The sequence below is a fragment of the Mesorhizobium sp. ArgA1 genome (assembly GCF_053714375.1).
The window spans coordinates 1-57671 of record NZ_JBSKBQ010000010.1 but is presented as its reverse complement, the minus strand read 5'-3'; the positions used below and the strand labels follow the sequence as shown (position 1 = coordinate 57671).

Here is a 57671-nt window from a genome sequence, read left to right as displayed (position 1 = left end):
GTGCCGAACCTACAGAGCCTGTCGCGCCGCCGCGCCGCGCCCGGGTCGCGGACAAGCACGACAAGGATCGCACGGCGTTCTGGAATCGCCATTTCGCGACCGAGGATCCGTGGAACTACGGTTCGTCCTATGAGCAGGAAAAATATGAGCGGCAGCTCGAGATTCTGCCTGCCGGTCCCATTGGACGGGCGCTTGAGCTGGCCTGCGCGGAGGGCCATTTCACACGGCAGCTGGCACCGCGCGTGGGCCATCTAACTGCAACCGACATCTCCGCCATAGCCGTCGAACGCGCCCGTGCGCGATGCAGCGATCAGCCGAACATTGAGTTCGGCATCCTCGATTTCGCTGCCGACACGCTGCCGGGTGGGATGGATCTGATCTTCTGTTCGGAAGTGCTCTACTACCTCGATGACCTCGCCGAGTTGCGGCGCATCGCCAAGAAATTCGCCGAGGCGTTGGCGCCCGGCGGCAGTTTCATCAGTGCACACGCATTCGTTCTGCGTGACAATGTCGAAAAGACGGGCTTCGACTGGAACACATTCGGAGCACAAGCGATCTCGGAGACGCTGGCCGCGACCGAAGGCCTCGTGCTGGAACAATCGATCCAGACCGAGCTCTATCGCATAGACCGCTTCCGCCGCCTGTCACCGGACGATGTGGCGACGGAACCTAGGATCGATCATGTGCCGATCCGCGCGCCCCTCGAAATCGGGGTCGCGCGAAATATTGTCTGGGGCGGCGCGCGGGCCCTGCGCCGCGACGTCGCGCGCAGCGAGCGGCGCCGGCGTATCCCTGTCCTTATGTATCACGGCGTTGCCGATGAAGGTCCGGCCGCGCTCGCCCGTTTTCGGCTCGCGCCCGCCGCCTTCGCCAGCCAGATGGCATGGCTGCGCGCCAATGGCTTTCACGCCATTGGGTCCGGGCAGCTGGAAGCGTCGATCGCCAACCGGCAGCCTTTCATAGGCCGCCCGGTTGTCATCACCTTCGATGACGGCTTCCAGAACTTTGCCGACCATGCCTGGCCGATCTTGCGCGCCAACGACCTGACCGCGGAAGTGTTCGTGGTGACGGATCTGGTGGGTGAAACTGCACAATGGGACGCTTACAGCGGTCCGCCGGCGCCGCTCATGGGCGCCGGGACGGTGCGACGCCTCGCGGCCGAAGGTGCATTCTTCGGCAGCCATATGGCGACGCATCGCGCGATCGATGCTCTGTCCACCTCTGACCTGGCCGCCGAGCTCCTGCGCTCTCGCATGTTCATAGAACGCTGGACTGGTCGGCCAACCACGGCGTTCGCGGCACCTTTCTCGGTCACCGACCGGCGGCTTGGCCGGCTGGCCAGGGAGTGCGGCTATCGAGTAGGCTTCGGCCGCAAACACGGGCCGGCGGACCTCGATGGCGATCCCATCGACCTGCCGCGCATCGAGATACGCGGGGACCGCTCGCTCGACGACTTCGTTGCCACTGTCGAGGCCGTGCTCGATGAACGGTGAACGTGTCAGCTCATTATTGGGCGACCTGGGACACGGCTGACATCAGCTCCTTCGGGTTTGGCGCTCCAAACATGTATCGCCCACCCCCTGGAACCTCGGTGAAGCTCCAGCGGACGATCCCCTGCCGGTCCAACAGGAACTGACCGACCAATTGCCCGTGTCCCGTTGCCATCATCTGCTGGTCGGCGTCGGTCATTTCGTAATGGTCCTTCTTGTCGAGGATTTCGCCGGCCGCCATAGGATTCATAGGACCGGGCAACTCGCCTGGTATGTCGACCCGCATATCCATTACCGATGCCATCGAGACCTTGTACGGCCAGTTCGTCTCGTCTTGGGTGAATTCGAGATTGGGCAGTCCAAAGGCACGATGTGAAGCGCGTTCAGGGTCGGAGGCTGCAAGCAGGTTCGGCATCGGATGGTAGCGGAAATAGAGACGCGCCCGTTCGATCGGCGTGTTGACCACCGTCAGGCTCTGCACGCCCTTTTCACGCAGCTCCGGATCAAGCCGCGCCTGGGCGGCGATATGGCGCCGGCAAAACGCACAATGCAGACCTCTAAACAGGCCGACCAACACTGGTTTTTGCCCGCGAAAGTCGTCAAGCGCGATCTTGCCTTCCTGGGTAATGGCATCGAGGATCAGGTTCGGCGCAACGTCGCCTGGTTGAAGCGGTAACAAGTCACTACGCGCGGACATTTCCAACCTCCCGCCCGGTTAGTCGAGAAAAGGCAGCACCACAAGCGCTTCCGGGTCGAGCCCGTGCTGGGCGCATATGCCCTGCGCCAGGGAAAAGTAGCGTTCGGCCTCGGCCAGATTGTCGAGGTCGAGATTAAGCGTTGCAAGACCATCATAGCACGGAAACAGCAATTGGGGCTCGCCCGTTTCGCGGGCTACGTCCAGTGCTTGGTGGAACAAGCCCACCGCCAGTTCCGGATGGCCGTTGCACTGGTGGATCTGCCCAAGCACGATCAACGGCACTGGCAGGTGCTCGCGCTGGTCGAGCGCCCGGTCGATCTCGATGGCCTTCTCGGCAGCAGGCACGCCCTCGGTTGGACAGCGATCCGTGAAAGTACAACAAGCGACCGCCAGATTGGCGAGGAGGCGCGCCTGGAAACCCAGATCACCAATACGCTGTGCCACTTCAAGACCGCGCCGGCAGACCTCCATCGCCCGGGCCGGATCGATGGTCGTGTAAAGCACGCCGAGATTGGTGTAACCGCGGCAGGCCGCACCCAGCAGACCGGCGGCTTCGGCCAGTTCAATGCTGCGCTCAACCTCACGCACGGCGTCATTGTTTCGCCCAAGGCGAGCCAGCGCAACGGCCTTGGTATTGAGTGCCTCGGCGGTCACAAGAGTGGCATCCTCGAAGACGTGCCCGGCCGTCAGGGTGCGTACGCAATCCAGCGCCGCGTCCGCCCATTTTGCCGCGAGCGCGTGATCTCCGCTGCGGAACGCCTGTCGGCCACGTTCTTGCCAGAGATGCGCCTGCTCGATCGGGGCATCCGCTCCATCGAGGAGCGCTGCCGCTTCGGCATAGCGGGATTCCGCGTTGTCCCGCTTGCCCACGTCCCAGAGCAGCCGACCGATCTTGCGCAAAACGCGTGCCGACGCGACGCGATCGGCTGACTCGCGGTAGGCCTGCAACACCGCCTCGTAATGGCGGTGGGCGATCTCGCGGCGGCCTGCCGCGCCGCTCAAATCGGCAATGCGCTCTGCGATTGCCAGTTTGAGCGGTGTTTGCCCGCTCGCGCCCAACGCGGTCAGTGCTCGCTCGTAGAAACGAAGGGCGTCGTCATTGGCGTATATCGTGCGAGCGCGATCCCCCGCCGCCTGCAGGTAATGCGCCCCCCTCTCCCGCTCGGCGCTCTGTGCGAAATGATGACCGAGCGCGGCCAGGTCCTCGAACCGTTCCGGCTTGTCGCCGCACAGTTGCTCCAGGGCAGCACCGACCCGGCCGTGGATGTCGGTCCGGCGTTGTAGGAGCAGGTTCTGGTAGATCACGTCCTGCAGCAATGTTTGCGTAAAGCGGTAGCCTTGCGACGAGACAGAGCCTGATCCGGCAACTTCCTCGATGATTTCCGCATCGCAAAGCAGCTCGCAGCCGGCATCCAGCCGGCCGGGATCGGCCGTCACGGCTTTCAGAAGCGTGGCATCGAAGCGCGGGCCGATGACCGCGGCTTCCTGGGCCAGCCGGCGCACCTCTTGCGGCAGCCGGTCGACGCGGGCAAGCAACATTGCCTGGATAGTCGCGGGGATGCCGGTTGCGACTTCGCCTGCCGCGGTCCGCCATTGCTGGCCTTCGCGCGTCAACACACCGCGATCGATAAGGCCGCGAACGATCTCCTCGATAAAAAGCGGGTTGCCGCCCGCGCGCTCGAGGATCTGGTCGAGAAGGCCTCCTGCGGAGTTTACCCAGCTCTCGCCGAAAAGCGCCGCCACCAGCCTGCGTCCGTCATCCCTGTTGAGCGGTGAAAGCCTGAGCGCGGTGTGACTGACCCGACTTGAATCGAGCTGGTCGTTGTCCGGCGCCGGACGATGCGTGACCAGCAACATCAGCCGAGTGCGTTCCAGCCTGTCCATCACGAAGCGCAGTGCTTCGAGCGAAACGGCGTCGGCCCAGTGCAGATCTTCGACGACAATCAACAGCGGCGACAACGCAAGCCTCCGTTCGATGATAGTGCGAACCGCATAGAGGATTTGCCGCCGCAGCTGCTCTGGCTCGACATGCTGCAAGGTGGCATCGGGGTCGCCAAGGCCAAGCACATGGTAGAGCAAAGGCATCAGCCGCTTCGCCTCCTCGCCCTGCAGGCCAAGATCGGCAAGCAAGGCTGCGAGCTTGCCCCGCATTTCGTCACCACTGTCGTTTTGCATCATCCCGGAAGCGCTGCGCACCACTGCGCCCAGGGCGCCAAATGATTGTTCGCCCAGCGGTGAGCATGCGGCCTGCCGCACGGCGACATTACGAAATCTATCCTCGTCGCCGACGCGGGCAACGAACTCCTTCACCAGTCGCGATTTCCCGATACCGGCTTCTCCGACGAGGCGGACAAGCTGGGCCGAGCCGCCGCACGCTTGGTCAAGGCTCGCCAGCATTCTGTTGAGTTCCGCATCACGGCCTATTATCGGCGCACTGAGGCCGAGCACCTCGAGCCCACGCGCTGCACGCGGCGCCGCAAGCGGCGCATCCAGTCGATGGACGAGCACACTGCCGGCCTTGCCGCGAAAAACGACATCGCCCAGCGATTCGTAAGAGAAGGCATGCCGGGTCAGCCTGTGCGTGAGCTCGCCTACCAGCACCTCACCCGGCGCGGCCAGCGATTGCAGGCGTTGCGCCGTGTTCACTGTGTCGCCGGTCACCGAATAGGATTTGGCGGTGCCGATGCCCAATCCGCCGGTAACGACCGGACCCGTGTTTATGCCGATGTGGAGCAACAGAGGCGTGCCTGAGTGGGGGGTGCTTTCACCGAGCCGCGCCGTCCGGGCGATCATGTCGAGAGCGGCGCGAAGCGCACGTTCCGGATCGTCCTCATGCGCGACCGGCGCACCGAACAAGGCAAGCAGGGCATCGCCGATGAATTTGTCGACGAAACCACCAAAGTTCTGCACGGCCGCCGTCAATTCCTTGAACAGTTCGTTCTGCAGCGCTTGCATGACCTCGGGGTCGAGTTGCTCGCTGAGTGTCGTGAAGCCGCAGAGATCGGCGAACAGGACCGTTACCGTCCGTCGATCGGCGTCGGAGACGGAATGCGGCCCTTCATCGCTTTCGATGTTCCGCGACGGAGTTCGAGAGGGCTGCGCAGTGGTCCGGCTTGGTGTCGGAGCAGGCCGCTCCGCGGCTTTTGCGGTCGCGCCGACGCTTGCTCCGCATTTCGGACAGAACTCGAAATCAGGTGCGCAGACATAGCCACAACTGGCGCATGACACGGGCTGGCGCCGGCCACACTTCGGACAGAAGGCGTAACCGCCCTCAATCTCGAAACCGCAGCCCGAGCAGTCCATGGACACCTCACCAGAGCATGATGCCGAAAAGTGTAAAGCGGTTTTCGGACGACATCATGCTCCATCTCTTCGACCTTGAGCCGTGACGCGTGATCCCACCACGCTCGTCACGCCCAAGGTATTCACAAGGATGAACCGATGGCCGTCATCCGGCAAGCGGTAGTGCAAATGGGCAACCGTATGGGCTCGGCGGCAAAGCGCTGCCGATACGGGCGGCTGCGCGGCCGTCATGTGCGAAAATTTCCTCCTCCCCATCTTCCTGCTATCGTGGAGACGAGGAGGCGGACGCATGAGTGAGAACCGCAAGCTGGCCGCAATCCTGGCTGCAGATGTGGTCGGATACAGCCGGCTCGCGAGCGCGGACGAAGATCGTACTTTGGCGAGGTTGCGGGCACTGCGCAGCGACCTGATCGATCCCACCATCGCAGTGCACAACGGGCGGGTGATCAAGCGCACCGGGGATGGGGCCTTGGTTGAGTTCCGCAGTGTTGTGGATGCCGTGCGCTGCGCCGTTGAGGTCCAGAATGGCATGGCTGAGCGCAATGCCGGCGTGCCGCAGGATCGCCGCATCGAATTCAGGATCGGCATCCATCTGGGGGATGTGGTCGAGGAAAGCGACGGCGACCTGATGGGCGACGGCGTCAACATCGCCTCGCGCCTGGAGGGAGTCGCGTCACCCGGCGCGATCTGCCTGTCCGAGGATGCCTATCGCCAGGTCAAGGCCAGGCTTGACCTCTCGGTCAGCGATCTCGGCAGCACGCAGCTCAAGAACATCGCCGAGCCGATCAGGGTCTATTCGCTGCAGGTCGGCGCCGGGACCAAGGCGGCCGCGACGCCCGAAACCGTAGGCGGCCGGCCGGCCGCGGCAGCGCCGCCGAAGCTGTCCATCGCCGTGTTGCCGTTCGCCAACATGAGCGGTGACGCCGAACAGGACTACTTCGCCGACGGAATCTCCGAAGACATCATCACGGCGCTGTCCAAACTGTCACAGCTCTTCGTCATCGCCCGCAATTCGTCGTTCACCTTCAAGGGCCAGAACGTCCATGTGCAGGAGGTGGGCGCGAAGCTCGGCGTGCGGCATGTGCTCGAGGGCAGCGTTCGCAAGTCGGGCAACAGGGTGCGGATCACCGCGCAGCTCATCGATGCAATTTCGGGCGGCCATCTCTGGGCGGAGCGGTTCGATCGCGACCTGACCGATATATTCGCGGTGCAGGACGACGTGACGCAGCAGATCGTCGGTGCGCTGGCGCTCAATCTGACTGAGAGGGACCGTCAGCGGCTGGCGCCCGAGCATCCGCGCAACACGGAGGCGTATGACTGTTTGCTGCGAGGCCGGGAGCTGTGGCACCGGCTTACGAAGGAGACGAACGTCGCAGCTCGCGACCTCTTGCAACGTGCCACCGAACTGGACCCAACGTTTGCCTCTGCCTACGCTTTTCTCGCCCTCACGCACGGACTCGATTACCTGAACAGGTGGAGTGCATCGCCGCCGGAATCGATGGCGCAAGCGGAAGAGGCCGCAACGCGAGCGGTAACGCTGGATGACAGCGACCCATGGGCGCACTGGGCGCTGGCTATGGCCAAGCTGTACACACGACGGCACGACGGGGCCATCGAGGAGGCCGAGCGCGCGATAGTCCTCAATCCGAACTTCGCCGAAGGGCACTTCAGCCTCGGCGAAGCGTTGTACTATTCGGGCAGATCCGAGGAGGCCCTTGAGAGTTTCGCCCGGGGAAAGACCCTGAACCCATACTTTCCGGATGTGCTTCTGCACTTCCAAGCTTTGGCGTTGTTTCAACTGGGAAGGTTCGACGAGGCCGTTGACCTCTTGCTCAAACGGCTGGCTCGCAACGCTGTCACCGACGTCTCGCGCGCGCTCCTGGCCGCCTGCTACGGCCATCTGGGCCGTTTTGAGGAAGCCCGCGCGGCATGGCAGGAGCTGCTTCGCGTCAATCCCGACTATTCGCTGGAATACCGTCGCAAAGTCTTGCCTTACAAGAACCCTGCCGATTTCGACCTCATGGTCGAAGGGCTCCGCAAGGCCGGTGTCGTGCAATGACCCGGTAGCGGCAGGATCAGACGCCGGAGGCTCGGCCGATCTTGCGCCATCGGGCGTTTTCGCGAACCAGTTTCAGGTCCTCGGTCGTCTCGGCAAATGTCCGCAACCGGTATTGCCGGAGCAGCTCCGGGAACAGCGCCCCTTCCGGCAGGCCGGCAAGCTGCTCGCGGACCGAGATCTTATCATCGATGACCCGCATGCCCCAGGCATTTTCCCGAACCTGCAGTTCCGCAGCCAGATCGCGCTCTTCCGGCACGTTTTCATCCAGCGCAGCCAGCAGGATCGAGTGGAAAAGCGCTACATAGCCAATCTGTCTCAGCCCGCCCACAACCCGCACGCGCGGCAATATGGCAAGGATGAGGAACGCCAGGAACAAGTCCGGCAACAGCACGCCATCCAGCAGCGCCTGCCTGAGATGCAGCCGCTCGAACGGGATGGAAAGACCGTGCGGCCTGTCAGGCTCGATCAGATGCCCGTTCTCGAGGACGAGCTTGCGCACGCGCTGCTCGCGAATGCCCCAGAAATAGGCCGTGGCATTGGGCAGGAATCGGCCAAATGGGCCCGATGCGGCCTCTTGCAAGGCATGGTCGAGACGCTGGCGCCTTTCAGGCTCAAGGAGCAATCTGGAAGGAAGACTGCCGTCATGGTCCAGATGCCGTGCCACGGCGGCAGCGGCGAGCCGATCGTCGATGAAAACCGGCCGGGCCATGCCGGAACGATCCCAACTGGCGACCAGGTCTTCGTTGAGTTCTGTCAGCGCATCGGCGGCGGTTGCAAACACCTTTTCCTGGCTGGCAAGCAGTGTGCTCAGCCAGCTTCTGGCATCCGTCTCATTGCCCACCGCTTGAAGCGCGCGCTTGTTGAGGGAGACAGGACCGGCTGCGCAAACGCTTTTGCGGCACAGTTTGTGGCGCCCCATGCCAAACAAATTGACCTTGTCGTCGCCGACATCGAGCCATCCCGGCCCCTCCCGGCCGACGGTCTCCATGGTCATAGTCGCCCCCATGAAGCCGAAGAAGGCCGACAGTCCGTTTTCGACCGCACCGAGCCAGGCAAGCAGGAGAGCATCGAAGGTGATCCGGTCCATCAGAAGCAGGCAGTGCAGGCCGGACTGGATCACCGGTCTGCGCTCGAATTCGTCGAGGGCCTTGCCGACCTCTTCGGGCCGCATCATCACACCAAGGCGCTGATGCAGAACGTCGCGCAGGATCGAGCGGGCAGCGATCGCCGGCCCCGATGCAGGCCTTGCCACCAGCCTCCACAGATGGCGCGCGTATTCGGAAACCGGTGCATTCCAGTTCTGTTCGATGTCACGCGCGACTTCCGGGCAGAGCAGCGACAGCACGGCCAGAATTTCCGCCGGAGGCGTGGGGGCTGGATCAAAGGCGGCGGTCATCAGAACCGCAGCCGGGCCATGGTCAGGAGGTCGTGGTACTGCCCGTCGGTAAACCCGGCCTTCACATGCCGGCCTTCAACCTCGAAGCCGTGGCTGGTGTAGAGGCGGATGGCCGGTTCATTGTCGGCATAGACGCTCAATTCGACCCGCTTCAGGGCGCGCCAGTTGTCGGCCACGTCAAGCAGCGCGCCAAGTATGGCAGAGCCGATGCCTTTGCCAACAAAGCCATCGTCAAGGCCGATATTGATCTCGCCTATGTGTGAACGGCGCGGCGAACTTTGCACGACCAGGCTGCCATGTCCGACGACCTTCCCATCCAGCTCGGCAACGATCCAGGTGGTTTCCTGGCCGGACTTGGCAATGCGCCGCTCCACCTGCTCCACCATCTCGAAAGGCATCCTGAGCGTGCCCCAGCGGAAGCCCGGCATGTTGAAGATAGCGCATAGCGCCTCCGCATCGCTTGGCCGGACGGCGCGGAGTTGCGGCTGGATTTTCTTGGAAGAGGTCGTGCTGGTCATGGCGTCCCTGGCTAGAGCAATTCCAGGAAAAGTGTGAGCGGTTTTCCGCCCGGAATTGCGGCAGAACAAAGAGATAGAGCAGTTCGCCGTTTTCTTGAAACGGTGAAACGCTCTAAGACAATCGGCCGGCACGATGCACCGGACGTCGCCTGAAAATCCAGTTATCTCTGCAACCTATGCCGATTGCACGCCGAAATACCGCGAGGCGGCGTAGAGTTTGAAGGCGCCGCTGATGCCGATCCAGCCGAAAAGGGCGAGCCAGCACAATGTCCCGGCCGCCGTCCAGCCGATCTTGTGCACCGCGGCGTCGGTAATGATGAGGCCAAGGATGGCAAGCAGGCCAACCAGGAACTGGGCCAGGCCGAGCACCAGCAGTTCCTCGCGCGGCGCGCCTTTCCAGACGAGATATGCGCCGCCGGCGCCGGCGAGGAAGATGGCGCTGTAGACCTGGGCGTGAAAGGGATCGACCGGCCATGGCCAGGTGCTGCTGACCATCAGGGGAAACAGCAACATGCCGATGCCATAGAACCCAAGGAGCGTCGTTTCCGCCACCATGTAGCCGCGCCATGCGGGGCTCAGGGTCACGCCTTTCGCTGACGGACGTTCCCTCGCCCGCCACAGGAACAGCCCCGATACCGCGGCCGAGGCAAGATAGACCAGGAACCAGAGCCAGGCCGCTTTGCGCCCGAAGTTGAAATAGCCGATATTGATCAACGAAACCGCCGACACGGTGACGGTGAAGATGAAGGCCATGACCAGCACGAGCCTGCCGGGCGACCAGCGATTCCAGAACAAGAGCGCCGCCATCACTGCCATTTCGGCGGTGTAGAAGCCGCCGAGGAAACGGGCACTGAATGGCGTCACGGGCCAGGGCCAGCGCGGCTTGACCAGCTCAGGCGCGAAAAACAGGCCGGCGCCGACGATCAGGACGATGATGACCCCAGCGGAGAAAAGGCGCAGGGCCGCGGGAAATGGCGGGTTGTCGGGTGTCGGCACGGGAGAAAGCCCCAAAGATGAATGCCCCAAGCACCCATCATAGTGCCGCTTGCGGCCGGTGAAAATCCGCCGAATGGAAATTGACCTGTCACCAGGCTTGTCCATTCGCATGGCCGTACGGCCCGTTTCGGCGTAAAGTGGCGAAGTCGGACCAAGGAGCGGTCCGGCCAACCCGCCTCGGGCGGGGCATTTTCGGAGCCTGCACGATGAACGAAGCTCAGGACCTGTTCTCGCTTCTGCGGCAATCGACCGATGTCGATCCGCAGGCAATCGACGCGATCCGGCGAACCGTCGCGGAGGGCAAGGACCGTGAGCTTTGCCGCATCAACGCGCTCGCCTTCGCCAGCAAGAATGGCCTCGACGAGGAACGTGCCATCAGTGCCTTTCTCCATGCGGCGCGGGTGGGCATCTTCGACATTTCCTGGAATGTCCTGTGCCCCGGCTGTGGCGGCGTGCTCGACACCAACGCCACGCTGAAAACGATGCAGAAGGACGAATACACCTGCGCGCTGTGCTCCCAGGGCTATTCGCCGACCCTCGACGAGATGGTGGAGGTGACATTCACAGTCAGTCCCCGCGTGCGCAGGATTGCCGCCCACAATCCACACGAACTGCCGTTGGTGGAATATTACCGCCAGATCTACTGGGCGTCCGGTGCCGATCTGCCGGACGAGGATTTGGCGAAACAGATGGAAGCGTTCTCGCTGGAGGATATCGAGCTTGCGCCCGGTGAAAAGGCGGTTCTGCACATACAGCTTCCGTCCCAATTCATCATCGTCTTCGAGCCGGTCACCCATTCGGCGCAATTCATCGACGTAAAGGGCGAACCGGCAACAGAGCGCCGAAGCCTCTCTCTGGTCTTCGACCGCGACCATGTCCAGAGCCAGACGCTGGAGATGCAACCCGGCCCGTTGCGCATTTCGCTGGAAAACAGGACCGACACCCGCGTGCTGCCTGCGGTCTTCATCGCCGGCCCGGCATTGCATGATTTCATCGGCAAGCGCCGGCCCTTCGTGACCGCCAAGCGCTTGCTCACCAACCAGACGTTCCGCGATCTCTATCGCACCGATACGCTCGACATCGACCAGCGCCTGAAGATCACCAGCCTGACCTTCCTGTTCACCGACCTGCGCGGATCGACCGAGCTTTACGAGCGGGTGGGCGATCTTTCAGCCTTCGATCTCGTACGCGAGCATTTCCAGGTTCTGCATGAGATCGTCGCGGCGGAGGCTGGCGCGGTGGTGAAGACGATCGGTGATGCGGTCATGGCGACCTTCGCGACGCCTGATCGAGCGATTGCCGCGGCCCTCAGGATGCGCGATGCCATGCGTGACCTCAATGAGAAAAGCGGCCGCGAGGATCTCCTGCTCAAGATCGGTGTTCACGCCGGCCCCTGCATCGCCGTGTCCATGAATGAGCGGCAGGACTATTTCGGCCAGACGGTCAACATTGCTTCGCGGGTCCAGAACCTTGCCGACGCTCAGGCGATCTTCGCTACGCGTGCGGTGGTCGACGACAATCTCACCGCCGATCTGTTGCACAGGAATGCGCTGACGCCCGTGCCTCATGAGGTCTCGCTGCGCGGCATCGAGCGGGAGATAGCAGTCTATACGATCCCCTGAAGGGAAGGCTTAATGCATGTCGCGCAAAAGTGACCTCGGTTTTGCGATAACGACATGCATCAAACAATGACCTAAAGCGCGTCGTGTGAATCTGTTTTCACGCGACGCGCTTTGGGCTCCTGAAGATTTGGCCGTCTCCGCCTTCACACGCGCCTGCAGAGGAAATAACGATCGGCGGGCTCCGAAGTCTGCGGCGGGAGGCGCAGCAGCAGCGGGTGATCGAGCGGCGTGCCACTGACCGCGAAGCCGCCGACGCGAAGCATGCGCGCAATCAGATCGGGAAGCCAGGTAGAAGTCACTGCATCGCGATCGTCATAGCCGGTGCCGATGTCGGCATGAACAAGAGCGGCGTCGATGCCAATGAACTTGCGGGCCGTCTCGCGTATTTCGCCGAGCACCAGGTTTTCAGCTTCGGGAATTGAGCTGGCGTGTGCGCCAACTTCGCGGTCGAACACCACAATGCGGCGCCCGGGCAGAAGCTCGCGCAGATGGTGGAACGTCCGGCCATTGCCGAGCCCGAGCTCGAGCACAAGTCCCTCCATCTTCGCCACCTCGGGGCAGATTTGATTGAGAATGTCGCGCTGTGCGGTCATCCTGCTGATGAAATTATCGAGGCGACTCATATGCGATTGTATGTCCTGAACCAGCAGCCCCGATCGAGGCTTGCCGCATATAGAGGCGAACGACGAACCTTGCAATAATGCAACCGGCCGCCGACAAGCGTCATACCGGGTGGGGTCGTCGGCAGGCCGCGCTGCGGAATAGCGATCTCACTTGTAGGGGTCCGCGGCGTCCCGCAAGCCGTCGCCGAGGAAGTTGAACGCCATGATGACGAGGATGACGGGCAGCATCGGCAAAAGCAGCCATGGATAGAACGCGATCACGCTGACGCTGCGCGCCTCGGTGAGCAGGATGCCCCAGCTGGTTATCGGCGCCCTCAGGCCGAGCCCGAGGAAGCTCAGCGCCGTCTCGCCCAGGATCATGCCGGGTATGGAGAGTGTCGCCGTCGCGATCAGGTGCGACATGAAGCCGGGAATGAGATGCCGCCTGATGATGCGGCTGCTCCCGGCGCCCATCAACTGCGCGGCCAGAACGTAATCCTCCTCGCGCAAGGCCAGAAGCTTTGAGCGCACGGCCCGCGCCAGTCCGGTCCAGTCGAGCAGCCCGAGGATGACGGTGATGCCGAAATAGATCAGGATCGGACTCCAGGTAATCGGCATGATCGCCGCCAGGGCCAGCCACAGCGGAATGCTGGGAATCGATTGCAGAACTTCGATTATTCGCTGAACGACCAGGTCGAAAATACCGCCGTGATAGCCGGCCAGTCCGCCGATGACGATGCCGAGCAGGAAGCTGAAACTGATGCCGACTAGGCCGATTGTCAGTGAAATGCGTGCGCCATAGATCATGCGCGAGAGCACGTCGCGCCCCAGCCTGTCCGTGCCGGCCAGAAAGAGCTGGCCGTTTTCGGCAGGGCAGACAAAATGTCTGTCACCTTCGATCAGGCCCCAGAACAGGTAACTGTCGCCCTTGCAGAAGAAATGGAGCCGCTGAACATCGTCGTGGTTCTCGATGTAGTTCCGCTTGAGCGTGTCCATATCCAGCGTCATGTGGCGGCCATAGACGAACGGCCCGACGAACTCGCCATTGTGGAACAGGTGCACCTGCTGCGGCGGCGAATAGATGTAGTCCATGTTGCGCGTGTGCAGATTGTAGGGCGCGAGGAACTCGCAGATCAGTATCCCGAAATACAGCACTGCCAGGAATATGCCGGATATAAGCGCAAGCCGGTGCTTGCGGAATTTCCACCACATCAGCCGCAACTGCGACGCCTGAAAAACCTTCGACTGCTCCGGCGTCATCGCCTCGACCGACTGCAGGTCAAAGGGCGCGCTGGAAATGTAGTGTTGCAGTGGAGCACCCGGAGCGGGCAGCGGCGAATCCTGCTTCATTTGGTGCTGCCACCCTGCAAACGAATTCGTGGATCAAGCAGCGCCAGCGCCAGGTCTGAAATCAGCACGCCGATAACCGTCAGGAAGGCGAGGAACATCAGGAACGACCCTGCCAGATACATATCCTGGCTTTGCAGTGCCTTGATCAGCATCGGCCCGGTCGTTTCCAACGACAGCACGATCGCCGTGATTTCGGCGCCGGAGATGATGGCCGGCAGGATGGAGCCGATATCGGAAATGAAGAAATTGAGCGCCATGCGCATCGGATATTTGACCAGCGCCTTGAACGGATGAAGGCCTTTGGCACGCGCCGTCACGACATATTGCTTGTGCAGCTCATCGAGCAGATTGGCGCGCAGCCGCCGGATCATGCTTGCCGTGCCCCCGGTGCCGATGATCAGGACCGGGATCCAGAGATGGGCGAGGATCGACTTCGCCTTGGCCCAGCTCATCGGCTCGCCGAGATATTGCTGGTCCATGAGGTGGCCGATGGAGGTGCCGAACCAGATGTTGGCGAAGTACATCAGGATCAGCGCCAGCATGAAATTCGGAATGGCAAGGCCGAGAAGGCCCATGAAAGTCAGGCCGTAATCGCCCCAGCTGTATTGATGCGTGGCCGAGTACATGCCGATCGGAAAGGCGATAAGCCAGGTGAACATGATCGTGACGAAGGAAACCAGCACGGTCAGCCACATTCGGTCACCAACGACGTCGCGAACCGGCAACTCATACTCGAAGGAATAGCCGAAATCGCCGTGCAGCATCCCGCCGACCCAGTAGAAGTAGCGAATGACAGGCGGCTGGTCGAAACCATATTCCTTGCGCATCATCTCGATGCGATCGGAATCCACCGCTTCGCCCTGGGCCCGAAGCTCGGCGACATAGCTGTCGAAATAGTCACCCGGCGGGAGTTCGATGATGGTGAAAACCAGCGCCGATATGACCAGCAGCGTTGGAACCATGACGGCGATGCGCCACACAAGATATCGGAGCACGCTCAGGAGCCTCCAAGCCAGAATGTATCCGGCATGTAGACACCGAAATAGGAGGTCGGGTCGTAGCCGTAGAGTGCCTTGTCAGGCAGATTACGCAGCCGCGAGGACACCAGAACCGGCTGATGCGTTGCGTTCACGGTGCCGATCGAAAACACCTGATCAGTGTAGATCGACAGCATCGAATTCCAGATTTCGGCACGCTCCTTGGTTGCGGTCGATGCGTTCCAGCGCTTGAGCAACGCCATCAACTCGACCACTTCAGGCAGATCGGGCGCCTCACCCATCTTGCCATGAGACAGATAGTGAGCCCCCCAGAGCGGCCATTGCAGTTGGTCGTCGATGGTGGGGGCCAGCTGGTAGGGGTTCATGTCGGCGGTCGCCACGCCATTGTCGATGCCTGACCACATCGACATCATGATCTGGCCGCCAAGCGCGCGGCTGCGAAAGATATCGCGCTGCGAAGTCCGGATGAACAAAGCGATGCCGATCTTGCGCCAGTGATCGGTGATGAGTTCGAGCGCATCGGTTTCCAGCGTGCTTTCACCGGCCGTTTCCACGATGACCTGCGCAGAGCGTCCGTCGGGAAGCATCCGCAGGCCGTCATCGTCACGTGCCTGAAGGCCAACCTCGTCAAGCAGGGCATTGGCCTGGTCGGGATCATGGGCGACCCAGGCTTTCGCGAATTCCGGCCGGTAGAGCGGGCTCTCCGGCAGCACCGTATCGGCACTTTCCTGCGCCAATCCGTAGAACACGGCCAAATTGATCTCGCGCCTGTCCACGGCGAGCGAAAAGGCGCGGCGCACGCGCACGTCACGAAGAAGGCCACGCCACACCTGGTCGGCACAATTCAGATTGGGCAGCAGCGCCAGCCGCGAACCCTGTGTGCGTTTCCACAGATGCATCTTCACCGGGTAGCGCTTCTCTGCGTCTTTCAGGAAGGCGTAGTCGCTGAAATCAATTCCCATGCCTTGCAGGTCGCTCTCGCCCGCACCGGTCTTGGCGGAAATGATCGCCGACGAGCTGACATTCAGGACAAACTGGTCAACATAGGGCAGTTGCCGGCCATTCTCGTCTATTCGATGGAAGAACGGGTTGCGTTCGAAGATGAACTGCTCGGCCGGCGGTTTGGTCCGGTTCTGCCAGGGATCGAGCGTCGGCAGATCAGGGTTCTCCGGGCGATACTGCCGCGACATTCGGATATGCAGGAGCGTCCATTTCTTGGCCCGGTTCTCCTTCATCAGGCCGGCCAGCCGGAATGGATCCTGGTATTTCTTGTGGAACTGCTTGAGATAGGCGGCCGGCAGAACAAGCGATAGCGGCGCAGCGGCAGCGAGCTTGGGCAGGAAGTCGGGATTGGGCGCATCCCAACTGTAGCGCACCGTCAACGGATCGACGATCTCGAAGCGTGGCGGTTTGTCATCCGCCATCAGGGCCGGGGCGAGCCCGCCCTGCGTAAGCTCATCGTTCAGCCAGACATCTTCCCAGCAATAGCGGAAATCCTCCGGCGTAAGCAGGCTGCCGTCGGACCATTTGTGTCCTTCGCGTATCTTGAAGGTGAAGACGCGATCGTCCGCGACGTCGAAACTTTCGAGAATGTCGGCTTGCAGGTTAAGTTTTTCGTCATAGCCGACCAGCCGGGAATATCCGTAGATCGTCATCATCCGGATATCTTTCTGGCTGCCGATGATCGTCCGCAGCGTGCCGCCATACTGGCCGGGCTGCCGGCCCATCGCAGCGAGATTCACCGCGCGCGGGCTCTTGGGCAAGCGCTCGGCGAGTGCCGGCAGCGCCTTGGCCGCCAGCTGCGGCTGAAGAAAATCCGGCTCCAGATCGCCAGCGCGCGACGTGCCCGGCACGAGTGCCGAAGCCATGAGGCCAAGGAGGGTGCGACGGCTGATCAATGGCGCAACTCGCTGACATCGGCGGAACGTCGGGCCAGCACGAGATGGCCGCCGCCAAGATCGAGCGGCGACAGCGTATTCTCTTCGCCCTCGTCGCGGAATTGCGGTCCCCATGCGCTGGTGTCGGAAGCGCCGCCGAGCTTCAGCGTCTTGAAATCCATCGGCCGGTCAAGATCGGGGAAAGGGACTGCGGCGAGCAGTGAGCGCGTGTAGGGGTGGATCGGCTTCCTGAGCAGAATTTCGCGCGGCGCAAGCTCGACGATACGCCCGCCGCACATCACCGCGATACGATCCGCCATGTAGTCCACCACCGCCAGATTGTGGGATATGAACAGGTAGGTCAGACCCAGTTCCTTCTGCAGGTCCTTCAGAAGGTTCAGGATTTGCGCCTGGACAGAGACATCGAGCGCCGAAACCGGCTCGTCGCAGATCAGGAGTTCAGGCCCCAGCGCCAACGCGCGCGCGATGCCGATACGCTGACGTTGCCCGCCGGAGAAACTGTGGGGATAACGCTGGATGAAGCGCGGATCGAGCCCGATTGCCTGCATCAGGCTCTTGACCGTGGCGAGCCGGGACGCGGAATTGCCACGCTGATGGATTTCCAGCGGCTCGCTCAAGATGTTCTCCACCGTCATGCGCGGCGAGAGCGACGAAACCGGATCCTGGAAGACCATCTGGATTTTCGCGCGCAGCAAACGCAGGGCGTCTCCCTCGGCGTCCAGGACGTCGATCGGTCCTTCGCGGCCGTTGAAGACCACCGAGCCGCCGCTGGGGGTGACAGCCCGCATCAGGATCTTGCTCACGGTGGTTTTGCCGCAGCCGCTTTCGCCGACCAGACCCAGGCACTCACCCCGCCTGATGTCGAAGCTCACGCCGTCCACGGCGCGAACAAAGGTTTGATGGCTCCCGCCGAACCATGCGGACTTGCGGGTGGTGTAGACCTTTTTCAGATCCCTGACCGACAGCAGGATGTCGTCCGGCCCCTTAGAGGCCGCCGCCGTCTGCTTGCCCAGCAGGTTCTCGACATTCACCGGCACCTCGCGGAGCGCCTTCAGCCTTTCGCCAGGCTTCAGGTCGAAATGCGGAACGGCTGCCATCAGGCCCTTCAGGTAAGGGTGACCAGGCCGGCGGAATATCGCCTCCACAGGTCCCGCTTCCATGATCTCGCCATGGTACATGACCACGACCTCGTCGGCGACATTGGCGACCACGCCGAGGTCGTGTGTGATCAGCAGCATCGCCATGTTCAGCTTGGTCTGCAGCCCGCGCAGCAATTGCAGGATTTGCGCCTGGATGGTGACGTCCAACGCAGTTGTCGGCTCGTCGGCGATCAACAGAGCGGGCCGGCAGATAAGAGCCATGGCGATCATGGCGCGTTGCCGCAATCCTCCCGAAAGTTCAAACGGATACATCTCATAGGCGCGTTTGGGATTGGGAAAGCCGACAAGGCCGAGCATTTCCTCGGTCCGCGCCTTGCGCTCCGCTCGAGCCATGGGCGTATGAATCTGCAGGGATTCGCTGACCTGGTTGCCGATCGTGTGCAGCGGCGACAGCGATGTCATCGGCTCCTGAAAGATCTTGCCGATGCGGCTGCCTCTCAACGCCCGGATTTCGGGGCCATCACGCGGCATCGTCAGGATATCCTGCGTCGTGCCGGGCTTTTCAGGATCGGAAAACAGGATACGGCCGCGAACATGGGCAGTGTTGGGCAAAATGCCCATCACCGCCTGGCTGAGAACCGATTTTCCGGAACCGGACTCACCCACAAGCGCGGTGACCTTGCCGGGCAGGACGCGAAGATTTGCGCGCCTGACGGCATGCAACGGTCCCCCGACAATGGCAAAAGAGATGCCAACATCCTCGATCCGCAGCAGATCAACGTCTGAATTCATTCTCACCCCAGCCCCACCCTGGCGGCCCTGCCGGCCGGCAGGCCCAGAGCAAGACTAGCGCATTGCCAGCCTAGAGCAACTTGGATTCTAAACGAATTCTCCGGCGGAGCCGCCGACCGGACTTACCAAAGGCGTTCGGATCATCGTGGCGGTTACTGAAGCTTCCTCCGGTCGCCCGCCAACAGCCGCGCGGCATCGCGATGAAGCAGCATGACCTGCTCGGCGTCCGATATCCGGTCGTGAAACGGCTCCAGCGCAGCGTCTTCATCGAGTGCGAGAGCACCCGACAGGTCGGGTGAAAGCACCGTCAGCTTCTGCTTGATGCCCGCCAGTTCCTCCTTGCCGAGCGTCAGCCAGCTGCTGTCGCCGCAGTAGCCGGCGAAGTCTTTGCTGGCGAGAACGCTGTGCGGATATTTCTTGGTCAGGGTCTGGAGGCGCTGGACCTCGTTTACAGCCGAGCCGAAGACGGAGAATGTGAGCCGGTCAGTAAGCCCGACATTGCCGAACATCACATTGCCGACATGCAGGCCGATGCCAAATTTTATGTCGTCCAGCCCCTTCTCTTTCCTGCGCAGATTGAGCTCCATCATGCGCGCGCTGGCCTTGTGCGCAGCCGCAAGAGCAGCCTGGCAGGCGATCTCGGACTGCGCGCGGTGCCTTTCGCAGGGGTAGACGGCAATGAAGCCATCCCCCAGGAAACTCATGATCTGCCCGCCTTTGCGATTGAAAGGTGCAGCAATGGCATCGAAAAACTGGTTCAGCGTATCGATATAGATTTCGCGGCCGGAGGTTTCGGCCAGCCTAGTCGACCCGCGCATGTCGCCCATGACCAGTGCGGCCCGTATTGTGTCGCCTTCGCCGCGCTTGATCTGGCCGTCCAGCACGCGTCTGCCGGCGTCGCCGCCGAGATAAGTGGTCATCATGTTGTCGGCGAGCTTGGTGAGCACCGCCATCTTGGTTGCGATTGCGAGATGGTTCTGGATCCGCAGCAGCGCCGAAATCATGCTGTCGCTGAAGCCTGAAGCACTATCGGTCGACCAGGACCCCATCATGCCCTGACTGGTATCGCCGTTGAAGGGATGGACGAAAGCCATGTAATCGGTGACGCCCATGAGCCTGAGGTCGTCGAAAACGGGAAATTCCGACGGCACCGACGGGTCGAGCCGGCGCCGCAAATGGTCAAGCTTGTGGTTGAGCAGATGATAGTATGGGCTGGTCAGGAATCTGTCGGAGTGAACGCCGTTCTCACTGCGAAAGCCTTCCACTTCCATGCCCTGGCCGCGAAGCCAGGTGAAGCCAAGCGCGTCATAAAGCGGATGAAGCATGGAAAAGCTCAAATGCACCCGCTTCAGCGGCAGGCCGGCAGCAGCCAGCCGTTCACAAAAGCCCTTTACCAATGCTTCCAGGTCGTCGCCCGCCAGCGCCGACTGGGTCAGCCAATCGGCAACCTTATCCGTGAGAATGGTGGAAATTTCTGCTTGCGCTGTGCTCATGCTATCTCGAAACCCGTCGAAGACGAGCCATCTCCTTTGATCTGCCGAATCCTTGAAGTCAATGAAGCCGGCTTTGGGGGCAAAAGCCGGTAAAGAATGTCCCTGATGGCTGTCCTTACAGTAAGGAGGCAGGCGTAACCTGCAACTATCACCTGCAACATTATGTGGCGAGGCTGCCGGCAGAGTGCAATCCCGATCCTGACATCGGGCCAAAAATTCGCCGGCTCAAATGCCGTCAGGCCTTCACCACGGTCTCCCGGGCGAGCCCGAGGCGGCCAAAAACATTGCGTGTGTCGACGATCAAAAGTGCGTGATCGGCGATTGCCTGATAGTCGATCGACTCGTGGTCGGTTGCAATGACGACAGCATCGAACTCCTTCAGGGCTGCCTCGGTCAATTCGACCGAGCGACGCCCCTTGATCGCCATATGCTCGCGTGTGGTCGGGATCTCGGTGACATGCGGATCGTGGAATTCCGCCTTGCCGCCCCATTCCTCGATGAGCTCGATGAGCCGCAATGAGGGGCTTTCGCGGATGTCGGGCACGTTCTTCTTATAGGCGAGCCCAATGATGAGAATGCGCGAGCGGCTGAGCGCCTTGCCGCAGCGCCGGTCCAGCGCCTTCGCCAGTTCATCGACCACGTGACGCGGCATGGCCGTGTTGATCTCCGCCGCCAGCTCGATGAAGCGGGTCGGCAGTTCATATTCGCGCGCCTTCCACGTCAGGTAGAAGGGATCGATCGGAACGCAGTGCCCGCCAAGTCCTGGGCCAGGATAGAAAGGCATGTAACCGAAGGGCTTGCTCTTTGCCGCCTCAATCACCTCCCAGATGTCGATGCCCATCGCACCGAGCACCACCTTCAACTCGTTGACGAGGGCTATGTTGACCGAGCGGAAGATGTTTTCCGTCAGCTTGACCGCCTCGGCGGTCGCCGTACTGGAAACCGGAACGACGGTCTCGACCACGCTTTGGTAGAATGCCTGCACCAGCGTCGCTGCTTCGACGCCGTCGCCTGCCACCACCTTGGGGATCGTCGCGACTTCAAAACTGCGATTGCCGGGATCCTCGCGTTCGGGCGAGAAGCCGAGGAAGAAGTCCGTCATCGACTGCAAGCCGGTTTCTTCCAGTATGGGCTTGATCACATCGTCGGTGGTGCCGGGATAGGTGGTTGATTCCATGACGATCAGCTGGCCGAGACGAAGATGCCTGGCGATGGTGGCTGCCGTGTTCCTGACAAAGGAGAGGTCCGGCTCGCGGTGCTTCGTCAGCGGTGTCGGAACGCAGATGATGATGACATCGCAGACGGCCAGTTCGGCAAAATCCGCGGTGGCGCGGAACCGTCCGCTCGCCACATGGCCGGCAAGGGCTGTCGACGTCACTGCCTCGATGTAGGATTGGCCGTTGTTCAGGCTCTCGATCTTCCGGGCTTCGATGTCGAAACCGGAAACCGGGAAGCCGGCGCGTGCGATCGCAATCGACAGCGGCAACCCGACATAGCCCAGTCCGATCACTCCGACTTGCGCGGCGCGCGTCGAAATCCGGTTGAGAAGACGGTCATATGTCGATCGTGAGGCGTCCAAAAATCTGCTTTCCCGTCAATTCGGACAGACTACCCGCGCCGATGGCGAGGCTCACCGGGTCCCGAGAACCATGGCCGAGGCATATTGCCGAAAATCTATTTCCGCAAGCCGTCGTCAGACCGGCGCCTTCGCCTTCAGGCTTGCGGCAGCCATCGCATAACCGCCGTCGGCGCCATCGATGAAATGAACGTGATCGGGTTGCAGCGGCGAGATGACGAGGCATGTCATCAAGGCCGACTGCTGGCGATGCAGGCCATAGCTGCAGATACCCGCCTCTTCCGCCTGTTTCAGCCGGCTCTCGATCCGTTGCAACACATCCGCGTCAACGTCGATGGTCATCTTCAAGCCATCATCGAATTTCCGGAAATCCGAGTTGCTGGCCACCTCGCGTTTGTAGACCTTCGGATCGAAACGGCCGATCGTCCAGCCAAATCTGTCGGTGACGGCCGTAAGCGTCATCAGGAAGATCACCCACAGCTTCGTCAGCCACCGCCGCCCAGGCTGTGCGGTGGCCCGTGCCTCGACATCGAGGCCGGCGGGCAGAAGACTGTAGGCAGGCCCGTCTACCGGCACCGGGTGGCCATCGCGTTCCTGCCTGCTGGCAAGGGCGATGATGTCGGAAGCCAGGAACTGAAACCCGCGCAAGTCGCGCGATGCCCCCGGTATGGCTATGATCGAGACGATTTCGCCGTGCCGGGCTTCGATCGGGTTCCAGCGGCAGGAGAGGCCGGTCAGATCCGGCCGCGCGCCGGCCGGCGCGGGCTCGATGCGGTAGCGCCCAGCTTTCATCTCGGCTTCCGCCCAGCTGCCGCCGCCGCCGGCGAACATGGCATAGAAGGCCGCTTCGGAGGCCTGGAACCTCGCCACGCGAACGTCGAAGCCGTGCGCTCTTATGTCCTTTATCGGCACGATTGCCGCACGCAAGGTCAGGTCCAGTTCGTCCGCCACCCATCTCTGGACAGCAGCCAGCGCGTTACGAGCGATCTCCAGCGCCGGGCCGGGAAACGCCACCAGAGCGCCGTCGCCGCCGAAGACAAAGGGAAGATCTTGCCGACCCAGCGCATTGAGCAGCGCCGAGATGACGCTGGCGCCAGCCATATTGACGGTTTTATAGCGCCCGGCCTCGATCGCCTTGGTCGAGCCGACGATGTCGGCGGTGGCCAGCGCCCAGCTATCGGGGAGAGGCCGATAGTTGTCGATGTCGGCAACGCTTTCGAACTTTGCGAAGACCGGCAAAGAAGCGACAAACGGGTCGGAAGCGACAGTTGTTTCCATGAGCATCAGATAGCACATTCCAGCGCTTGCAGGTGAAGTCGATCATGCGTCGAAATTGACTTGCGCAGGCTTTGCGATGATAGGATCGCGCGATGCGAATTGCCTTCTACGCGCCGCTGAAGTCGCCCAATCATCCCGTTGTCTCCGGCGACCGCCAGATGGCACGGATGCTGGTCCAGGCGCTGAAGCATGGCGGGCATAGCGTCGAACTGGCATCGGAGTTGCGCTTCTATCTACGCCAGCCGGAGGCGAAAAGTTTCGATGCGCTCAAGATCGAGGCCCGGGACGAAGCCGCGCGGCTGACAAGGCTTTGGGACCGCGACGGCAAGCCCGATCTCTGGTTCTCCTATCACCCCTACTACAAGGCGCCCGACCTGCTCGGGCCCGAGCTGGCGTCGGTCTTTGCTATCCCCTATGTGACGGCGGAAGCCTCCTATTCCAGGCGCCGTAACGCCGGTCTGTGGGCCGATAGCCAGGCGTTGGTGGCGCGAGCCATCGAGCAGGCAGCGCTGAACATCTGCTTCACGCAAAGGGATCGGCAGGGACTGGCAGATGCAATTCCCGACGCCGCCCTCGGCATGCTTTCGCCCTTCATCGACACATCGGCATTCCGGGAAATGCCGGCACGGGGTTGTCCGACGCGCCTCGTCACCGTCGCCATGATGCGCCCGGGCGACAAAGTCGAAAGCTATAGTATGCTGGCGCAGGCGCTCGGTTCGATCCGCCACCTGCCCTGGACCATGTCGGTCGTCGGCGACGGACCTGCCCGCGACGAGGTCAAAGCGCAATTCGCCGGCTTGCCCGCCGACCGTGTCGAATGGCTTGGCGCGATCGAGCCGGCCGCCGTGCCGGATATCCTCTACACCGGGGGAATTTACGCTTGGCCGGGTTATGGCGAGGCCTATGGCGTTGCCTATCTTGAAGCGCAGGCCGCCGGCCTTGCGGTGGTGGCTCAGGACATTGCCGGTGTGCCGGAGGTCGTGCGGGATGGCCAGACCGGGTTTCTCACCCCACCTGGCGATGTGGCGGCGTTCGCTTCCGCCATTGAAAGGCTTCTGACCCGTAACGACGAAAGAACCAGCATGGCCGCAGAAGCCAGGCGTTTCGTCCTCGAAGAACGCTCTCTCGGTGGTGCAGCGACGCGTCTGGCAGAACTTCTCAGGAAGATTCCGGTGTCATGACATCCGATCCGATCTGGCAGCCCCTGGTGGAAGAGCTGGCGCGCCTGCAACGTGCGGGCCGCAAGGCGGAGTTCTGGCTGCGCGACGACGATGCGGTGGATCCGACGCCTGCGCTTGATCGGCTGCTCGACCTCACCGGTGAATTCGCGGTTCCAGTCACTCTGGCCGTCATTCCGGCCCAGACCGACGGGAAGCTTGTCGTTCGGCTTGACGAGGCGCCGCACGCCACGGTCGCCATCCATGGCTGGGCGCACCGAAATCATGCGCGCGAGGACCAGAAAAAACAGGAACTCGGCGCGCATCGGCCACGCGAGGCGGTGCTCGATGATCTGGCTCGCGGGCTGTCGCGCGTAACCGGCCTGCATGGCGCACGTGCCGTTCCCATGCTGGTGCCGCCCTGGAACAGGATCGACCCCGGCCTGATATCCGACCTTGGATCGATAGGATTTACGGCATTGTCGGTCTTCGGGCCGCCGAAGCCGGCTCCCCTGGCGGTCATCAACAGCAATGTCGACATCATGGATTGGCATGGCACCCGCGGCTGCCGCGATCATGGCCTGTTGGTTCAGGCCATGATCGCGCAATTGCAGCATGCATCCGACCACGGCGAACCGGTCGGCCTGCTGACCCACCATCTCGTCCACGATGAATCGGCCTGGCTTTTCCTCGAACGGCTGTTCAGGGTCACCGCACGGACCGAGGCCTGCGCATGGCTTCCGATCAGCACATTGATTGAGCGCAGCGCCGGAAAATAGCTCAGCGATTTTTGTGCGATAAGACCGGGAATTGAAGCGTCAGGCCATCGCGCGCGGCAAAAGCGCCTGCAAACCTGTCCTTGGCCAGTTTCTCCATCTCGTCCAATTGCTCGTCGGTGCGTGTCGGATCGTGGTGGAACAGCGCAAGCCCCCGCGCACCGGCCGCCTCGCACAGCTTGACGCCCTGTTGCCATGTCGAGTGCCCGTTGCCGCGGTAGCGCTCCATTTCCTCCTCGGTGTAGGTGCAATCGTAGATGACGAGGTCGGCACCTTCGATCAGCTGAAGCACCGCCTGATCGAGTTTGCCCGGCTCGTGCTCGGTGTCGGTGATCACTGCCACGACGCGGCCGCCCCATTCGACCCGGTAGCCGATGCAGCCGCCCGGATGGGTAAGACTGCCGGTTCGCAGCACAACCCCTTCGCGCGGCCGAAGCACGTCTCCGGATACGAAATCGCGGTAGTCTAGGCTTGCCTTGCAGATATCGAGCTTCACCGGAAACCACGGTGGCCGAATGAACTCGTCGATCATCTGGCGGGTCGTCATGTGTCCAGCGAGGTGCCCGGACCAAAGCTTCAGCTTGATGCCCCGTTCATACATCGGCTTGAAAGCCGGCAGCCCGATGATGTGGTCGTAGTGGCAATGGGTGAAAAACAGGTCGAAATCGGTGACGCCCGACGCTCGAAGCGCCTTGCCGGCAGGCCGCAAGCCGGAGCCCGCATCGAACAGAATCGTATGCTTGCCGCATCGCATTTCAATGCAGATCGTATTGCCGCCATAGCGAGCGAATTCTGGCCCGGATACCGCAATGCTGCCGCGCACGCCCCAAAACCTGACCAGGAAAAGATCGTCGTCCATGCTACCTTTTGCCTATCGTAGCTTCAGGCGTTTCGTGCATCGATCAGATCCGCGGTCGTATGGCTCAGCCGATCGGCAAGAACCCGCACCATCTCGATGGTCATTTCCGGAAACTCCCTCATAAGCCTCAGGAAATGATCCTTGCGGATTCTCAGGACTTCCAGCGAAGTTGCTGCCCTGACGGTGGCGGTGCGGGAGCTGTTGCACAATATGGCGATCTCGCCAACGATCGAATTTGGCAGCAGTTCGGCAACTTTTATCGGCCCGCTGTCGGAATCGACCAGAATATCCGCCTTGCCTGAAAGGATGACATAGGCGGCGTCTCCCTCGTCGCCCTGCCGGAAAAGAATCTCGCCGGCGCTGTAGTTCACGCGGTCGGATGTGAACGCTAGCAGCTTGAGCTTTGCCGGCTCAATGCCAGAGAACAACGGAACGCGTTGCAGCATTCCAACTTCATCCTTGAGCAGCATTGTCGCAAACCTTCCTAAATTCGCGTCTGCCAGACTATGACAGAAGTTCCTTGAAGATACCGTTCCCTGCCAAAAGTGTCTCGTGCGTACCGTCTTCCACCAATTGGCCTGAGTCAAAGACGATAACGCGGTCGAACATCATCGCCATCGCCGGACTCGTCACGACCCACACGACTGCCGGCGAATGGCCGTCGCGTCTGGCTTCCTCGAGCACGTTTCGCAGCACCTTGTCCTGAATGCGCTGGTCGAGCGCCGATAGCGGCCGGTTGAGAATGAGAAAATCGGGACGCTTGAGCAGGGCGCGGGCGACATCGAGCTTCTGTCGCTGTCCACCGGTCAGCCGCCTGCCGCCGGCGCCGACGTTGAAGTCCAGGCCGACATCCAGAAGCTCGGCATAAAGCCCCAGCTCGTCAAGAATGTCGTAGACGATGGAGCGTATGCGGTCCGGCGCGTCGGGATGGTTGGTGCCCACACGCCCGAACAGGACATTGTCCATGACGGTGGCCGCGGCAATGTATTTGTCAGGATCATACCGTTCGATCGCGTTTTGCAGCTCGGGCGGCAGGTTTTCATAGAACTGGTTGCGCGCGGCGACGATCTTGCCCATCAGCTCGTCTGTCAGCAGGCCGAAGCGGTGCCGGGGCTCGATATAGGCGAAGCTCAAGGTGATGATCATGGCGCGGTCGGCCTCCGAGACCGTCTCGTAGGGACGGTTCTTGAGCCGCTGCAGCAAGGTTTCGTAGGCGGGTATCTCCTCGGCGCTCATGAAGGCGAGCTGCTGGAAGAACTGGTGATCGGGCGGCAGGTCGGCAAACAGCTCGATCGCCTGTTCGGCGATCTCCATGCCCATTTCGTAGAGCGTGCGGTCGAGGCCGGCCTGCTTCAGCACGGAAGCAAAATAGGGATTGGCCGCCAGAGCCTTGTCGGCCAGCTCGGGGCCGGCGGCAGCGCCGAAAAGCAGGTTCTGCCCGATGGTCGCTTCCGTGTTGTAAGCGCCCGGCTCGAAAGCAACGACCAGTTCGCGCAGCCCTTCCTGTTCCAGCCGGGTTCGCAGCGCTGCACGCAGTTCGACGATCCGCCCGGCAAGCTTTGTGTGACGCGTGAGGTCAGCCGAAGAGCGCAAGCCAAGATCCAGAATGTCGCGCGACAGAAGAACCGCGTCGAGTACCCGGCGCACGGCTTCAAAGAGGTCATGCGGGCCGGTAGCACCGGCGGAAACATAGTCGATCCAGTCGCTGTGGATATCGAAATCCGGATTGCCCGACCGGCGTGCCTCGTCGATGTTCCAGCGCTGCTTGTCTGCCGCGGCGCCGTCATAAGTCACCGGTGTCAGCGGCGCATGCTTCAAACCGTAGAGCAGGTTATCGCGCAGGCTCGCTTGGAACAGGAAAACATCCGACGAGGCGTAGGACATGCGCCGGCCGGTCACTGCTTCGGGGAGCTCAAGCAGGTCGTCGGCGCCCGAAGCGACCTTTCCGCTTTCCGGCCAGTTCAGCCGCGCGAAGGCTTCTGCCAGCGCCTCCGCTCCACCCGTCGAGGTGCTGACCAGCGCCACCGTCTCAGCCGGCTTGACCTGCATGGAGATACGGTTGAGGAGCATCGCACCGCCATCATCTGCTATGGACAGACCGACCGCCGACAGCGGGTTTGTCATCCGACCGGGATCGTCGATCGTCAACGCCCCGATGTGTGGCGCAATGATATCATCGACGCTGAACTGTTCGACGACCTGCTGATATTTGACCTGGACGTCCTGCCGATCCTGATCCCAGTCGATCAGTTCCTTCATCGGTCCGGGCAGGTCCTTGTAGGCGCCGATTACGGCCACCAACTGGCCGACGTCGAGCCGACCCGCGATGACCAGATAGCCGCCGAGCATGTAGAACAGAAACGGCGTGAGCTGCGCGAGAAAATTGTTGAGGAACTTTACCATGAATTTCCATTGGTAAAGATCGAAGCGGATCTTGAAGATGAGCCCTAGCCGGGCAGCTATGTCGGCGCGCTCGTAGTTCGACGTGTCGTGGACGTGAACCGCGCCGATGCCGTCGACGATTTCGCCAACCCGGCCCGAAAGCGCGCGCGCCGTCAATTGCCGTTGGCGCCCGAGCACGAGCAACCGCCGCCGCATGCGCGGAATGAGCACGATCTGGATTACCACGATCACGACCGCGATCATGCCAAGCCAGACGTTCTGGACCATGATGAACAGCATGGCCGTCAGCGCCTGGCCGCCGAGCAGCACCGGCTGCAGGAAGGCATCGCCGATGAAGCCGCCCAGCGGCTCCACCTCGTCCTTCACCATGGTCGCCACTTCGGCGGATTTCACCCGCTTGAAGTAAATCGGCGGAAAACGCAGCACACGATCGATCAGATCGAAGCGGATACGCCGCAGCATGCGTTCGCCGAGGCGGCCCTTGTAGGTGTTGATGTAGAGTTTGAACAGACCGTTGATCACGACCAGCAAGAGGAACACAAGGCTCAGGGCAAGCAGCGTCGCCGTTCGGTCGAGCTGAAAACCGGAGAAGAACTGGACCTCGCCAATGAACGGCAGGTTATAGTGCAGCCTCATGAATGGCAGGGTCGCGCCGGGTTGCTCGAAGCCCTTGCCCTGGATCGGGCCGTTGACGATCAGCTTCGGCAGGTCGAAGGACATGAAATACGGGATCATCGAAAGCAAGACGATCATCAATATCCAGATCTGCTGCTTCCTGGTGTGCTTCCAGATATAGCGGGCTAGGCTGGGTTCCATATGCGACTGTCGGTCCTTCAGTTGGCAGGATGCAGGATGCAAAAGCATCTGCCGGCGAAGGGCGTATCGGCAATGTCTTCGTCGCCAACGACAAACTCGAAGCCGCAATGCATGCAGGACACCAACGGTCCGGACAGATGCAACCGGTACTCTCCTGCACCGGGCAATGGCGAAACCGCCTGCGGCATGGATAAGTCCGCAAGTCGAATAGGCTTGCGTGAGGTAAGATTGCGTTGTGTCGCCCGAAATCCCAACATAGAAGACGAATATGATGGATGTCACGCAACCACGCAATGCCGGCATGGAAGGGCACGAGCAAGCTCTGGACCTCACGCGGGGAATCGCTGTCTATGTCAACCACCCTCTCGTGGCCGGGCTGGCGCGCGTCCTCGCCAAGCATCCGCAGGCCGATATCGCCAACGCCTTCAACCACAAGCAGGTCGCCTGCAAAATGTGGGCGCTCGACAAGCTGTTCGAAAGCGACGGCGGCCGGTTCGGGCACATATGGGTTCTGGGTGGGTGGTACGGCGTATTGCCGGCAATGCTTTTCAACGACGCCCGTTTCGACATCGCGACGGTGGACAGCATCGACATCGATCCTGAGGTCGGCGCAGTCGCCCGGACACTCAACCGGGAAGCCGGCGACCGGTTTCAAGCGCTGACGGCAGACATGTATGCACTCGACTATGCGGCCGGGCGGCCCGACCTGGTGGTCAATACGAGCTGCGAACACATAGCCGACCTGGGCGCCTGGCTTGCCCTGCTTCCGCGGGGCACCAATGTGCTGCTGCAATCGAACGATTATTTCAGCGAGCCGACGCACATCAACTGCGTCGCTTCGCTTGCAGCCTTCGAGGAAATGGCGGCGTTGCGGGAGGTCAGGTTCTCCGGCGAACTGCCGACAAAAAAATATACGCGCTTCATGCTGATCGGAACTGTTTGAAGCGCGTTTGCGCGAATCTACCCAGACGCGAACCGTTCTAGGATTTCGGGGACCAGGTTAAATACCGCTCGCGCAGGATTTGCGCCGAGCGGTGCGCGCCTTCCAGATCGAGGCGATGCGCGGCTGGCGTCGGTCCCGCAAGCGCCTGCTCGATCGCCTGCGTCAGACCTTCAGGCGTCAGGTCCTTTTCCGTCAGCACCGTTGCCAGACCGAGCTCTTCGAGCATCAGGGCGCGAACCGTCTGTTCGGTTTCCCCACCGGCTGCAAAGGGAACGAGCAGGGAGCGGCAACCCGCGCGCAGGACATCGCAGACCGTGTTGTAACCCGCCTGCGAGACCGACAGCCGGGCGCCGGTCAGCAGGCTGGCGAAATCCTCGCGGAACCGGAAGATTGACAGACCCGGTGTGGCATCGCGTGAAATCGCGTCAAACTCGTCATTCGGCAGGTTTGGGCCGGTGATCAAACACCATGTCCAACCCTTGTCGGCATTGCGCGCCGCTGCGATGGTGGACCTGACAAGGCTCTTTCCCGCGGCCCCGCCGCCAACCGATACCACAATGTCTGAGCGCTCGGAGGCCGCGGGCGCCGGCGGCGCGGCAACGAGCCCTGTGTAGGCGACTTTGGCCCCTATCGCCCCGGCCAGTGGAAATGTCTTGTCGATGGTTGCGAAAGCCGGATCGCCGTGGACCATGACAAGGTCGAAATGCCTGTTGACGAGATCGACCGTTTCCTCGTTTCGGCTCGGCTTGACGCGTTCCTGCAGGATATCGCGCACGGACGTCGCCAGCAGCGGTCTGGGCGACGTCGCGTCGATGGCCTCGATCAGCGGCAGGAGTTCGAAACGCATCTGTCGGCGTCCAAAGGGAAACGCCTCGACAATGACGATGTCCGGCCGGCAATCCCTAAACGCCTGCAGCAGCATCTCGGAACGCAATTTCTTGAAATCGTCGTCGATGGGTTTGCCCTGCAGGTCGACAAGTCCGGAAAATCCTTCGTCGCCGGAGGTGACGGGTGGCAGGGTAACGGATTTTACGCCCGGTCCCGGAAAGCCCGCGACCGGCGTTCCACCGGTCACGACGGTTACGTCGAACCCGTCATCGGCCAGAGCCGCAGCAATGCGGCTGGCGCGCGCGAGATGGCCGATGCCGAGCAGGTGCTGGACATAGAAGAATGCGCGCAGCCGCTTCATTCGGCGGCCCGCCACTCCCGCTCGAACAGGTCCTTGAGCTGTACAATGCTTGCCACATGATCGAAATTGCCGCGCACGCGCTGCTCTGCGGCGTCGCCGAGGCGGGCGCGCAGCGCGGGATCACGGATCAGGCGCTCCAGCGCCTGTGCCAGGGCAGTTGGGTTTTCCGAGGGAACCAGCAGCCCGGTTTCATCCGACGATAAAAGCTCCGGCACGCCGGAAATATCGGTCGACACGCAGGCAAGCCGCTGGCTGGCCGCCTCCACCAAGACATTCGGCAGACCGTCCCGGTCGCCATCCGCGGTGATCCTGCAGGCCAGGGCGAAGATGTCGGCGCTGCGATAGTGCTCAAGCACTTCTTCCTGCGCCATCGCGCCTTTCCAGGAGACGCGATCCTCCAGTCCGAGCTTTCGCGCCAGCGCCTTGAGCCGTTCCAGTTCCTCGCCGCCGCCGATGTGCTCGAAATGCCACGCAAGATCGTCAGGCAGGAGGGCAAGAGCCTCGAGCAAGGTGTCGTAACCTTTCTTTGCAACGGCGCGCCCGACACTCAGGATGAGGACCGGTTCGTCCGGCGCCGAGCCGTCATGCTGCTTTCGCGCCTCGCCGAAACTGCCGAAGCGATCGAGGTCGAGCCCATGATAGCTCAGATGCACGGACGAGCTGCCGTTGGCGAGTTTCTTCAGGCGGTCGAAGCCGGTTTGCGTGCAGGTGACCGTCCAGCGCGCCGAGGAAAGCTTGCCGGCCAGATCCCAGTCCGCCGACGTCCAGATGTCCTTCGCATGGGCCGAGCAGCTCCAAGGTTGGCCACGAAGCTGGCTGGCATAGCGCGTCACCGATGCCGGTGTGTGCACGAAATGGGCGTGCAGCCAGCCCGCATCTTGCGGCCACTCGGCGGCCAGCACGAGCGCTTGCCCGAAGCGCCGCACACGGTTGCGCGTAAAGTCGCGGCGGATGTCGGCAGCCAGCGACCCGAGTGCGCGCCAGAAGCCCGGCCGCGGCAGAGACGCAAACAGCGAGCGAAGCACGCGCAGCGGCTCCTGATGCAGATATTCCGGCAGATAATGGACTGGCGCCTTGATCTCGTCATGCACGGGATGGCGCTTTGTGTCGGTCGGCCGCCGGAGCGCAAAGAGTATCAGCTCGAACCCCGCACGCTCCAGGCCAAGCAATTCCTGCGCGATGAAGGTTTCCGACAGCCGCGGATAGCCTTTCAGAACCACAACGATCTTGCGGTTTTGCAACTCAGTTCATGCCTTCGATGACCGAAAGGTGATGGCCAGCCCGCCGCTCCAGCAGTTCCGCGACGATTTCGGAAATATGAGGCAGCCCTTCCAGCGTCAAATGCGGATTGCTTTGCGATGGGCGGGGCCGATCCGGCAACATTTCCAATGCATCGGCAAACCGGCGGGAATCCTCGGCTTCCTCCGGCAAAAGCATCTCGATGAGGCCGAGTTCGGCTGCGCGCCGTGCGCGGATAAGCTGTTCCTCGCGGGGTGTGACGCGCGGCACAATCAGCGCCGGCTTGTCGAAGGACAATATCTCGCAATAGGTGTTGTAACCGCCCATCGCCACCACCGCCTTGGCGCCGGCAATCAGCTCTTCCATGCGGTTGTCGAACTCGATGATCTTCACATAGGGGATCTTGGCCCCCTTCCTGACCAGCTTGTTGCGCTTGCGCGCCGGCATGTAGGGGCCAAGCACGATCAGCGCCCTGTGCTGCAATTGAGGATCCTGCTGATAGGCATCGATGACGTTGTGGATCAGGTCGCCGCCGTCACCGCCGCCACCGGTGGTAACCAGGATATAGTCGCCCTCGGGCCGGTGGCCGGGCAACTCGTTCTGCTGCAGGCTCCGTTGCAGGAAACCGACGAACTTCATCTTTGCCCTGACCGCCGGCGGCACGTCCAGGCCGATCAACGGGTCGTAGAAATCCGGCGGGCCATAGACCCAGACCTTGTCGTAGAACAGGCCTATCTTGCGCATCACATCCCTGCGCGCCCACTCTGCTTCGAGCAGATGCGGCGCATCCATCACCTCGCGCAGACCAAGCACGAGGGTGGTGCCCCGCGTCTTGAGGTAGGACAGCGTGTCCTCGATCTCACCGCGCAGGCCGAGCGGTTCCTTGTCGACAATGAAGATATCCGGCCGGAAGCTCTCCGCTGTGTGGCGGATGATCGCCTGACGCATCCTGAGCGTCTCATGCAGGTCGATATCCTTTTCCAGCGAGGTGTATTCGCCGTTGCGGAGCTTGATGACGCTGGGGATCTTCACGAAGTCGACACGGGCGCGGTAATCGAAGGCGCCGGCGATGGTCGCGCCGGAAATGATAAGCACCTGCAGTCCGCGGAAATCCCCGACCAGCGAATGCGCGATCGTTCGGCACCGCTGCAGGTGGCCGAGCCCGAACGTGTCGTGGCTGTACATGAGAATTCGAGCGTCTTTTGCGTGCTGTGTCATTGTTGAACGTCTTCTAGAATTCTCGCCGGGCCGTCGGCAACCCCGCAGGCTTTCATCTTCGCGGCCCTATCGACCTGTTTTGAAACATGGGGGCGTGAGGTACGCAACGGCATTCTTCACCTGGCCACGAATGCCAAGGGGCACGCGACGCCTCGTCTCCGCAGACGAAATACGACCCGAGCACAAATCTCTGTCATGAGGCTTGACCCCGTGGAATTACAGGCCTGTGGCCTGAGGCAGGCAGAGCGCATACAGCGAAAAGTTACGGGCGACCAGAGGAAACGAGGTTGCCGCACATTGTGAGGAGAACCCCGCACGTTGGGAAATTGCTTCAAAATCCATTGCAACGCAACGACCGCCAGAGGCCGCTCGTTGCGGCCTTTTATCCTGCCATCACCCTCGGCCAGTGGCAAGCCTCCCTGACGTGGAGGATTCCCGATAGCGCCCGCCGGACCTGGGCCCAAGGCCAACAGTTGGGCGTGGATGATCTGCCCGATCGGTCAACGCAGATTTCGGTGACGCGGATTGTCACAAGGTTGCAACCTGTCACAGCCCAAGTTTTTCGTACCTTTGACGCCTGCGCAGAACAAGTCGTAGTTCTGAGACAAAAGCATCAGGTCGCCGTTGAAAGAAAACCGGGATGCGGTAGTATCGCATCAGATGTTTGCGACTGCTTGACCGGGGGGTGCAGTGGATTCGTCTTCCTTCAAGCGCTGGCCGGCAAAATGGGGGGCGCGCGATACTGCGGCCTTTCAGACCGTGTCGCGCCATATCCTGGGGGATTCGCCATGACAGCCGATGCCTATGTCGATCAGCTTGCCAGGGATGGCGTGGAGGCGATCGTCGCGGCTGTCACGGCGCGGGTCACGGACCGCGAGGCGCTGATCTGGCTGTGGCCGCAGCTCGAAAAGCAGCTGACGTCCTACGACGGCCATCTGCAGACGACATTGTTTCCCGGGTTCGAGGCGCCGGCCGTGACGGCGTTGCCGCAGGCGCTCGACCGGCGCGAACTGGCCGCCACGCTACGGCTGGCGCTGCTGACGGCGCTGGACCGGATCAGCCCTCTCGAGGCTGCCTCGTCCGCAAGTGCTGCCGACATACTGGCGGAATGGAACAAGCTCTCGGCCTTCGTCAGGAACAACATCAGCGATGGCTTTTCCGGATTTCAGAATATTCGCACCCGGCTCTATGCGAAGTTCGGCGCGCCCAGCGATCCGGCCAAGGCGATCGATCGGGTCAACGCCTATTACAACCAGATGCTAGGGGCCGGCTTTCCCAAGGCGAGTTTCAAGTCGCCGGTGCATCCCGCACTCAGGACAAGGCTCGCCAACACCGTCGCGCTGCTTACCGCCAAGGGGGCGCTGACGGCACTGGACCCGATCAAGAGCGTCGGCGGCTTCAACATAAGGCCCAATGTCAATTCGCCGACGCAGCTCAGCAATCATTCCTTCGGCTGGGCGGTGGACATCGATCCGGCGATCAACCCCAACGTCAAGAAGACCGTCTTGCCACTGACCATCATCGCCGCCTTCACCGGTGTCGACCTCTACGGCGCCGAGAGCGCCACGCTGCGCGCCGGCGGCCCCTATGACACGCTGCTGCCGGCGGCTGTTGTGCTGTCGAAGGCCAACGCCGCTGTCGTTGCCGCATTCGCCAATGCCGATGGCCTCAAGGCCGCCATGGGCAACGCCATAAAGCGCCTGGCCGGGGTGACACTGCCGGTGGCGAAACTGGCCACGGCCCATGCGTTGGCAACCGCCGTGCCGGCCAAGCAGACCGATCTCGCCACGCTGCTGCAAGGCGCCGGCGCCACGCCGGCCAAGGCCAAGTCGACCGCGAAGCTCCTGGCCGATGTCGCCGACCTCTCCAGCCGCGCCGCGAAGGTCGGCTCACCCAAGATCATCGGCACCGACGCTTCGGTTGCCCGCTTCGGCTTCTTCAATCTGGCGCCGCAAGCCGCGGCCGGGTTGGCCGCCAGCAACGGCGGCGGCCTGCGCTGGCTGGGCGGCGCCACCGGCACCAAGGATTACATGCATTTCGAGCTTGCGGCAGCCGATCAGCCAAAGCTGTTCTGACCAACGCCGCATTCCGGCTCGATAATTTGCATGCGCTGACAAGAGGAGCGCCAATGAGATTCGCGGCCATGCAGGATCCAAGTGACCAATGGATAGTCTACGATTTGATTTCAGCTCTGCCGGCAGAGATAGAAGGCAGACTGCTGACGGGGCTGACGCGTAGCGAAGCCGAGCAGATTGCTGAACGGGAAAATACAATCTTCATCAGGCAGCCGACCCGTCCGTGCCCAAGGTTCGCGTGAGCAGGCCGGCCTGACTAAGCCAACCTCGCCCTTGTCGTCCGCGGCGTCGCCAGCAGCAGGCTGGTTTCGCTGCCTGTTATGCCCGGGATCAGCCTGATGCGGCGCAGCACCGCATCGAAATCGGTGAGCGAGGCCGTGCCGAGTTCGACCACCAGGTCCCAGCGGCCATTGGTGGTGTGAATGGTCGAAACCTCGGCCAGGCCGCCGAGCGCCCGGACCACGCGGTCCGCGGCGTGACCTTCGATCTCGATCATCATCATGCCGCGTATCCTCTGGTCGACGGCGTCGGCGCGCAGCACCACGGTGTAGCCGATGATCTCACCCGATTTTTCCAGCCGCTCCATGCGCGCCCTGACCGTGGCGCGCGAGACGCCGAGATCGACCGCGAGATCGGAGATGCTGCGCCGCGCATCGTGCCTGAGCAGCGTGACCAGCCTTTCGTCGAGCGCGTCCATGACCGCTATCCACTTTGATCAATCTCACTGCCCGAAATGATAAATCAATCTTCCCGAAATGCCAATTTCACCTGTTCAAACCGCCGGGCCAGGATGGTTCATTCCACGCATCGATCGCGAGGACAAAAGAATCATGCGCTGCAGGATCGTTGGCGCGCCGGTGCAGGACGGCGCGGGCAGGATGGGATGCGAAATGGGGCCGAGCGCGCTGCGCACGGCAGGTCTTGTCTCGGTCCTCTCCGAACTCGGCCATGAGGTCGAGGACTGGGGCGCGGTGCAACCGGCTCCGGCACGCACTATCGTCCACGGCAATCTTGCGCTGAAGGCGTTGCCGGAGATTTCCGCCTGGACGACGGCGATCGCCGAAACCGCCTACACAGCTTCGCAAGACGCCATGCCGATCTTCCTTGGCGGCGACCACGCTATATCAGCCGGCACGGTGTCGGGCATAGCACGCCGGGCGGCCGAGCGCGGCCGGCCGCTCTTCGTGCTGTGGCTCGATGCGCATCCCGATTTCCATACGCTCGACACCACCGTCAGCGGCAACCTGCACGGCGTGCCGCTTGCCTATGCCAGCGGCCGGCCGGGCTTCAACGGCTATTTCCCGGATCTGCCCGTCGCCGTAGATCCCGCCCGCATCTGCGTCATGGGCCTGCGCAGCGTCGACCCGGCCGAGCGCCGGGCGCTGAACGAAGCGGGCGTGACCGTGCACGACATGCGCACCATTGACGAGCATGGCATCGCGCCTTTGCTGCGCGCTTTCCTGGCCCTGGTCGAAGAGGCCAACGGCCTGCTGCATGTCAGCCTCGACGTCGACTTCCTCGACCCCTCGATCGCGCCGGCCGTCGGCACCACCGTGCCCGGCGGCGCCACCTTCCGCGAAGCGCATCTGGTGATGGAGATGCTGTCCGACAGCGGCCTCGTCTCCAGCCTCGACCTGGTCGAGCTGAACCCGTTCCTCGACGAGCGCGGCCGCACCGCGACCCTCATGGTCGACCTCGCCGCCAGCCTGATGGGCCGCCGCATCATGGACCGCCCGACCCGCAGCCATTCCGGAAGCATTGCATGACCCAGCCTTCCCGCCTTGCCATCGTTCCCTTCGTCAGCGTCGACCGCATGATGAAGCTGGTGCTGACCATCGGCGTCGAGCGGTTCCTGACCGAACTCGCCGCCTATATCGAGGAGGATTTCCGCCGCTGGGAGCTGTTCGACAAGACGCCGCGCATCGCCTCGCACAGCCATGACGGCGTCATCGAACTGATGCCGACCAGCGACGGCCGGCTCTACGGCTTCAAATATGTCAACGGCCACCCGAAGAACATGCGCGAGGGCCGCCAGACCGTCACCGCCTTCGGTGTGCTCGCCGATGTCGGCTCTGGCTATCCGATGCTGCTCACCGAAATGACGATCCTGACAGCGCTGCGCACGGCGGCCACCTCCGCTGTCGCAGCCAAATACCTGGCGCCCAGGGGCGCGCGCTCGATGGCCATCATCGGCAACGGCGCCCAGTCCGAATTCCAGGCCGTCGCCTTCAAGGCGCTGCTCGGCGTCGACCGGCTGCGGCTCTATGACATCGATCGCTCCGCTTCGGAAAAATGCGCCCGCAACCTGGCCGGCCAGGGCTTCGACATCACCATCTGCACGACCGGACAGGATGCGGTGGAAGGTGTCGACATCATCACCACGGTGACCGCCGACAAGCAGTACGCCACCATTCTCACCGACAACATGGTCGGTTCCGGCGTGCACATCAACGCGGTCGGCGGCGACTGCCCCGGCAAGACCGAGCTGCACCGCGACATCCTGCTGCGCTCCGACATCTTCGTCGAGTTTTCGCCGCAGACGCGCATCGAGGGCGAGATCCAGCAGCTCGACGCCGACCATCCGGTGACCGAGCTGTGGCAGGTGATGACCGGCCAGGCGCAAGGTCGCAAGTCGGCGAAACAGATCACACTGTTCGATTCCGTCGGCTTCGCCACGGAAGATTTCTCCGCACTCCGCTATGTCCGCGACCAGCTCCAGGCAACCGGCCTCTATGAAGAGCTCGACCTGCTCGCCGATCCCGACGAGCCGCGCGACCTGTTCGGCATGCTGCTGCGGGCAGCGCTGCAGCCGGCCGCCTGAGGAATGACCGCGCAATCTCCCCCCTTGAGGGGGAGATGGCCGGCAGGCCAGAGGGGGTCGGTCCGACTGGGCTCGACTTGCTTCTGCAGATGGAGGTGGGCGCTTCATGCGCAGCGACCCCCTCTGTCGCCTTCGGCGACATCTCCCCCTCAAGGGGGGAGATTACGCACTATCCGCGCAACGGCGCGCAGCTCTCCCGTTCGACGAGCACGGGCGTCAGCACTTCGCGGCGCGAATGCGCCGCCGGCTCGGCAACCCGCGCGAGCAGCAGGCTGACGGCGCGCGTGCCGATCTTCTCGACCGGTTGTGCGATCGTCGTCAGCGGTGGCCAGGTGGTGACGGCATAGGGAATGTCGTCGAAGCCGATCATCGACATGTCGTCGGGAACGCGCAGGCCGCGCCCGCGCAGCACCGTCAGCGCGCCCATGGCCATCAGGTCGTTGCAGGCAAAAAGCGCCGTGATCCCGGGCGCCTGCGCCATCAGCCGCTCCATCGCCGTGCGGCCGCCGGCGAAGTGATAATCGGAATCGACCACGGCACTCGCCGGCAGGTCGAGGCCGGCTTCCTGCAGCGCCCTGGCGAAACCCCGCAGGCGGGCCGGGCTGGAGCTGGAATCGCGCGGGCCGCCAATGACGCCGATCTTCTCGTGGCCGAGCCCAACCAGATGGCGGCCGGCGAGATAGCCGCCATGATCATGATCGACCAGTACGGTATCGACATTGACCGAATGGATTTCGCGATCGAGCAGCACCGCCGGCACGCCGGGCTGGAGGTGGGAGAAGACCCGCGCATGGTCGGACGAGCCGGCGAAGATCAGCCCGTCGATCTGCTTGGCCATCAGCACCTGGAGATAGCGCTCTTCCTTCTCGGCGCTGCCGTCGGAGTTGCACAGGATCACCGTATAGCCGGCGAGGAAGCCGGCATCCTCGATCTGGCGCGCCACGCTGGCGAAGAACGGGTTGGAATTGTCCGGCAGGAGCAGGCCGATGGTCTTGGTCTCGCCGCGCCTGAGGCTGCGCGCCAGCGTGTTCGGACGGTAGCGCAGAGCGGCGATGGCCGAATGCACGCGCTCGGCCGTCTCGGGCTCGACATGACGCGTGCGGTTCATCACATGCGAGACGGTTGCGACCGACACTCCGGCATGGCGCGCGACATCGGCAATCGTCGTCATCGTCCCTTGTCCCCTCAGCGGATGACCCGCAACAGCCGCTCCCGATATGCGTCTAGGATGACGGCAAGCACAATGACAAGACCTATCACGATCGGCTTGAAATTGTCGCCGACGCCGAGCAGCTGCAGCCCGGTCGACAGCACCTGCAGGATGCAGGCGCCGACCAGCGTGCCGATGATCGAGCCCTTGCCGCCGCTGAGGCTGGTGCCGCCGATGATGACGGCGGCAATCGCGTTGAGCTCGTAGCCGACGCCGGCGATCGGGCTGCCGATGTTGAGGCGTAGCAGATAGACCATGGCGGCGATGCCGGCGGTCAGGCCGCTGATGGTGAAGGCCGCGATCTTGTAGAAATCCGGATTATGGCCGGACAGCCGCACCGCCTCGTCATTGGTGCCGACGGCAAAGATCATTCGGCCGAACACGGTGAAGCGCAGCACGAACCAGCCGGCCGCGATCACCAGCACGGCGATCAGGAAGATCGACGGCAGGAAGCCGCCGATGATGAGATTGCCGAAATCGACAAAACCCTGCGGCAGGCCGGTTATGGTGGAATTGTCGCTGACCACGCGGGCAGCACCCGCCGCCATGTTGAGCATGCCCAGCGTGACGATGAAGGACGGGATCTTCCAGCGCGTCGAGATCCAGCCATTGAGGAAACCGCAGACCGCACCCGTGGCCATGCAGGCCAGCAGTGCCAGCAGGATCGCTACTCCCGGCGACAGGCTCTCGTTGATCATGACGGTGGCGCCGACCACCGTGCACAGCGCCAGCACCGATCCGACCGAAAGGTCGATGCCGCCGGTGAGGATGACGAAGGTCATGCCGGCGGCGAGCACCGTGTTGATGGCGATCTGCACGAAGATCTTCAACGCATTGCCGGATGTGGCGAAGTAGGGCGCGGTTGCCGAGAAGAACACGGTGATCAGCACCAGCGCCAACAGCACGCCGGCATCGCGCACCAGAAAGCGCAGGAATTTCGCACGGCCCGGGGAAACGGGCGCCGACACGGATGTTTCGGACGTCTCGCTCATGGTCGCACATACTCCTGATAGGCGAGCGACAGGATGTGCTCCTGGTCGAACGCGGCGCGCGGCACGTCGCCGACGATCTTGTTTTTGGAAAAGACGATGATGCGGTGGCACATGCCCATCAGCTCGGGCAGGTCGGACGACACCATGATGATGCCCTTTTTTGCCGCCGCGAGCATCCAGAGCAGCTGGTAGATCTCGCGCCGGGCGCCAATGTCGACGCCGCGCGTCGGCTCGTCTAGGATTAGCGTCGAGGTGCCCCTGAACAGCCATTTGGCCAGCACCACCTTCTGCTGGTTGCCGCCCGAGAGATTGCGCACCGCCTGCTCGATCGAGCTCGCCTTGACCCTGAGCTGACCGACGAGATCATTTGCTGCGGCACTCTCCGCCCGGCGGTTGATGAGGCCGTTGCGCGAGACTTTGCTCAGATCGGTGATGGTGATGTTCTTGTCGACGGCCAAGTCGAGCATCAGGCCCTGGCCCTTGCGGTCTTCGGTGAGCAGGCTCAAGCCGTGCCGCACCGCATCCTTGGGCGCGGTGATCGCGACCGGCCTGCCGTCGATCTCGACGACACCGTCAAGTTTCGGGTCGGCCCCAAACAGCGCCCGCATGGCTTCGGTGCGGCCGCTGCCGACCAGCCCGGCGACGCCCAGGATCTCGCCATGGTGGACGGCAAAGGAAATGGCGGGCGTCTCGGCGCTGCGCTTGAGGTTGGCGACGCTGAGCGCGACCGTGCCTGGCACGATCGAAGCGTCGAAGCCATACTCGTCGGCAATGTCGCGGCCGATCATCATGCGCACCAGGTCCGGCACGGTGAGGCCGTGCAAGTCGCGTGTCGCGACCAGTTTTCCGTTGCGCAGCACCGTCACCCGGTCGCCGATCTCGAACACCTCATGCAGGCGGTGCGAGATATAGATGATTGTGACGCCCTTGGCCTTCAGTCGCTTGATGATGGCAAACAGCCGCTCGATCTCCGGCGGCGTCAGCGTCGCCGTCGGTTCGTCGAGGACCAGCAGCTTCGAGTCATTGCTCAGCGCCTTGGCGATCTCGACCAGCTGCATCTGTGCGACGCCAAGCGCCTGGACGCGGGTGCGCGGGTCTATGTCGAGGCCGACCTCCTTCAACAGCGCCACGGCGCGGCTGTTGAGCGCCTTGCCGTCGACGATGCCGAAAGCGCGGCGCGGCAGGTTCTCCAGCATCAGATTCTCGGCGATGCTGAGATAGGGCAAAAGGTTGAGTTCCTGATGCACGATGCGGATGCCCGAGAGCTGCGCATCGTGCGGCGTCTTCGGGCGGTAGGGCGCACCGTTGAAGGCGATCGAGCCTGAGTCAGGCTGGTAGATGCCGGCCAGGAGCTTGATCAGCGTCGACTTGCCGGCGCCGTTCTCGCCCAGGATGATGTGGGTTTCGCCGCGCGCGATCGACAGCGACACGTCGCTGAGCGCAACGGCGCCGGGAAAGATCTTGCCGACCCCTTCAAGGGAGAGAATCGCGTCGTCCATTTGAGCGGGATCCTGAAGTGCGCTCTTGTGCCGACAAGGCGCTTAAGAGCGCGTCGCCACCGCCGCCGACAGTCTGCCGGCGGCGGTGATGAGACAAGCGGAAAGGCCGGAGGGAGTACCGGCGCTATCGCTCGGCTCAGCCGGTGATCAGCTTGATGTCGGTCTTGACCCAGCCGGAGAATTTTTCACCGGCCATTTCGCGCAGGCCGTAATCGATGCCCATGGCGGCCATCTGCGCGCCATACTGCTCGACGGTGGCGAGCATCTTGCCCGCCTTGAGCAGCGGCCCGACGGCCGGAATGTTGTCGAAGCCGACGACCTTGATCTGGCCCGACTTGCCGGCCGCGTCGAGCGCCTTGACGACACCGAGCGCCATCGAATCATTGGCCGCCATCACGCCCTGTATGTCCTGATACTGGGTTAGGAAGTTGGTCATCAGCGTGTTGGCTTCCTCGGTTTCCCAATGCGCCGTCTTGGAGTCGAGCAGCTCAAGCCCGTTCTCCTTGATCGCGTCGTCGAAGCCGAGCTTGCGCTCCTTGGCGTTGTCGGCTTCCGGATTGCCCTCGAGGATGACGACCTTGCCGCCCTTGCCGAGCGCCTTGCCGAGCGCATCGCCGGCTAGCTTGGCGCCGCCGCGATTGTCCGGGCCGAAGAAGGCGAGGTCGATGCCGGCCTTCTTCTTGGCTTCGGTGTCGAGCGCGACGTCGATGTTGATGACCTTGATGCCGGCCTGCAGCGCCTTGGCGATCGGCGTCACCATGGCCTTCGAATCGGCGGGCGCGACGACGATGATGTTGTAGTTCTGGGTGATGAAGTTCTCGATCGCGTCGACCTGCGCGGCGAAGTCGCGTTCGTCCTTCATGCCGACGGCGGCGAAGTCGAACTTGTCCTTGTTCTTGGCGGCATACTCCTCGGCGCCGGCCTGCATCTGCTTGAAGAACTCGTTGGCGAGCGACTTCATGACCAGCCCGACCTTCGGCTTGTCGGCGGCAAAGACCGGTCCGAGCGGCAACGCCAGCGCGCCGGCGGCCAGCGCGCCGGTCTTCAGGAACTGACGGCGCGAGAATGGGCCGAGCCCATCCATGATTGTGTTCTTGCTCATGATTTCCTCCTCAGTGATCCACCCGTAATCGGTTACGTAACCGATTACGCCACAGGATAATGCGCGGCTTTGCCAAGTGTCAATATCGGTGTCGGGTATCGAAACTTCGCCCTGCACAGCGAATTGCGCAGAACATCGGAGGCAAACCCGTACTTAGACACGCTTACGAGACTGAGAGAGAAATAGCGGCTGCCATAGCGGCCTCTCTGCCATCCGAAAAAAGTCCAATTCAAGCAACAAGACAGGCCGGCTGGGCGGCATTCTAGAACGGACCAATGGCGGCGAAATCCGACAAGGGTCTGGCCAATGGACCGTTCAATGCGCCTTCTGCTCATCGAGGATGACCCCAGGACCGCCGACTATGTCGTCAACGGCCTGACCCAGGCAGGCCATATCTGCGACCTCAAGCGCGATGGCCGCGACGGGCTGTTTGCGGCGACACGCGATGCCTATGACGTCATCGTCGCCGACCGCATGCTGCCCGGCCTCGACGGCCTGTCGATGATCAAGGCGGTTCGGGCGGCGGGCGTGCGCACGCCGGCGATTTTTCTGACCTCGGTCGGCGGCGTCGACGACCGTGTCGAGGGGCTCGAGGCCGGTGGCGACGACTATCTGGTAAAACCTTTCGCTTTTTCCGAACTGCTTGCCCGCATCAACGCGCTTGGCCGCCGCCCGGCGGCGCAGGAACAGAAGACCACGCTGCGCATCGCCGATCTCGAAATGGACCTGATCCAGCGCCGCGTCACCAGGCAGGGCCAGGCGATCGACCTGCAGCCCCGTGAATTCAGCCTGCTCGAAGTGCTGATGCGCGGCGAGGGCCGCGTCATCACCCGCACCATGCTTCTGGAACGGGTCTGGGACTTTCACTTCGACCCCAAGACCAGTGTCGTCGAGACCCATATCAGCCGGCTGCGGGCCAAGATCGACCGGCCGTTCGAAACGCCACTGATCCACACCGTGCGAAACACCGGTTACAGTGTGCATGATTGAAGCTCGCTGTGACTGAAACAAGCGCCAGCCTGCTGCGCAGCACGCCGTTCCGGCTGGCTCTGACCTTCGCCTTGCTGTTCGTGCTCGCCTTCATCCTGTCCGGCGCCATCGTCTACCAGTTGATGAGCGCCGACCTTGCCGAGCGGCTCGACGAGTTGGTCAAGGAGACCTATTCGGTGGTCGCGGTGACCTATGCGCAAAGCGACAAGGAGGATCTGGTGTTGGCGATCGACAGCCATGCCGCCCTCAGCCCCGAGAAAGAGCAACTGTTTTCGCTGACCGACAGCAACGGCAATCGCCTGGCCGGCAATTTCACCGCCGCCGACCTGCCCGACGGCTTTTCGGATTTTGCCGCTTCCCTGCCGGGTGTGGCGCCCGGCACCATGTACCGCGCCTGGTCCGGTTCGGTCGGGCCCAACAGCCTGACCGTCGCCTTCTCGCTGTCGGAAACCGAGGAACTGGAAAGCATCGTGCTGATGAGTTTTGGCTGGGCGGCGCTGATTATAGTGGGCCTCGCGGTGGCCGGTGGCGCGCTTCTCGCCTCGCGCGTGCAGCGTCGCCTCGACGGCATTGCCGCCACCATGGACGATGTCTCCAGCGGCCGGCTCGATGCCCGCATCCCGCTGCTCGGCAATGGCGACGACATTGACGGTGTCTCACGCCAGGTCAACGCCGCGCTGGAGCGGCTGGCATCGCTTGTCGACGGCATGCGCCAGGTCAGCGCCGACATCGCGCACGACCTGAAGACGCCGCTCAACCGCCTTCAGATGATTTTGGAAAGCGCCGCCGACAAGACGACGCGGGGCGAGGCCGTTGCCGATGATCTGGCGGAGGCGCGCGGAGAAAGCCTGCAGATCAACGAGACTTTCGATGCGCTGTTGCGCATTGCCCAGATCGAGGCTGGCGCGCGCAAGGCGCGCTTTGTCGATCTCGACCTCAACGACATCGTCGAAGCCATTGCCGAGATCTATGCCGACGTCGCCGAGGATGACGGCAAGTCGCTGTCGGCGAACATTTCCCAAGACAGCCGATACCTTGTCCATGGCGATCGCGATTTGCTGACCCAGCTCTTCGCCAATCTGGTCGAGAACGCACTGCGCCATTGTCCGAGCGGTACAATCATCAAGCTGTCGGCAACCCGGCAAGGGGACCGCATAGTCGCCGAGATCGCCGACAACGGCCCCGGCATCCCGGCGAAGGAGCGCGAGAAAGTGTTCCAGCGGCTGTATCGGCTGGAAACCAGCCGCACCACGCCCGGCAGCGGGCTGGGCCTCAGCCTGGTGCGGGCCATAGCCGATTTGCATGGCGCATCCATCGCGCTCGAGGACCGCCGCCCCGGCCTGGCGGTGGTGGTCGGGTTTCCGCAGGCGAAGCCGGCGGCGTGATCACCGCTTATCCGAGCGGTACTACAAGGTGACTATCTGGCGCCCGGGTAAACCCCGGCGAAAGTCCGACGGCGACATGCCCGCGAGCTTGCGGAACGATTTGTTGAAGGCGCTGAGCGAGCCGAAGCCTGAATCCATGGCGACGCGCAGCACATTGGCGTCTTCATGCATCAGCAGCGCCTGCGCATAGCTCAGCCGCAACAAGTTCATATACTCGTTGAGCGTCATGCCGGTCGACTTCTTGAAAATGCTCATGGCGTATTTCGGATGGATGTCGGCGGCCGCCGCGATGTCGACGCAGTCTATGTCGTAGAGAAAATTCTCAGCGATGAAGTCGCACATGCGCCCGACATTGCGCAGCGATTGCTGGTCGAACGGGCCGCCGGCTTCCTGGCCGGCGGTTTCCGGCACCAGCCGGTAGGGCTCGAACCGCACCCGCTCCAGCCGCAGCAGCAGCTCATTCACCGCGTGCTCGGTTATGGTCGGGTCGCCGGAGCGGAAATAGCGGTTCCAACGCTCGAAATTGTGATGGTCCGCCGGGTCGGTGGCCGATGTCACCAGCGTGGCGCCCGTCATCAGCCGGTGGCGGATGTCCGTCGGCAGATGCAGGCGGAAGAAATGCACCAGCGGCAGATGCGCGCCGGCATAGATGGCGTCGTCGGAGAGATCGTCCATCTGGTGGGGCAGGCCGCCCCAGAACAGGCACATCTCGCCCGCCGAGAGTGCGATCTCGTGTTCGGCCATGCGGTAGTGCACGCTGCCGCGGACGATGAAATTGACCTCGACCTGGGCATGCCAGTGCGGTTTCAGCATCACCAGCGGATGGTTGTGAAACATCTGCAAGGCCATCGGCAGGCCTTCGACGCTGCTGGCGCCAGGCTGGTAAAACGGCCGTTCAGGCATCTTACTTTCCGCCCATCTTATATTCCCGTTGTCGGGGACAAGCCTTCCGCGCCGCCTAGTCTAGCCATGCTCGCGAACTGAGAGCAAATGAAATGGGAGGATTTCAATGCGCACGACACTCATCTGTGCCGCGCTGGCGCTTGCCCTGGGCTCAGCCCCGGCCTTTGCGCAGTCCGGCGAAATCACGATCTGGAGCTGGAACATCGCCGCTTCGTCGCTGAAGGCAACAATAGCCGGTTTCAACAAGCAATACCCCGACGTCAAGGTCACCGTTCAGGATCTCGGCAACCAGCCGACCTATGACAAGTCGATCGCCGGCTGTGCGGCCGGCGGCGTCGGCCTGCCGGACATCGTCTCCGTCGAGAACGGCGAGGCCGAGAACTACTGGAGCCAGTTCCCTGACTGTTTCGTCGATTTGCACACGCTGGGCTACAGCGCCGACGACCAGAAGAAATTCCCCGATTTCAAGCGCACCGAACTGGAAGTGGGCGACAAGGCCTATGCCATGCCATGGGATTCCGGCCCGGTCGCCGCCTTCTACCGCCGCGACTTCTACGAGAAGGCGGGCGTCGATCCGGCCTCGATCAAGACCTGGGACGATTTCATTGCCGCTGGCAAGAAGATCCAGGCCGCCAATCCCGGCGTCACCATGACCAACGCCGATTTTAACGGCGACACCGAATTCTTCCGCATGATCGCCAACGAGCAGGGCTGCGGTTATTTCGCCGAGGACGGGCAGTCGATCACCGTCAACCAGCCGAAATGCGTCGATACGCTGACCAAGATCAAGGAGATGAAGGACGCCGGCATCATGTCGTCGGCCGACTGGGGCACCAAGATCACCAACAACACCGCCGGCACCGTCGCCACCCAGGTCTATGGCGGCTGGTATGAGGGCACCATCCGCACCGAATCGGCCGGCGAAAACGGCAAATGGGGCGTCTATCTGATGCCGAGCCTGACCGCCGACGGCCCACGCGCCGCCAATCTCGGTGGTTCGTCGCTCGCCATCACTTCGGCCTCGAAGAACAAGGAAGCCGCCTACGCCTATCTGAAATACACGCTGGAGACCAACGAGGGCCAGATCACCATGCTGAAGGAGTTCGGCCTGGTGCCGTCGCTGATCTCGGCGCTCGACGATCCCTACGTCTCGCAAGGCCTTCCCTATTGGGGCGGCCAGGCGGTGTGGAAGGACATTCTCGCCACCCTGCCCAAAGTGGTGCCGAGCCGCGGCACGCCGTTCCAGAGCGATGCCGAAATCATCATGCGCGCGGTGCAGACCAAATATCTCGGCGGCGGTTACCCCGACGCCAAGGCCGCCCTCGACGACGCCGCCAACCAGATCGCCTCGGCGACCGGCCTTCCGATCAAGTAGTCGGCTAGCTTCCTTCTCCCCGGTCACGGGGAGAAGGTGCCCGAAGGGCGGATGAGGGGCAGCGCCAACGTCGGCAATTGGCGCTGCTCAGCAACACATTCAACACGGCACCCACCAAGAAGGTGCTGCCCGGGAACCGAAGAGGGAGGAGGAACCATGCGCACCCAGAATGCCACGGCCTATCGCTTCCTCACGCCCTATCTCCTGATCTTCGCCATCTTCTGGGTGTGGCCGATCATCTCCTCGTTCATGATCTCGTTCCAGGCGACGCGCACCGTGCCGTGGCGCTTTGCGCCGACCTTCAACTGGGGCCGGCTGATCGGCGACCCCGCTTTCTTCAACGCGCTGAAGAACACGCTGCTCATCCTCGTCATCCAGGTGCCGGTGATGATCTCGCTGGCCATCGTCATGGCGGTGCTGCTGAACTCGCCGCTGCTTAAAGTCCGCGGCCTCTACCGCTTTGCCTTCTTCGCCCCCGTGGTGGTCGGCGAAGTCGCCTACTCCGCAGTGTTCCGGCTGATGTTCAACCTCGATTTCGGCATCATCAACAAGCTTCTGGCCAGCGTCGGCCTGGCCAAGATCGACTGGTTCTCCAACGTCACCCCGGCCATGGCGCTGATCATGATCGCGGTGACCTGGCGCTGGGCCGGCTACAACGCCATCATCCTGCTTGCCGGTTTGCAGTCGATCCCCGAGGATGTCTATGAGGCGGCAACGCTCGACCGCGTCAGCAAGGTCAAGCAATTCTTCTACATCACCCTGCCGCTGCTCAAGCCCGTCATCGTCTTTTGCGCCGTGCTGTCGATCATCGGCACCATGCAATTGTTCACCGAGCCGTTCCTGATCACCGAACGCGGCGGGCCCGGCGGCGGCACCGAGACGCTCGGCCTGCTGCTTTACCGCCAGGGGTTCCGCTCGCTCAATTTCGGCTACGCCTCGGCCGTCGCCTACACCATGGCGGCGCTCGCCATTGCCATCACACTGGTGCAGCTGTGGCTGACAAGAGAGCCGAAATGACAGGGGAGCCGAAAATGAGTTCGCTCTCGCAACGCCGGCTCGGCCGCAGCCTGCTGCTGCATGTGTTCCTGACGCCGCTGGCGGTGATCTGGCTGTTTCCGCTGTGGATGATGATCGTCTTCTCGACCATGCCCGACAACGGCATTTTCAGCCCCGGCATCGAGCTCTTGCCGCACGACAATTTCCTCGCAAACTTCCACAATCTGCAGCGCGACACCGACTTTGTCGGCGCCATCGGCATCTCGGTCTCGGTGGCGGTGACCTATACCGTGCTGTCGGTGCTGCTGACCTCGATGGCCGGCTGGGCGCTGGCGCGCTACCATTTCGTCGGCAAAGGTTTTGTCGTCGCCATCATCCTCGGCACCATCACGCTGCCTTACGCGGTGGTGCTGATCCCGCAATTCATCATGGTGGCGCGCGACTTCCAGCTCGCCAACACCTGGGTGGCGCTGATCGTGCCGCCGCTGTTCAATTCGCTCGGCGTTCTGTTCATGCGCCAGGCCTTCACGATGATGCCGCACGATCTGTTCGACGCGGCACGTGTCGAAGGCGTCAAGGAATGGCGCATCTTCCTGTTCGTCGCGTTGCCTTTGGCGCGGCCGATGCTGGCGGCACTGGCCATCATCCTGTTCCTCGCCTCGTGGAACAATTATCTCTGGCCGCTGCTGATCAACAGCCAGCCCGGCGCGATGACGGCACCGGTGGCGCTCGGCACGCTGATCGGCCTGACCAAGGTCTCCTGGGGCGGCCTGATGGTCGGCGCCGTCATGCTGACCGTGCCGATGCTCGTCGTCTTCGTGCTGCTGCAGCGCCACTTCATCGCCGGCATCGCCGCCGGCGCCGTCAAATAGGGAAAACAGCGACATGGCGGCAGTCACCCTCACCAACGTCATCAAGCGCTTCGGCGTCTATGAGATTATCCATGGCGCCAACATCGATATCGCCGACGGCGAGTTCGTCGTCTTTGTCGGGCCGTCCGGCTGCGGAAAATCGACGCTGCTGCGGATGATCGCCGGGCTGGAGGACATCAGCGGCGGCGAGATCGCCATTGGCGGCAAGGTGATGAACGATGTCGAGCCGGCAGACCGGGGCATCGCCATGGTGTTCCAGTCCTACGCGCTCTACCCGCACATGACGGTGGGGCAGAATCTGAGCTTTGGCCTCCGCATGACCGGCAATCCCAAGGAGGACACCGACCGGCGTGTGAAGCGGGCTTCCGAAATCCTGCGCATCAGCGAGCTGATGGCACGTCGGCCCAAGCAGCTCTCCGGTGGCCAGCGCCAGCGTGTCGCCATCGGCCGTGCCATCGTGCGCGAACCGCAAGTGTTCCTGTTCGACGAGCCGCTGAGCAATCTCGACGCTGAGCTTAGGGTCCAGATGCGGGTCGAGATCTCGCGCCTGCACAAGGAACTCGGCACGACGATGATCTATGTCACTCACGACCAGACAGAAGCGATGACCTTGGCCGACAGGATCGTCGTGCTGCGCGGCGGCCATGTCGAACAGATCGGCCGGCCGCTCGACCTCTACGACAATCCCGACAACCAGTTCGTCGCCGGCTTCGTCGGTTCGCCGAAGATGAACTTCATCAAGGGTCGCGTCGTCGGTCGCGATACGGGAAGCGTTACCGTCGAGCTGGTGGGCGAGGAAAAGGCCCGCATCATGCAGCCGCTGGCCGGCGCTGTGCCGGAAACCGGAGCCAAGGTCATCGTCGGCGTGCGGCCAGAGCATTTCGGCAGTGCCGGCGAGGGCGATGCCGACCTCACCGTCGGCATCGACGTCGTCGAGCATCTCGGCGGCACCAGCTTCATCTATGCCAGGACCGCCCATGGCGAGGACCTGGTTATCCAGCGCGACGCGGCAAAGGTCCCCGACACTTCGGAGATCACCGTCTCCATCCGCAAATCCTATCTGTTCGACGAAAACGGCCAGCGGCTGCGCTGACCCCTTCCAGCCTTTCCAAGGAGAATGACCATGAGTTCAGCCGCGCCCATCCGCTGGGGAATCCTCGGGCCGGGCGACATCGCCAAGGCCTTTGCCGGCGGCGTCGCAGGATCGCGTACCGGCACGATCGTTGCACTCGGTGCCCGCAATCCCGGCAAGGAAGGTCTCGCCAAGACTTTCCCCGGCGCCCGCATCCTCGACGGCTATGACGCGCTGCTCGCCGATCCGGACGTCGACGCCGTTTATATCGCCATCCCGCATCCCGGCCACGCCGAATGGGCGATCAAGGCGGCCGAGGCCGGCAAGCATGTGCTGTGCGAAAAGCCGCTGGCGCTCACCGCCTTCGAGGCCGACGCCATGATCCATGCCGCGCGCAAGGCCGGCACCTTTCTCGGCGAAGCCTTCATGTACCGGTTGCACCCGCAGACGCTGAAGCTGGTGGAACTGATCCAGTCCGGCACCATCGGCGAGATCAGAATGATCAAATCGAGCTTCGGCTTTGCCATGCCGGGCTTCATGCCGCAACACCGGCTCTACGCCAACGACCTCGCCGGCGGCGGCATTCTCGATGTCGGCGGCTATCCCGTCTCGATGGCGCGGCTGCTTGCCGGAGCCGCGACCGGAAAACCCTTCGCCGAACCCGACAAGGTCGCCGGTGCCGCCCATCTCGGCCAGTCCGGCGTCGACGAATGGGCCTCGGCGCTGCTGCATTTTGCCGGTGGCATCGTCGCCCAGGTGTCCTGCAGCATTTCGCTCAACCAGGAGAATGTGCTGAGCATCCTCGGCACCAAGGGCCGCATCGAAGTGCCGGATTTCTGGTTCGCCGGCGGAAACCGTGATGTCGGCCTCGGCAAGATCGATGTGATCCACGCCGACGGCAAGCGTGAAACCATAAGCGTCAACGAGAGCCGCCATCTCTATTCCTTCGAGGTCGACGCTGCCGGCGACGCGATCCTGGCCGGGAGCCAAGAGTTCGCATGGCCGGGCATGTCCTGGGCCGACAGCCTCGGCACGCTGCGCGTGCTCGACAGATGGCGCGCGGCCGTCGGCCTTGAATACGACATCGAGAAGCCGGCTAAGCGCATCAACACCATCTCCGGCCGGCCGCTGCGCACCGATGGCACCGCCATCGGCAAACGCACCATTCCGGGCGTGTCGAAGCCGGCCTCCGTAGTGGCGCTCGGCTTCGAGGATTTCCGCACCTTCTCCTCCGGCTCGATCCTGCTCGACGGCTTCTTCGAGGCCGGCGGCAACCTGTTCGACACCGGCTATGTCTATGGCGGCGGCTACACCGAGACGCTGCTCGGCCAATGGCTGAAAAACCGTGGCGTGCGCGAGCAGTCGGTCATCATCGCCAAGGGCGCGCACTCGCCGCTCTGCTACCCCGATGTCATCGGCAAGCAGCTCGCCCAGTCGCTCGACCGGCTGCAGACCGACCATGTCGACATCTATTTCATGCACCGCGACAATCCGGACGTGCCGGTCGGCGAGTTCGTCGATGCCATGGACGCCGAGGCCAAGGCCGGCCGCATCAGAGGTCCCTTCGGCGGCTCGAACTGGACCATGGCGCGCATGGACGAGGCGATTGCCTATGCCGAAAAGAACGGCAAGCAGAAGCCCGGCGCGCTCTCCAACAATTTCTCGCTGGCCGAGATGCTGGAGCCGATCTGGGCTGGCTGCATCACCTCGTCCACCGACGACTGGAAGGCCTGGCTGACATCCAGGCAGATGCCGAACTTCGCCTGGTCGAGCCAGGGCCGCGGCTTCTTCACCGACCGCGCCGGCCGCGACAAGCAGGACAACGAGGAGCTGGTACGGGTCTGGTACTCCGAGAAAAATTTTGGCCGCCGCGATCGCGCCATCGAGCTGGCGCAACGACTGGGCAAAAGCCCGATCCACGTCGCGCTTGCCTATGTGCTGGCGCAGCCCTTCCCGTCCGTGCCTTTGATCGGCCCGCGCACGCTGGACGAGCTGGAGGACAGTTTGAAGGCGCTGGGTATAGCGCTGACGGCTGAAGATCTGGCGTGGCTGGATGGTGGGGCGGAAAGGCGGCGGGCGTGAAGCTGCCAATCTCCCCCCTTGCGGGGGAGATGCCTGGCAAGGCAGAGGGGGGTGCTGTCCCGTCAACCTGTCTTCTCCTGAGACAACAACAAGAAGCCGGAGAGGCTGGCGTTCCTTCACACCCCCCTCTGGCCTGCCGGCCATCTCCCCCGCAAGGGGGGAGATCAGCAGCGTCACCGATCGATCCTTGTCGACAAAATAATCGACGACGCCGTCCGCTCCACCCCGTCCATCGCCCCGATCTCGTCCAGCAGCGCGTCGAGATCCCTGATCGACGGCGCGTCGACGATGACGATCATGTCGAAATTGCCGCTCACCGAATGCAGCGTCCTCACCGGCGGCAGCGCCTGCAGCGCGCGCACCACCTTGTCGGCGAGTTTTGGCGTGACGGTGAGCAGCACATGCGCCCGCACCAGACCCTGCTCATAGTCGGGCGCCAGCCGTACACCATAGCCGGTGATGATGCCGCGCTGTTCCAGCCGTTCGATGCGGCTCTGCACCGTAGTGCGCGAAACACCGAGCTGGCGCGCCAGTTCTGCCGTCGAGGCGCGGGCATTGGCGCGCAGCAGGGAAAGCAGTTTTTGTTCGGCATCACTGAGCATTTCGACGAACCTTATCGGCATATCGTTCAGTCGGCGGGTTCGTTTCGAACAATTCCACGCTTCCTTTCGCCAGGCAAGCTGCGATTCTCCTGGGCATGGTGCCCGACCGCGCAGCGGTTCGGGCCAAAGGCTTTTATGAGGGACAGGTCATGAAGAAAATCATCGTCGTCGGCGCCGGCAAGATCGGCTCGACCATTGCAGGCATGCTCGCCGACACCGGCGACTACCATGTCACCGTCGTCGACCGCGCGGCGGCTCAGCTTGCCGCAGCCGAACTTCCCGCCGGCGTTGAGGCGCTGGAGCTCGACATCACCGCTCCCGGCGCGCTCGAAGCCGCGCTTACCGGCGCCTTCGCCGTGCTCAGCGCCGCTCCCTTCCATTTGACCACGCGCATCGCCGAAGCGGCCGCTGCCACCGGCGTCCACTATCTCGACCTGACCGAAGACGTCGTTTCGACCCGCCGCGTCAAGGAGTTGGCCAAGTCGGCCAAAAGCGCCTTCATTCCGCAATGCGGCCTGGCGCCAGGCTTCATCTCCATCGTCGCCAACGATCTCGCCAACCGCTTCGACACGCTGGAAAGCGTGCGCATGCGCGTCGGCGCGCTCCCGCAATACCCGTCCAATGCGCTGAACTACAATCTGACCTGGAGCACCGACGGCGTCATCAACGAGTATTGCGAGCCCTGCGAGGCGATCGTCGAGGGCGAGCTGATCGAAGTGCCGCCGCTGGAAGAGCGCGAGGAATTCTCGCTCGACGGTGTCACCTATGAAGCCTTCAATACCTCCGGCGGGCTCGGCACCCTGGCCGAAACGCTGAAGGGCAAGGTGCGCACGCTGAACTACCGCACCATCCGCTATCCCGGCCACGCCGCCATCATGAAGGCGCTGCTCAACGACCTCGGCCTGCGCCACCGCCGCGACGTGCTGAAGGACATTTTCGAGAGCGCCTTGCCGGCGACGCTGCAGGACGTGGTCATCGTCTTCGTCACTGTTTCCGGCCGCCGCAACGGGCGCCTGCTGCAGGAGACCTACGCCAACAAGATCTATTCGCAGCGCGTCGGCAACCAGGTGCGCAGCGCCATCCAGATCACCACCGCGTCCGGCATCTGCGCCGTGCTCGACATGCTGGCCGACGGCACCTTGCCGGCGACCGGTTTCGTCAAGCAGGAAGACATCGCGCTCGACGCATTCCTGGCCAACCGTTTTGGCCGCGCCTACGCCCAGCACGAGATGGTAAGCCGGCTCGCGAGCTGAGGGTGTAATCTCCCCCCTTGAGGGGGAGATGTCGCCGAAGGCGACAGAGGGGGTCGCCGCGCGTGAAGCGCCAACCTCCATCTGCCGCAAGAAGGTCGTGTCCAGTCGAACCGACCCCTTCTGGCCTGCCGGCCATCTCCCCCTCAAGGGGGGAGATCACGCTCTCCAAGGGCGCCTCCCCCTACCCCCTCAAGAGCATAGGTCGTCCCAGCAGAAACCGGATAAAATTGCCTGCGGTTCGCGGCGCCTTGCCGTTCCGCAACATCTGTAGCGGCGGGCTGTCTTTTCTAGCAGGCTGCAGCTTTTTGGTTTCGACACCCGGCCGGCCGACGCTGAAATACGCTTCCGCGATCGGCTTGCCCCTCAGGACATTGGCGGCGTTGTTGTCGTGAATAACGATGCACCATTGCGCCTCCTTCGAAGCCGCAACGACGGTGTTGAAGCGCGTCGCCATCTTGGCGTGGTGGTCGCTATAAATGCCGCTCATTTCCGGCGATCTCTTTTCGACCAGCGTGCCAAATGCCGAGGTGGTATAATCGTGGTGCGTGTAGCGGTGGCTCGCCACGTCGAAATTCTGGCCGACCGGAAAGGCGATGAACAGCGGTTGCAGGTCCACCTCGCCTTTGGCGATCTCCCTGCGCGCGTAGTGCTCGACCCGTTCCATGAAACCCGGCGCCAGGGCGTCGTCGCTGTCGAGCCGCGTCACTGAAACGAACTCGGCATCGCTATCGCCCAGGACGACTTCATTGAAGCGGGCATTGAGGTTCTCGCCAGCCTCGACGAGGACCGGCCTGACATCGACCCCGGCCACGCAAGCGCAGACGGTCCGAACATAGTTTTCGTGGGTCTCGCCATCGAACGCCACCAGAACGGTAAAATCCTTCAGCGACTGGGCCTCGAGAGACGGTGCGCAATAAGTGTCAAACAACGCCAGCCGCTCGACCAGCCAGACAGGATCGAGATTGGCGCGGCCCTTTCCGTCCCACTGACTCGGCTTGAATCCGGTCGCGGTGTTGAAGCGTATGGCGACGTATTTCTTCAGATCGGTGCTCATCGACAGACACTTAGTACATTCTGACGATCAGCGACAATCAAGGGCTCGTCGCCGGCTGATCGGGCCATCTCCCCCGCAAGAGGCGAGATTATCTGCACTCAAATATGCAGCGCGTGGCCCAGCGCCTTCAGTGCCGCTTCCTGGAACCCTTCGCCCTGCGTCGGATGCGCGTGGATGGTGCCGGCGATGTCCTCCAGCCGCGCGCCCATTTCCAGCGCGAGGCCAAACGAAGCCGCCAGTTCCGACACGCCTTGCCCAACCGCCTGGATGCCCAGCACCAGATGGTTGTCCGCGCGCGCGACGACGCGCACGAACCCGTCCTCGCCGAGTTTCGTCATCGCCCGGCCGTTGGCGGCGAAGGGGAACTGGCCGATTTTAATCTCGCCCAGCGCCTTCGCCTCTTCAGGCGTCAGCCCAGCCGTGACCAGTTCCGGATCGGTGAAGCAGACGGCCGGTATCGAGCGCTTGTCCCAGCTGCGCTTGTGGCCGGCGACGATCTCGGCCACCATTTCGCCTTGTGCCATCGCCCGGTGCGCCAGCATCGGCTCGCCGGTGACGTCGCCGATGGCATAGACGCCGCGCATCGAGGTGCGGCATTGGTCGTCGATCTTGATAAATTTTCCCGCCATGTCGAGGTCGATCTGGTCGAGGCCCCAGCCCTCGGTCACCGGCTTGCGGCCGACCGTGACCAGGATCTTCTCCGCGGCGACTTTCGCGCTCTTGCCGTCCGATGTCTCGACCAGCAATGCGTCGCCCTTGACCCCTTTGGCCTTGGCGCCCACCATCACGTCGACGCCGAGCTGGGCCAGCCGTTTCACCACGGGCCTTGTCAGTTCCGCATCATACTGCGCCAGCACGCGCGGCAAGGCTTCGACTACGGTCACCGCGGCGCCCATTTTGGCAAAGGCCATGCCGAGCTCCAGCCCGATATAGCCGCCGCCGACCACGGCGAGCTTCTTCGGAACCTCGCTCAGCGCCAGCGCCTCGGTCGACGAAATCACCGGCCCGCCAAACGGCAGGAACGGCAGCTCTACCGACGCCGAACCGGTGGCGATCACGACTGTTTCGGCGCGGATGATCTGCGTGCCGGTCTCGGTCTCGACCGCAACCGTCTTGCCGTCGCGAAATGTCGCCCAACCATAGACGCTCTTGACCTTGGCCTTCTTGAGCAGGCCGGCGACGCCACTGGTCAGCCGGCTAACAATGCCATCCTTCCAGGCGACGGTCTTGCCGAGATCGAGCTCCGGCGCCGCAACCGAAATGCCGAGCGGGCTGGTGCCGCCGGCCATATGCGACACCGCCTCGAACTCTTCCGCCGCATGGATCATCGCCTTGGACGGGATGCAGCCGACATTGAGGCAGGTGCCGCCCGGCTTGCCGGCTTCGACGATCACCGTATCGACACCGAGCTGGCCGGCGCGGATGGCGCAGACATAGCCGCCAGGCCCGGCGCCGATGACCAGCAGCTTGCAGGAGATTTCTTTCATGATGGCTGCTTCCTTTTGGCGAAGGCTGCCCCGCGGCCTCTTCCTTCTCCCCCTGTGGGCCTGTTGCGTTATTAGGCTTTGGACGCCTGGAGAGACGGCAGGGGCGCAGCGAGGTGGTTTCCGGCGCGGGTTT

The 57671-nt window shown here is 62.7% G+C and carries 47 protein-coding genes (1 of these 47 running past the window's edge); 18 read left to right on the top strand and 29 right to left on the bottom strand.

What is annotated here, in order from left to right:
- Positions 1–1493, top strand: partial view of an SAM-dependent methyltransferase gene (locus tag ACWGTI_RS20995; RefSeq protein ID WP_454588885.1) — the 3' portion only. 760 nt of this gene lie to the left of the window's left edge; only the last 1493 of its 2253 coding nucleotides appear in the window; the start codon falls outside the window, past its left edge; it ends in the stop codon at positions 1491–1493.
- Between the two features lie 13 nt (positions 1494–1506).
- On the opposite strand, the gene ACWGTI_RS20990 is transcribed toward ACWGTI_RS20995, so the two are convergent.
- On the bottom strand, positions 1507–2187 hold the full coding sequence (locus ACWGTI_RS20990) for a redoxin domain-containing protein (RefSeq protein ID WP_454575786.1): 681 nt from the start codon (positions 2185–2187) through the stop codon (positions 1507–1509).
- An 18-nt stretch (positions 2188–2205) separates the two neighbouring features.
- Positions 2206–5490, bottom strand: coding sequence for an adenylate/guanylate cyclase domain-containing protein (locus ACWGTI_RS20985; protein WP_454588884.1), 3285 nt, complete (start codon positions 5488–5490; stop codon positions 2206–2208).
- A gap of 289 nt (positions 5491–5779) precedes the next feature.
- Here ACWGTI_RS20985 and ACWGTI_RS20980 point away from each other — a divergent pair, with 289 nt between their 5' ends.
- Complete coding sequence (locus ACWGTI_RS20980) at positions 5780–7549, top strand: adenylate/guanylate cyclase domain-containing protein (protein ID WP_454588883.1); 1770 nt, start codon at positions 5780–5782, stop codon at positions 7547–7549.
- Positions 7550–7565: 16 nt separating this feature from the next.
- Here ACWGTI_RS20980 and ACWGTI_RS20975 read toward each other — a convergent pair whose 3' ends face one another.
- From ACWGTI_RS20975 to ACWGTI_RS20965, 3 genes are all read right to left on the bottom strand, one after another.
- A complete protein-coding gene (locus tag ACWGTI_RS20975) occupies positions 7566–8945 on the bottom strand; it encodes a hypothetical protein (RefSeq protein ID WP_454588882.1) in 1380 nt (459 codons plus the stop codon).
- Positions 8945–9463, bottom strand: coding sequence for a GNAT family N-acetyltransferase (locus ACWGTI_RS20970; RefSeq protein WP_454575662.1), 519 nt, complete (start codon positions 9461–9463; stop codon positions 8945–8947). Before ACWGTI_RS20970 ends, ACWGTI_RS20975 begins: the two co-directional genes overlap by 1 nt.
- A gap of 174 nt (positions 9464–9637) precedes the next feature.
- Positions 9638–10459: a hypothetical protein gene (locus ACWGTI_RS20965; protein ID WP_454588881.1), complete on the bottom strand. Its 822-nt coding sequence runs from the start codon at positions 10457–10459 to the stop codon at positions 9638–9640.
- A gap of 206 nt (positions 10460–10665) precedes the next feature.
- Between ACWGTI_RS20965 and ACWGTI_RS20960 the strand changes: the two genes are divergently transcribed.
- Entirely contained in the window at positions 10666–12081 is a 1416-nt protein-coding gene (locus ACWGTI_RS20960) for a DUF5939 domain-containing protein (RefSeq protein WP_454588880.1), read from the top strand.
- A gap of 143 nt (positions 12082–12224) precedes the next feature.
- Here the strand turns inward: ACWGTI_RS20960 and ACWGTI_RS20955 are convergent, their stop codons facing one another.
- From ACWGTI_RS20955 to ACWGTI_RS20920, 8 genes are all read right to left on the bottom strand, one after another.
- Positions 12225–12704: a class I SAM-dependent methyltransferase gene (locus ACWGTI_RS20955; protein WP_454588879.1), complete on the bottom strand. Its 480-nt coding sequence runs from the start codon at positions 12702–12704 to the stop codon at positions 12225–12227.
- 147 nt (positions 12705–12851) lie between these two features.
- Positions 12852–14033 carry an ABC transporter permease gene (locus tag ACWGTI_RS20950; RefSeq protein WP_454588878.1) on the bottom strand — a complete coding sequence of 394 codons (1182 nt, stop codon included), beginning with the start codon at positions 14031–14033 and terminating at the stop codon, positions 12852–12854.
- A complete protein-coding gene (locus tag ACWGTI_RS20945; RefSeq protein WP_454588877.1) occupies positions 14030–15028 on the bottom strand; it encodes an ABC transporter permease in 999 nt (332 codons plus the stop codon). Before ACWGTI_RS20945 ends, ACWGTI_RS20950 begins: the two co-directional genes overlap by 4 nt.
- A 2-nt stretch (positions 15029–15030) precedes the next feature.
- Positions 15031–16929, bottom strand: coding sequence for an ABC transporter substrate-binding protein (locus ACWGTI_RS20940; protein WP_454588876.1), 1899 nt, complete (start codon positions 16927–16929; stop codon positions 15031–15033).
- On the bottom strand, positions 16926–18821 hold the full coding sequence (locus ACWGTI_RS20935) for an ABC transporter ATP-binding protein (RefSeq protein WP_454588875.1): 1896 nt from the start codon (positions 18819–18821) through the stop codon (positions 16926–16928). The genes ACWGTI_RS20940 and ACWGTI_RS20935 overlap by 4 nt, the downstream gene beginning before the upstream one ends.
- 152 nt (positions 18822–18973) lie before the next feature.
- Complete coding sequence (locus ACWGTI_RS20930) at positions 18974–20314, bottom strand: adenylate/guanylate cyclase domain-containing protein (protein WP_454588874.1); 1341 nt, start codon at positions 20312–20314, stop codon at positions 18974–18976.
- Positions 20315–20549: 235 nt separating this feature from the next.
- Entirely contained in the window at positions 20550–21893 is a 1344-nt protein-coding gene (locus ACWGTI_RS20925) for a nucleotide sugar dehydrogenase (RefSeq protein ID WP_454588873.1), read from the bottom strand.
- A 114-nt stretch (positions 21894–22007) separates the two neighbouring features.
- Positions 22008–23186 carry a DUF3095 domain-containing protein gene (locus ACWGTI_RS20920; protein WP_454588872.1) on the bottom strand — a complete coding sequence of 393 codons (1179 nt, stop codon included), beginning with the start codon at positions 23184–23186 and terminating at the stop codon, positions 22008–22010.
- A gap of 74 nt (positions 23187–23260) precedes the next feature.
- Between ACWGTI_RS20920 and ACWGTI_RS20915 the strand changes: the two genes are divergently transcribed.
- Positions 23261–24349 (top strand): glycosyltransferase family 4 protein, encoded by a 1089-nt coding sequence (locus ACWGTI_RS20915; protein WP_454588871.1) that lies wholly within the window; start codon positions 23261–23263, stop codon positions 24347–24349.
- The gene (locus ACWGTI_RS20910) at positions 24346–25104 is read left to right on the top strand and encodes a polysaccharide deacetylase family protein (protein WP_454588870.1); all 759 of its coding nucleotides are present in this window, start codon (positions 24346–24348) and stop codon (positions 25102–25104) included. The genes ACWGTI_RS20915 and ACWGTI_RS20910 overlap by 4 nt, the downstream gene beginning before the upstream one ends.
- Before the next feature lies 1 nt (position 25105).
- On the opposite strand, the gene ACWGTI_RS20905 is transcribed toward ACWGTI_RS20910, so the two are convergent.
- Genes ACWGTI_RS20905 through ACWGTI_RS20890 form a run of 4 tightly spaced genes read right to left on the bottom strand, consistent with a single transcriptional unit; the run spans position 25106 to position 29367 of the window.
- Complete coding sequence (locus tag ACWGTI_RS20905) at positions 25106–25960, bottom strand: MBL fold metallo-hydrolase (RefSeq protein ID WP_454588869.1); 855 nt, start codon at positions 25958–25960, stop codon at positions 25106–25108.
- A gap of 23 nt (positions 25961–25983) precedes the next feature.
- Positions 25984–26430, bottom strand: coding sequence for a cyclic nucleotide-binding domain-containing protein (locus ACWGTI_RS20900; protein ID WP_454575676.1), 447 nt, complete (start codon positions 26428–26430; stop codon positions 25984–25986).
- Positions 26431–26464: 34 nt separating this feature from the next.
- Positions 26465–29179 carry an ABC transporter transmembrane domain-containing protein gene (locus tag ACWGTI_RS20895; RefSeq protein ID WP_454588868.1) on the bottom strand — a complete coding sequence of 905 codons (2715 nt, stop codon included), beginning with the start codon at positions 29177–29179 and terminating at the stop codon, positions 26465–26467.
- 17 nt (positions 29180–29196) lie between these two features.
- Positions 29197–29367 carry a hypothetical protein gene (locus ACWGTI_RS20890; RefSeq protein ID WP_454588867.1) on the bottom strand — a complete coding sequence of 57 codons (171 nt, stop codon included), beginning with the start codon at positions 29365–29367 and terminating at the stop codon, positions 29197–29199.
- An 80-nt stretch (positions 29368–29447) separates the two neighbouring features.
- On the opposite strand from ACWGTI_RS20890, the gene ACWGTI_RS20885 reads away from it, so the two are divergent.
- The gene (locus tag ACWGTI_RS20885; protein WP_454588866.1) at positions 29448–30122 is read left to right on the top strand and encodes a class I SAM-dependent methyltransferase; all 675 of its coding nucleotides are present in this window, start codon (positions 29448–29450) and stop codon (positions 30120–30122) included.
- A gap of 37 nt (positions 30123–30159) precedes the next feature.
- Here ACWGTI_RS20885 and ACWGTI_RS20880 read toward each other — a convergent pair whose 3' ends face one another.
- Genes ACWGTI_RS20880 through ACWGTI_RS20870 form a run of 3 tightly spaced genes read right to left on the bottom strand, consistent with a single transcriptional unit; the run spans position 30160 to position 33768 of the window.
- Positions 30160–31311, bottom strand: a complete 1152-nt coding sequence (locus ACWGTI_RS20880; RefSeq protein WP_454588865.1) for a glycosyltransferase family protein — start codon at positions 31309–31311, stop codon at positions 30160–30162.
- Positions 31308–32552 (bottom strand): glycosyltransferase, encoded by a 1245-nt coding sequence (locus ACWGTI_RS20875; RefSeq protein ID WP_454588864.1) that lies wholly within the window; start codon positions 32550–32552, stop codon positions 31308–31310. The genes ACWGTI_RS20880 and ACWGTI_RS20875 overlap by 4 nt, the downstream gene beginning before the upstream one ends.
- Before the next feature lies 1 nt (position 32553).
- Entirely contained in the window at positions 32554–33768 is a 1215-nt protein-coding gene (locus ACWGTI_RS20870) for a glycosyltransferase family protein (RefSeq protein ID WP_454588863.1), read from the bottom strand.
- Between the two features lie 788 nt (positions 33769–34556).
- On the opposite strand from ACWGTI_RS20870, the gene ACWGTI_RS20865 reads away from it, so the two are divergent.
- Positions 34557–35843 (top strand): M15 family metallopeptidase, encoded by a 1287-nt coding sequence (locus ACWGTI_RS20865; protein ID WP_454588862.1) that lies wholly within the window; start codon positions 34557–34559, stop codon positions 35841–35843.
- Between the two features lie 53 nt (positions 35844–35896).
- Positions 35897–36085, top strand: a complete 189-nt coding sequence (locus ACWGTI_RS20860) for a hypothetical protein (RefSeq protein WP_454588861.1) — start codon at positions 35897–35899, stop codon at positions 36083–36085.
- Between the two features lie 14 nt (positions 36086–36099).
- Here ACWGTI_RS20860 and ACWGTI_RS20855 read toward each other — a convergent pair whose 3' ends face one another.
- Positions 36100–36540, bottom strand: coding sequence for an Lrp/AsnC family transcriptional regulator (locus ACWGTI_RS20855; protein WP_454588860.1), 441 nt, complete (start codon positions 36538–36540; stop codon positions 36100–36102).
- Positions 36541–36673: 133 nt separating this feature from the next.
- Between ACWGTI_RS20855 and rocF the strand changes: the two genes are divergently transcribed.
- Together rocF and ACWGTI_RS20845 are read left to right on the top strand one after the other, a co-directional pair.
- Positions 36674–37609 carry an arginase gene (gene rocF, locus ACWGTI_RS20850; RefSeq protein ID WP_454588859.1) on the top strand — a complete coding sequence of 312 codons (936 nt, stop codon included), beginning with the start codon at positions 36674–36676 and terminating at the stop codon, positions 37607–37609.
- Positions 37606–38664, top strand: a complete 1059-nt coding sequence (locus ACWGTI_RS20845) for an ornithine cyclodeaminase (protein ID WP_454588858.1) — start codon at positions 37606–37608, stop codon at positions 38662–38664. Before rocF ends, ACWGTI_RS20845 begins: the two co-directional genes overlap by 4 nt.
- 169 nt (positions 38665–38833) lie before the next feature.
- On the opposite strand, the gene ACWGTI_RS20840 is transcribed toward ACWGTI_RS20845, so the two are convergent.
- The 4 genes from ACWGTI_RS20840 to ACWGTI_RS20825 form a co-directional block, all read right to left on the bottom strand.
- Positions 38834–39835 (bottom strand): LacI family DNA-binding transcriptional regulator, encoded by a 1002-nt coding sequence (locus ACWGTI_RS20840; RefSeq protein WP_454588857.1) that lies wholly within the window; start codon positions 39833–39835, stop codon positions 38834–38836.
- 14 nt (positions 39836–39849) lie between these two features.
- Positions 39850–40866, bottom strand: coding sequence for an ABC transporter permease (locus ACWGTI_RS20835; RefSeq protein ID WP_454588856.1), 1017 nt, complete (start codon positions 40864–40866; stop codon positions 39850–39852).
- The gene (locus tag ACWGTI_RS20830) at positions 40863–42365 is read right to left on the bottom strand and encodes a sugar ABC transporter ATP-binding protein (protein WP_454588855.1); all 1503 of its coding nucleotides are present in this window, start codon (positions 42363–42365) and stop codon (positions 40863–40865) included. The genes ACWGTI_RS20835 and ACWGTI_RS20830 overlap by 4 nt, the downstream gene beginning before the upstream one ends.
- A gap of 136 nt (positions 42366–42501) precedes the next feature.
- A complete protein-coding gene (locus tag ACWGTI_RS20825) occupies positions 42502–43467 on the bottom strand; it encodes a substrate-binding domain-containing protein (RefSeq protein ID WP_454575688.1) in 966 nt (321 codons plus the stop codon).
- A gap of 318 nt (positions 43468–43785) precedes the next feature.
- Here ACWGTI_RS20825 and ACWGTI_RS20820 point away from each other — a divergent pair, with 318 nt between their 5' ends.
- Together ACWGTI_RS20820 and ACWGTI_RS20815 are read left to right on the top strand one after the other, a co-directional pair.
- A complete protein-coding gene (locus ACWGTI_RS20820; protein ID WP_454588854.1) occupies positions 43786–44457 on the top strand; it encodes a winged helix-turn-helix domain-containing protein in 672 nt (223 codons plus the stop codon).
- An 8-nt stretch (positions 44458–44465) separates the two neighbouring features.
- Positions 44466–45842: an ATP-binding protein gene (locus ACWGTI_RS20815; protein WP_454588853.1), complete on the top strand. Its 1377-nt coding sequence runs from the start codon at positions 44466–44468 to the stop codon at positions 45840–45842.
- A gap of 21 nt (positions 45843–45863) precedes the next feature.
- Here ACWGTI_RS20815 and ACWGTI_RS20810 read toward each other — a convergent pair whose 3' ends face one another.
- The gene (locus ACWGTI_RS20810; protein WP_454588852.1) at positions 45864–46745 is read right to left on the bottom strand and encodes a helix-turn-helix domain-containing protein; all 882 of its coding nucleotides are present in this window, start codon (positions 46743–46745) and stop codon (positions 45864–45866) included.
- 106 nt (positions 46746–46851) lie between these two features.
- On the opposite strand from ACWGTI_RS20810, the gene ACWGTI_RS20805 reads away from it, so the two are divergent.
- From ACWGTI_RS20805 to ACWGTI_RS20785, 5 genes are all read left to right on the top strand, one after another.
- Positions 46852–48120 (top strand): extracellular solute-binding protein, encoded by a 1269-nt coding sequence (locus ACWGTI_RS20805; protein WP_454588851.1) that lies wholly within the window; start codon positions 46852–46854, stop codon positions 48118–48120.
- A gap of 156 nt (positions 48121–48276) precedes the next feature.
- Complete coding sequence (locus ACWGTI_RS20800; protein ID WP_454575693.1) at positions 48277–49137, top strand: carbohydrate ABC transporter permease; 861 nt, start codon at positions 48277–48279, stop codon at positions 49135–49137.
- A gap of 14 nt (positions 49138–49151) precedes the next feature.
- On the top strand, positions 49152–49988 hold the full coding sequence (locus ACWGTI_RS20795) for a carbohydrate ABC transporter permease (RefSeq protein WP_454588850.1): 837 nt from the start codon (positions 49152–49154) through the stop codon (positions 49986–49988).
- Between the two features lie 13 nt (positions 49989–50001).
- The gene (locus ACWGTI_RS20790) at positions 50002–51081 is read left to right on the top strand and encodes an ABC transporter ATP-binding protein (RefSeq protein ID WP_454588849.1); all 1080 of its coding nucleotides are present in this window, start codon (positions 50002–50004) and stop codon (positions 51079–51081) included.
- A gap of 30 nt (positions 51082–51111) precedes the next feature.
- Positions 51112–53142, top strand: coding sequence for an aldo/keto reductase (locus ACWGTI_RS20785; protein ID WP_454588848.1), 2031 nt, complete (start codon positions 51112–51114; stop codon positions 53140–53142).
- 173 nt (positions 53143–53315) lie between these two features.
- On the opposite strand, the gene ACWGTI_RS20780 is transcribed toward ACWGTI_RS20785, so the two are convergent.
- Positions 53316–53744, bottom strand: a complete 429-nt coding sequence (locus tag ACWGTI_RS20780; RefSeq protein ID WP_454588847.1) for an Lrp/AsnC family transcriptional regulator — start codon at positions 53742–53744, stop codon at positions 53316–53318.
- A gap of 149 nt (positions 53745–53893) precedes the next feature.
- Between ACWGTI_RS20780 and ACWGTI_RS20775 the strand changes: the two genes are divergently transcribed.
- Positions 53894–54997 (top strand): saccharopine dehydrogenase C-terminal domain-containing protein, encoded by a 1104-nt coding sequence (locus ACWGTI_RS20775; RefSeq protein WP_454588846.1) that lies wholly within the window; start codon positions 53894–53896, stop codon positions 54995–54997.
- A gap of 181 nt (positions 54998–55178) precedes the next feature.
- Here ACWGTI_RS20775 and ACWGTI_RS20770 read toward each other — a convergent pair whose 3' ends face one another.
- Both ACWGTI_RS20770 and lpdA read right to left on the bottom strand, forming a co-directional pair.
- Positions 55179–56051 carry a glycosyltransferase gene (locus ACWGTI_RS20770; RefSeq protein WP_454588845.1) on the bottom strand — a complete coding sequence of 291 codons (873 nt, stop codon included), beginning with the start codon at positions 56049–56051 and terminating at the stop codon, positions 55179–55181.
- A gap of 98 nt (positions 56052–56149) precedes the next feature.
- The gene (gene lpdA, locus ACWGTI_RS20765; RefSeq protein ID WP_454588844.1) at positions 56150–57538 is read right to left on the bottom strand and encodes a dihydrolipoyl dehydrogenase; all 1389 of its coding nucleotides are present in this window, start codon (positions 57536–57538) and stop codon (positions 56150–56152) included.
- Positions 57539–57671 lie beyond the last annotated feature (133 nt).

Bases quoted from the DNA above. Each gene is read 5' to 3' on its own strand.
- ACWGTI_RS20895 (WP_454588868.1), bottom strand. From the start codon at position 29,179: ATGGAACCCAGCCTAGCCCGCTATATCTGGAAGCACACCAGGAAGCAG.
- ACWGTI_RS20845 (WP_454588858.1), top strand. From the start codon at position 37,606: ATGACCCAGCCTTCCCGCCTTGCCATCGTTCCCTTCGTCAGCGTCGAC.
- ACWGTI_RS20820 (WP_454588854.1), top strand. From the start codon at position 43,786: ATGCGCCTTCTGCTCATCGAGGATGACCCCAGGACCGCCGACTATGTC.
- ACWGTI_RS20890 (WP_454588867.1), bottom strand. From the start codon at position 29,367: ATGCCGCAGGCGGTTTCGCCATTGCCCGGTGCAGGAGAGTACCGGTTG.
- ACWGTI_RS20825 (WP_454575688.1), bottom strand. From the start codon at position 43,467: ATGAGCAAGAACACAATCATGGATGGGCTCGGCCCATTCTCGCGCCGT.
- rocF (WP_454588859.1), top strand. From the start codon at position 36,674: ATGCGCTGCAGGATCGTTGGCGCGCCGGTGCAGGACGGCGCGGGCAGG.
- lpdA (WP_454588844.1), bottom strand. From the start codon at position 57,538: ATGAAAGAAATCTCCTGCAAGCTGCTGGTCATCGGCGCCGGGCCTGGC.
- ACWGTI_RS20780 (WP_454588847.1), bottom strand. From the start codon at position 53,744: ATGCTCAGTGATGCCGAACAAAAACTGCTTTCCCTGCTGCGCGCCAAT.
- ACWGTI_RS20885 (WP_454588866.1), top strand. From the start codon at position 29,448: ATGATGGATGTCACGCAACCACGCAATGCCGGCATGGAAGGGCACGAG.
- ACWGTI_RS20775 (WP_454588846.1), top strand. From the start codon at position 53,894: ATGAAGAAAATCATCGTCGTCGGCGCCGGCAAGATCGGCTCGACCATT.
- ACWGTI_RS20930 (WP_454588874.1), bottom strand. From the start codon at position 20,314: ATGAGCACAGCGCAAGCAGAAATTTCCACCATTCTCACGGATAAGGTT.
- ACWGTI_RS20955 (WP_454588879.1), bottom strand. From the start codon at position 12,704: ATGAGTCGCCTCGATAATTTCATCAGCAGGATGACCGCACAGCGCGAC.
- ACWGTI_RS20800 (WP_454575693.1), top strand. From the start codon at position 48,277: ATGCGCACCCAGAATGCCACGGCCTATCGCTTCCTCACGCCCTATCTC.
- ACWGTI_RS20900 (WP_454575676.1), bottom strand. From the start codon at position 26,430: ATGCTGCTCAAGGATGAAGTTGGAATGCTGCAACGCGTTCCGTTGTTC.
- ACWGTI_RS20865 (WP_454588862.1), top strand. From the start codon at position 34,557: ATGACAGCCGATGCCTATGTCGATCAGCTTGCCAGGGATGGCGTGGAG.
- ACWGTI_RS20975 (WP_454588882.1), bottom strand. From the start codon at position 8,945: ATGACCGCCGCCTTTGATCCAGCCCCCACGCCTCCGGCGGAAATTCTG.
- ACWGTI_RS20905 (WP_454588869.1), bottom strand. From the start codon at position 25,960: ATGGACGACGATCTTTTCCTGGTCAGGTTTTGGGGCGTGCGCGGCAGC.
- ACWGTI_RS20840 (WP_454588857.1), bottom strand. From the start codon at position 39,835: ATGACGACGATTGCCGATGTCGCGCGCCATGCCGGAGTGTCGGTCGCA.
- ACWGTI_RS20810 (WP_454588852.1), bottom strand. From the start codon at position 46,745: ATGCCTGAACGGCCGTTTTACCAGCCTGGCGCCAGCAGCGTCGAAGGC.
- ACWGTI_RS20785 (WP_454588848.1), top strand. From the start codon at position 51,112: ATGAGTTCAGCCGCGCCCATCCGCTGGGGAATCCTCGGGCCGGGCGAC.
- ACWGTI_RS20910 (WP_454588870.1), top strand. From the start codon at position 24,346: ATGACATCCGATCCGATCTGGCAGCCCCTGGTGGAAGAGCTGGCGCGC.
- ACWGTI_RS20980 (WP_454588883.1), top strand. From the start codon at position 5,780: ATGAGTGAGAACCGCAAGCTGGCCGCAATCCTGGCTGCAGATGTGGTC.
- ACWGTI_RS20805 (WP_454588851.1), top strand. From the start codon at position 46,852: ATGCGCACGACACTCATCTGTGCCGCGCTGGCGCTTGCCCTGGGCTCA.
- ACWGTI_RS20860 (WP_454588861.1), top strand. From the start codon at position 35,897: ATGAGATTCGCGGCCATGCAGGATCCAAGTGACCAATGGATAGTCTAC.
- ACWGTI_RS20935 (WP_454588875.1), bottom strand. From the start codon at position 18,821: ATGAATTCAGACGTTGATCTGCTGCGGATCGAGGATGTTGGCATCTCT.
- ACWGTI_RS20855 (WP_454588860.1), bottom strand. From the start codon at position 36,540: ATGGACGCGCTCGACGAAAGGCTGGTCACGCTGCTCAGGCACGATGCG.
- ACWGTI_RS20960 (WP_454588880.1), top strand. From the start codon at position 10,666: ATGAACGAAGCTCAGGACCTGTTCTCGCTTCTGCGGCAATCGACCGAT.
- ACWGTI_RS20770 (WP_454588845.1), bottom strand. From the start codon at position 56,051: ATGAGCACCGATCTGAAGAAATACGTCGCCATACGCTTCAACACCGCG.
- ACWGTI_RS20870 (WP_454588863.1), bottom strand. From the start codon at position 33,768: ATGACACAGCACGCAAAAGACGCTCGAATTCTCATGTACAGCCACGAC.
- ACWGTI_RS20950 (WP_454588878.1), bottom strand. From the start codon at position 14,033: ATGAAGCAGGATTCGCCGCTGCCCGCTCCGGGTGCTCCACTGCAACAC.
- ACWGTI_RS20970 (WP_454575662.1), bottom strand. From the start codon at position 9,463: ATGACCAGCACGACCTCTTCCAAGAAAATCCAGCCGCAACTCCGCGCC.
- ACWGTI_RS20835 (WP_454588856.1), bottom strand. From the start codon at position 40,866: ATGAGCGAGACGTCCGAAACATCCGTGTCGGCGCCCGTTTCCCCGGGC.
- ACWGTI_RS20790 (WP_454588849.1), top strand. From the start codon at position 50,002: ATGGCGGCAGTCACCCTCACCAACGTCATCAAGCGCTTCGGCGTCTAT.
- ACWGTI_RS20915 (WP_454588871.1), top strand. From the start codon at position 23,261: ATGCGAATTGCCTTCTACGCGCCGCTGAAGTCGCCCAATCATCCCGTT.
- ACWGTI_RS20795 (WP_454588850.1), top strand. From the start codon at position 49,152: ATGAGTTCGCTCTCGCAACGCCGGCTCGGCCGCAGCCTGCTGCTGCAT.
- ACWGTI_RS20830 (WP_454588855.1), bottom strand. From the start codon at position 42,365: ATGGACGACGCGATTCTCTCCCTTGAAGGGGTCGGCAAGATCTTTCCC.
- ACWGTI_RS20985 (WP_454588884.1), bottom strand. From the start codon at position 5,490: ATGGACTGCTCGGGCTGCGGTTTCGAGATTGAGGGCGGTTACGCCTTC.
- ACWGTI_RS20920 (WP_454588872.1), bottom strand. From the start codon at position 23,186: ATGTGCTATCTGATGCTCATGGAAACAACTGTCGCTTCCGACCCGTTT.
- ACWGTI_RS20990 (WP_454575786.1), bottom strand. From the start codon at position 2,187: ATGTCCGCGCGTAGTGACTTGTTACCGCTTCAACCAGGCGACGTTGCG.
- ACWGTI_RS20880 (WP_454588865.1), bottom strand. From the start codon at position 31,311: ATGAAGCGGCTGCGCGCATTCTTCTATGTCCAGCACCTGCTCGGCATC.